Source organism: Flavobacterium sp. DW-iso2 (genome assembly GCF_058725285.1).
In genome coordinates this window covers 1-57671 of record NZ_JBZXDY010000016.1, presented here as the reverse complement: position 1 = coordinate 57671, position 57671 = coordinate 1, and the positions used below count along the sequence as shown (strand labels likewise).

Below are 57671 nucleotides of genomic sequence, written 5' to 3'. Positions count from 1 at the left end.
TCACTAATGCTATAATGAAACTAAACGATACCGTTTATAAAAAATACATTGTACCAAGTCAAGGAATACATCTTGTATTTGATAAATCATTTCTACCAAGCGATCACGCATTGATGATACCAAAAACAAGTGACGGAAGGGTTTTATTTGCAGTGCCTTGGCATAATAAAATAGTAGTAGGAACAACCGACACCTTGATAAAAAGCCATAGTCTTGAACCAATTGCATTAGAAACTGAAATCGAATTTGTTCTAGAAACAGCACAGAGATTCTTAGCAAAAAAACCTACCCGTGCAGACGTTCTTTCTGTTTATGCAGGGTTACGACCATTAGCTGCACCAAAGGAGCCAGGTAAAAGCACTAAAGAAGTTTCCAGAAGTCATAAAATAATTGTTTCAGAAACAGGACTAATAACGATTACTGGAGGAAAATGGACTACGTATAGAAAAATTGCCGAAGACATTATTGATAAGGCAATACAGGTACGTCATTTACCAAAAAAGAAATGCAAAACAGAACACATTGCAATTCACGGAAACAAAATAACGAATGCAAAAGACCGCGAAAATCATTTATACATCTACGGAACGGACATTCCTAAAATCATAGAGCTACAAAATCAAGAACCCGAATTAAAAGAAAAACTACATCCTGATTACGAATACACTATGGCAGAGGTAGTATGGGCAATTCGTTATGAAATGGCTAGAACAATTGATGATGTTTTAGCAAGAAGAGTGCGCTTATTATTCTTAGATGCTCGTGCAGCTATTGCTTCTTGTGAAAAAGTTGCACAATTATTAGCAAAAGAACTTGGACATGACGAAATATGGACGCAAAATCAAATAGCTGAGTTTACAACTATTGCTAATGGTTTCCTCCTATCCGGTTTTAAAAAATAATTCTATTAACCAAATCTATAATAGCCATGAAAAAAAAATTAATCTTAACACTAGATCAAGGAACAACTTCGTCTAGAGCAATCGTCTTTAACCATGACGGAGAAATAGTGAGTGTTTCACAAAAACCTTTTGAACAGCTATTCCCAAAACCGGGATGGGTCGAACATGATCCTAAAGAAATTTGGTCTTCTCAAATCAGTTGCGCTGCAGAGGTGATTGCGAAAGTTGGTATTACAGGCAAAGAAATAGCTGCAATAGGAATCACTAATCAACGCGAAACAACAATAGTTTGGGACCGGGAAACTAGCGAGCCATTGTACAACGCCATAGTTTGGCAAGATCGTCGAACAGCAAAATATTGTAATGAATTAAAAGCAGCAGGCCACGCAGACATGATTCAAAAAAAGACTGGACTCGTTTTAGACGCTTATTTTTCTGGAACAAAAGTAAAATGGATTTTAGACAATGTAGAAGGAGCGCGGGAAAAAGCAGAACAAGGAAAGCTATGTTTTGGTACTGTTGACACCTGGCTAATATGGAAACTAACTCGAGGTAAAATGTTCATGACCGATGTTTCTAATGCAAGCCGAACTTTGTTATTAAACATCCATACCTTAGAATGGGATACGGAACTACTTGAATTATTCGATATACCAAGAGCAATGTTACCAGAGGTAAAACAAAGCAGCGAAGTATACGGAGAAACTAGCACTACCCTATTCTCTACAAAAATTCCAATTGCAGGTGTAGCAGGAGATCAACAAGCAGCACTTTTTGGACAATTATGTACCGAACCTGGAATGGTAAAAAACACTTATGGAACTGGTTGCTTTATGCTAATGAATACGGGAAACAAACCTGTTTATTCTAAAAATAATTTACTGACTACCGTAGCTTGGAAAATCAACGGCAAAACAACATATGCTTTAGAAGGAAGTGTTTTTGTAGGCGGAGCAGCAGTACAATGGTTGCGAGACGGTGCAAAAATGATCGATTCAGCAGAAGACATCGAAGCATTAGCCGCAAGTGTACCAGACAATGGAGGTGTTTATTTTGTACCTGCATTAACCGGTTTAGGAGCGCCGCATTGGGATCAATATGCCAGAGGAGCCATTCTAGGTATTACCAGAGGAACAACAAACGCACACATAGCAAGAGCAACCATAGAAGGAATTACTTATCAAGTATATGACTTAGTAAAGTCAATGGAAGCCGATTTTGGCGAAAAAGGAAAAGAGTTACGAGTCGATGGTGGAGCAGCTGTTAATAATTTAATGATGCAATTTCAATCTGATTTGTTTGGCTTTAATGTAATCCGACCGAAGATGCTTGAAACAACAGCACTAGGAGCGGCCTACTTAGCAGGACTGGCTGTCGGTTACTGGAAAAGTATTGACGAATTACAAGAACAATGGTCTATTGACCGTGTGTTTTCTCCTGAAATGCCAAAAGTCGAAGTAGACAAACTAGTAAGAAACTGGGATAAAGCCGTAGGACGTGCAGAAAACTGGATCGAAGACTAACTATAAATCATAAAAACATAAGATATGACACCATTTATAGCCGAAATAATTGGCACGATGTTAATGATTCTATTAGGAAACGGAGTTGTTGCAAACGTAGTTCTTAAAGGAACAAAAGGAAATAATTCAGGATGGATTGTAATTACTACCGCATGGGCATTTGCCGTTTTTGTAGGCGTAGTTGTCGCAGGACCAGTAAGTGGCGCGCATTTAAACCCCATCGTTACACTTGGACTAGCACTTATAGGCAAATTTGCTTGGAGCCAAGTAGCAACTTATGTTACTGCCCAAATAATTGGAGCTATGCTAGGCGCTTTTCTAGTTTGGCTCTCTCACAAAGATCATTTTGCCGCTACAGAAGATGAAACTGGAAAATTAGCTTGCTTTAGCACAGTACCAGCGATACGAAATTATTCTTCTAATTTAATCAGTGAAATCATAGGGACATTTGTCTTAATATTTGTAATTTTTTATCTTGGAGGACCAGAAATTAGTATGGCAGTTGCTGTAGATGCTAAAATTGGATTAGGTTCGATAGGCGCTCTACCGGTTGCAATTCTAGTATGGGCGATTGGATTAAGCCTAGGTGGGACAACGGGATATGCTATAAATCCAGCAAGAGACTTAAGTCCAAGAATTGTGCACTCCTTACTTCTTAAAGGGAGTAGCGACTGGAGTTATGCTTGGGTACCAATTGTCGGTCCGATAATAGGATCAAGTTTAGCTTCATTATGCTATTTAATGCTCAGTTAAAACCTCACTTACATAGATCAAATAAAATGAAAAAAGCACTAATTGTCGCTGTAATTTTACTTACAGGATTAACTGGATACGCTCAAAAAACAGCTATTTCAGACACAATAGAAACAACTAAGCAAGAGATCAAAAAATCTCGATTAGACTTTAATGTCAATCTTAGAACGAGCCACCTTTGGAGAGGCTTGGTGATCAACGACGGGATGACTGCCACCGGTTACCTCCATTATGCCCTAGACAAAAAACAACACTTTACCGTTGGTTTTTGGGGAGGAGCAGGATTTGCTGGTAACTATACTGAAATAAATTATTTTGTTCAATACCAAAAAAATGACTTATCCATTGGTTTATGGAATCTATTTAACACTAAGGGAATAGAAAATCCAGAGGTGTTCAATTATGATAAAAACACTACCACACATCTCATCGATTTAAGAACATCCTACCGCTTTCCATCGACATTTCCACTGCGAGTTGAGGCAGACGTATTACTGTATAGCGGTTTAAACGATCGCGAACTAAACAACGAAAATCAGTACCGAAGCAGATACTCCACTTACGTGGAAGTAAGCTACCCAATTATTAGAGACCAAAAAGTAAATTTAAATCTATTTCTGGGAGCAGCCTTTCCAATAATTGGAAGCAAACATTTATATACTAGCAACGTCGAAAGTAATTTTGATATTGTAAACGCAGGAATAGCACTCACCAAAAATATTGAAATATTTGATTATAAATTACCTGTTTCTGCAACCGCTATGTGGAATCCTGCTAACAAAATTGCAAGAATCCAGTTGGACGTAAGCTTGTTCTAACTTATAATTTTAATTTGTTAGTAAAAACTCTCTTTTAGAAATAGTAGGGAGTTTTTCATTTCTAAATATAATCTATTCCCTAGCCCAGATTAAAGTGAAAATCCTTTTCTCTCGTTTCTTTAACGAGAGAAAAGATTGTAACGGAAAGCTGGAAATAGCTCCATACTACGATTATGCAAGCTAATACAAATAAAAACCAAAAACATTGTTAAATCTTCATATGACATCTTGTCATATCTATTGCGATTGCCTTATCTTTGTGGCTTGAAAAAATATGATGGAAAAGATAATTGAAGAAAGCAAACAAGGCGAAAGTCTTGTACTGGAAAACAAACCCGAGAATACTAAAAAACTCTTTATAGAAAGCTATGGCTGTGCGATGAATTTTTCGGACAGTGAAATTGTAGCTTCCATATTGTCCACGAACGGATACAATACTACTCAAATTCTAGAAGAAGCCGATTTAGTTCTAGTAAATACCTGTTCCATTCGTGATAAAGCAGAGCAAACAGTAAGGAAACGGTTAGAGAAATACAATGCTGTGAAGCGTATTAACCCAAAAATGAAGGTTGGGGTTTTAGGTTGTATGGCAGAACGTTTGAAAGACAAATTCCTGGAAGAAGAAAAAATTGTGGATCTAGTCGTGGGTCCTGACGCCTATAAAGACTTACCTAATTTATTGGCAGAAGTTGAAGAAGGACGTGACGCCATCAACGTGATTTTATCTAAGGATGAAACTTACGGAGATATTTCACCAGTGCGATTGATGAGTAACGGTATTACAGCTTTGGTTTCTATCACTCGTGGTTGCGATAATATGTGTACTTTTTGTGTGGTGCCTTTTACCCGCGGACGCGAACGTAGCCGTGAACCACAAAGTATAATAAAGGAAATTCAGGATTTATGGGACAAAGGTTTTAAAGAAATTACGCTTCTTGGACAAAACGTAGACAGTTACCTTTGGTATGGTGGCGGATTGAAAAAAGATTTCGTGACCGCTTCTGAAATGCAAAAAGCAACTGCCGTTGATTTTGACCAATTATTAGAAATGGTGGCTGTTGGTTTTCCAAAGATGCGTATTCGCTTTTCGACTTCAAATCCGCAGGATATGCACGAAAGTGTTTTGCACGTAATTGCAAAACATCCTAATATTTGCAAACACATTCATTTACCAGTTCAGTCAGGAAGTAATAGAATCTTGAAGGAAATGAACCGTTTGCATAGTCGTGAAGAATACATGATATTGATTGACAAAATAAGAACTATAATTCCGAACGGATCTATATCACAAGATATGATTGCAGGATTTCCAACGGAAACAGAACAAGATCATCAAGATACGTTGAGTTTAATGGAATATGTGCGATATAATTTTGGATACATGTACTCCTACTCTGAAAGACCTGGAACTTTGGCAGGAAGAAAAATGGAAGATGATGTTACCGATGAAACCAAAGCTAGAAGATTACAAGAAATTGTGGACTTGCAACAAAAACATGCTTGGTCACGCTCTGAAGAATTTATTGGGCAAACTGTAGAGGTTTTAGTCGAAAAAGTTTCTAAAAAATCTACTGAAGAATTTTCTGGAAGAAACTCACAAAGTATCACAGTAGTTTTCCCGAAAGAAGCGTACGCTATTGGTGACTTTGTAAATGTAAAAATAACATCTTGTACTAGCGGAACTCTCAAAGGGGAAGCATTGGGATTTAGTGAAATGAATTAAAAAAAGTGTAAAGTTTAAGGTTTAAAGTTTTCCTCCATTGGCAAACTTTAAACTTTAAACAAAAACAACTTTAAACAATATAGAACATGGATACAGTTCAAGCTATAAAACAACGATTTGAGATTATCGGGAATGACCCGAAGCTCAATCGTGCGATAGAAAAAGCCATTCAGGTTGCGCCTACTGACATTTCAGTATTGGTTGTGGGTGAAAGTGGTGTTGGAAAAGAAAGCATTCCAAAAATCATACATTCCCTTTCGCATAGAAAACATGGGAAATACATTGCCGTAAACTGTGGTGCCATTCCCGAAGGAACAATCGATAGTGAACTTTTTGGCCATGAGAAAGGCGCTTTTACAGGAGCAACAAGCACTCGTGAAGGTTATTTTGAAGTAGCAGATGGCGGAACTATTTTTCTTGATGAAGTTGGCGAGCTCCCGTTAACAACTCAAGTTCGATTACTTCGTATTCTAGAAAATGGCGAATTTATGAAAGTTGGTTCTTCTCAAGTTCAAAAAACAGATGTGAGAATTGTAGCCGCTACCAATGTCAATTTATTTGATGCTATCGAAAAAGGAAAATTTAGAGAAGACTTATATTACCGTTTAAGTACCGTTGACATTCTACTGCCTCCATTGCGAGACAGAAAAGATGACATTCATTTATTATTCAGAAAATTTGCTGCTGACTTTGCCTTCAAATACAAAATGCCTCCACTAAAACTGGATGAAGGCGCAGTGCAAGTATTACAAAAATTTCGCTGGAGTGGAAACATTCGTCAGCTGCGTAATGTTGCTGAACAGGTTTCTGTTCTAGAGACTAATCGCGACATTACTGCTGCTGTTTTACAATCTTATTTACCTTCTGAAGGAAGTAATCTACCTTCAGTAATAAAAGATAAGAAAAGCGATAGCGATTTTAGTAACGAAAGAGAAATTTTGTACAAAGTCCTTTTTGACATGAAAAGCGATTTACATGATCTAAAAAAACTTACTTTAGAATTGATGGAAAATGGCAGTTCTAAAGTTCAGGAAACCAATAAAAACCTGATTACAAAAATATATGGATCTAAAGAAAATGATAATGAAATTGACTTTGAAGAAGAACCGAGAACAGCCTTAATTTCGAGCCAAAGCAATGAAGGAAACTATCAGGAGAATGACGATAATTACCTTTTTGCAGAAACTGTGGAAGAGGAAGAAGAAGTATTGAGATTAGAGCAAAAGGAAATCGAAATGATTAAAAAATCATTAGAGAAAAATAAAGGAAAAAGAAAAGCAGCAGCAGATGAATTAGGTATTTCTGAAAGGACTTTATATCGAAAAATCAAACAATTCGATTTGTAACACAAATAAAACTTCAAAAATCAATTCTATAATCCAAATTAGTATATTTGGCAAAATTGAAAATTATAAATTCGATCGAGTTGGAATTTGAATTTTCAAAAATTGGAACTTTCAAAACTAAATATGAAAAAAATATATTCTTTACTAGCCCTATTTTCGTTATTTATTTTAACTGGTTGCTCGGTATATAACTTTACGGGGACCGGAAAGATTGATGCGAAAACATTTCAAGTGAACTTTTTCCAAAATAATGCAGAGCTGGTTGAACCTGGAATTGATAGAACCTTTACACTTGCCTTACAAGATATAATCCAGAATCAAACTAATCTAAATTTAACAAAAAATGGCGGCGATTTAACTTACGAAGGAGAGATTGTCGATTATAGAATAAGCCCAATGACAGCTACTGCAGATCAGCAAGCTGCTCAGAATCGATTAAAAATTAGAATAAACGTTCGATTTACTAATAGAAATAAGGAAATCGATAATTTCGAAAAAACGTTTGAGTTCTTTTATGATTATCCAGCTGCTCAACAACTTTCTGGTGCCACTTTAAATAGTGCCATTAAAATAATTTTTGAAAGAATCACACAAGACATATTTAATGAATCCCTAGCAAAATGGTAATCACTCCTAGCAATTCGATTTAAAAAATCTGAAATCTGAAATCTGAAAATGAACGTAACTACTTATACAACCTTAATCAATAAACCAAACACTATTTCTGAGCTACAAACTTTAGCTTTAGAAAAAGTACTGGATGAATTTCCTTTTTTTCAAAGCGCAAGAGCTTTGCGATTAAAAGGACTATACAGCCAAAATAGTTTTAAGTATAATTTTGCTTTAAAAGTTACGGCAGCACATACAGCTGACAGAACGGTATTGTTTGACTTCATAACTTCGGAGAGCTTTACCGCCATTCAAAAAGAATTGTATGATAAAAAAGCACTTGAGCTTCTAGATATAGATGTTGTTGACGGCGAAATAATTACTCCTCAAGAGAAATCAGAGCCTAAAAAGAACACATTAGAACAATCTATTCTAACCTCTATAAAAGAATCCACTGTTGCTGACCTGACTGTTAATTTAAATCTTGTTGAGGAGAAACTAGCCATCGGTACTCCCTTAGATTTTTCAAAGAACGAGCAACATTCTTTCCAGGAATGGCTACAATTATCCAGAACACAACCGATCGACAGGGAGAATGAAAAAATTAACATACCACAAAACGAGGGTAAAAAGAAAAAAGCAGCATTAATCGATAAGTTTATTGAAACTAGCCCAAAGATTTTGCCAGTTAAACATGGAGTAGGCTCTACCGTTCGAATTGAAATAAATACGAACGACCATTCGTCGCTAATGACCGAAACTTTAGCCAAGGTATATTTAGAACAAAAAAAATATCAAAAAGCAATTCAAGCTTATGAAATATTAATTTTGAAATATCCAGAAAAAAGTAGTTTCTTTGCAAACCGTATAGCGGATATTAAGATTTTACAACAAAATAATAATTAAACAATGAGCACATTTTCAATTTTTTTAGTTTTAATAACAATAGTTTGTTTTCTATTGATTGTAGTAATAATGGTTCAAAACCCTAAAGGCGGTGGACTATCATCTACAATAGGTGGTTCTCAAATGTTAGGTGGAGTACAAAAAACAACTGACTTTTTAGATAAAAGCACTTGGACACTAGCTACAATACTAATAGCGTTAATATTATTATCAAGTTTAAGTTTCACAGGAACATTAAGCGATACAGATTCTAAAATTATTGATAACACAGAAAATGCAGCTCCAGTTGTACCTACTACACCAATACAAGACGTACCAGCTACAAAATAATCTATCACCTATATTATAAAAAATGCCAGCCTGTCAAAGCTGGCATTTTTTATAAGAAATTATGTCAGTTCAGCAAGGGTGGCATAATTTCTGACTTTCAATACACACTAATATAATTTAAAAAAAAAATCATGGCTTTAAACATTAAACCACTTTCTGACCGCGTTCTTATAGAACCAGTAGCTGCTGAAACTAAAACTGCGTCAGGGATTTTTATTCCAGATACTGCTAAAGAGAAACCACAAAAAGGAACTGTTGTTGCAGTTGGAAATGGTACAAAAGAACATACAATGACTGTAAAGGTTGGAGATAGCGTTCTTTACGGAAAATATGCTGGTACTGAATTGAAATTAGAAGGTAAAGATTATTTGATAATGAGAGAAGATGATATTCTTGCAATAATATAATCGCAAAAATAAATCTAAAATAGTACCGACAAGTTGTAACTTGTCTCTTCAAAAAATTTAACAAAATAAAAGAAATGGCAAAAGATATAAAATTTGATATAGAAGCACGTGACGGATTAAAACGTGGCGTTGATGCATTAGCTAATGCAGTTAAAGTTACCCTAGGACCAAAAGGTCGTAATGTAATTATTGGAAAATCATTTGGTGGACCAACAGTAACAAAAGATGGAGTTACTGTAGCTAAAGAAATTGAATTGAAAGACCCATTAGAAAACATGGGCGCTCAAATGGTAAAAGAAGTAGCATCAAAAACCAATGATTTAGCAGGAGATGGAACTACAACTGCAACTGTTTTAGCACAAGCAATTGTAAAAGAAGGGTTGAAAAACGTTGCTGCAGGAGCAAATCCAATGGATTTGAAACGCGGTATCGATAAAGCAGTAGAAGCTATTGTTGCTGACTTAGCAAAACAATCAAAAGTTGTAGGTACTGACTCAGACAAAATCAAACAAATCGCCTCTATTTCTGCAAATAATGACGAAGTAATAGGCGAACTAATTGCTGCTGCTTTCGCAAAAGTAGGAAAAGAAGGTGTAATCACGGTTGAAGAAGCTAAAGGAACAGATACATATGTAGATGTTGTAGAAGGAATGCAATTTGACAGAGGATACCTTTCTCCATATTTTGTTACCAATTCTGAAAAAATGGAAGTAGAATTAGAGAATCCTTATATTTTGTTATACGACAAAAAGGTTTCTTCTCTAAAAGAATTGTTACCGGTTCTTGAGCCAGTTGCTCAATCTGGAAAACCATTGTTAATTATTGCTGAAGATGTAGATGGTGAAGCACTATCAACATTGGTTGTAAACAAATTACGTGGAGCTTTAAAAATCGCTGCTGTAAAAGCACCTGGTTTTGGAGACAGAAGAAAAGCAATGCTTGAAGATATTGCTATCTTAACTGGCGGAACTGTAATCTCTGAAGAAAGAGGATATACTCTTGAGAATACTACTTTAGAAATGTTAGGTACTGCTAAAAAAGTAACTATCGACAAAGACAACTCAACAATTGTAAGTGGAGCTGGTGAAGCGGACATGATCAAAAATCGTGTAAACCAAATTAAAGGTCAAATGGAAGCGACAACTTCTGATTATGACAAAGAAAAATTACAGGAACGTTTAGCTAAATTAGCTGGTGGAGTTGCTGTTCTTTATGTTGGTGCTGCTTCTGAAGTAGAAATGAAAGAGAAAAAAGACAGAGTTGATGATGCATTGCATGCAACGCGCGCAGCTGTAGAAGAAGGAATTGTTGCTGGTGGTGGTGTTGCATTATTAAGAGCTAAAAATGTATTAAGCGCTATAAAAGCAGACAATGCAGATGAGGCAACAGGAATACAAATTATATCTCGTGCTGTTGAAGCTCCATTAAGAACCATTGTTGAAAATGCAGGTCTTGAAGGTTCTGTTGTTGTTGCAAAAGTAGCTGAAGGAAAAGGTGATTTTGGTTACAATGCTAAAACAGACGAATATGTAGATATGTTGAAAGCTGGAATTATCGATCCTAAAAAAGTAACACGTGTAGCGTTAGAAAATGCTGCGTCAGTTGCTGGAATGATTTTGACTACTGAATGTGCTTTGATTGACATTAAAGAAGAAAACGGCGGAGGAATGCCTATGGGTGGCGGTATGCCTGGAATGATGTAATATCAAACCATTTTATATATAAAAATCCGTTCTGTTTAATTACAGGACGGATTTTTCATTTATACTGTGATATGCCGAAGTATCAATCCTAAAAAATAATACGTGTAGTATTAGAATATGCTGCGTCAGTTGTAAAAATGATATTAAAGAAGAAAACGCACTTGCAACACCAATGGATGACCTTATGCTGAGAGTATCGCAATACCGAAATCCTTTTATAAAAAATCCGTCCCGTTATTACACGGGACGGATTTTTTATTTTTACTTATATTTGAAAAATACTATTGATTGTTCGTTTTCTATATATCTTTTTTGTCCTCCGTCACCTTGGTTTTTTTAGCAAGTTTAAGAAGCACTGGAGAAAGTGTTAATACCACTAACCCAATAATTATTAATTCAATATGGTTCTTTAAGTCTATTTGATAGTTATCAAGTAAAAACCCATATAAATAATGACCTGCAAAAATCAATGTAAAGGACCACAGAAATGAACTTACAACATTGTAAAACATGAACTTCTTTTTGTCCATAGTTACAATTCCAGCTACGATAGGAGCAAAAGTTCTAAATATAGGCAAGAATCTGGCAAAAATAATAGCCCTACCTCCGTGTCTTTCAAAGAAATCTTTAGATTGCACAAGATATTTTTTCTTAAACCAAAAAGTATCCTTTTTATTATAGAGATAATACCCGCTTTTAGACCCAAACCAATACCCCATTACATTACCTAGAACACCTGCCACTGCCACTGAGGTAGACAAGATCATAACATTAATAAAAGCACTGTCTATAAAGAATACATTCTCTATTAACTCTCTATTATAGATTCCCGCCAAAAAAAGCAAACTATCACCCGGTAAAAAGAAACCAGCAAAGAGTCCTGTTTCAGCAAAAACGATAAATAACACAATATAGATACCTAGTTTTATTCCATTTATATCAAAATGAATATAAAAAAGAGGGTCTATTAAATTCTTCCAATCAAAACTATTCATTCTTTGGGGTTTAATGCTTAAATTATATGTGCGTGAAAGTAGTTATAAATTATATTAACCACAATTTATTGGATAATTTTAAAGTTTAATTAACGCTAAAATCATCATTTGAAATGACTGAGTCCTTTAAATAGTTATCGCTTTTATCAATTACATATTTTTGACATTGGAAGTTTAGAATCAAAACCAGTCAATTCTATTTTTTTTAGGCAAAACACAAGCGGAATTATTTCAAAAACAAATCCCAAAGATGTCTCTTTGGGATTTGTTTTTGACCACAGCTATAAAAAACTTAGAGCTCAAATTCCTGTCCCATTAAAGGGATAGAACAATCAAATCCATAAGTCTCGTTTATTTTTATGCGAAGTTCATCTGCTGGTTGATTTTCACCATGAACTAAAAATACTTTTTCGGGTTTGTTCTCTAATGCAGAAAGCCAATTAAGCAACCCCTTTTGATCCGCATGTGCTGAGAGCCCTTCTATTTCAAGAATCTTTGCTTCTACGGGATAATATTTTCCATAAATCTTAACTTCTTTGGCTCCTTCAAGTAATTTTCGTCCCCGTGTACCTTCTGCTTGATATCCCACAATAATTACGGTGGTCTCAGGTAAAATGATGTAGCGTTCTAAATAACTCAGAACTCTTCCTCCTGTCACCATTCCACTTGCAGCAATCACTACTTTTGGATGTTTATTATAAATTGCATCAATCGTTTCTTGATAATCAGTAATCATAGTAAACATTTTATTTATTGCTATACAATCTTCTAATGATACCTTATGCCACTTTCTATTTTCAAAAAATATCTCAAAAGCACTCACTCCCATAGGCGAATCTATAATATAAGGGATATCAGGGATTTTACCTTCTTCTTTGAGTTGCCATAGCAAATACATGATCATTTGTGCTCGTTCCACCGCAAAGCTAGGTATAATGACTGTCCCTCCCCTCTGAAACGTATTATTAATATACATTTCTAATTCTGACTTGGGATCACTGTCAGGATGAAGACGATCTCCATATGTACTCTCCAGAAACACATAATCTGCTTTTTTGGGTTTTGTTGGCGCGTACATTAAAACATCGTTATCCCGGCCAATATCACCAGAAAAAACTAATATTTTATTTTCGAGCTTTAGCTCAATACTGCACGCTCCAATGATATGTCCAGCATTAACAAAAACTGCTGAAATTTCAGCATCCAAAGGCACAGCTTCATTTGTATTAACGACCCTAAAATGTGGAAAAACTTTTCTAGCTTGCTCTACATTATATAGTGACTCTGCAACTTCGTGTTTAGAATACTTTTCTTTATTCGCTTTTTCAGCTTCCTCTTCCTGAATTTTACCACTATCTAAAAGAATAAGTTCAGCAATTTCTTTTGTAGGGCCTGAACAATATATCTTACCTTTAAAACCTTGATCAACTAACCTTGGCAACCAACCGCAATGATCTAAATGCCCATGCGTCAGAAGAACAAAATCAATAGTAGAAGCTAAAACTGGCAATGGCTGCCAGTTCAGTTCCCGCAAAGGCTTAATACCTTGAAACAGTCCGCAATCTATCAAAATCCGAATCCCATTACTTTCAATCAATGTTTTTGAACCTGTTACTGTTCCTGCCGCTCCAATAAATTTTACTTTCATGATCCCGTTTTTAAGATTAAAAAATCAAACCAATACTTACTTTAAATACATCTGACTAACTCTCTTACTTCTTTTAAAACATTTTTAATCCTGTTAGAACTCAACCCAATTTTCTCTAATTTATCAGAATTATTTATTAATTCTTTCGCCAAGATTACGTCTAATATTAATAATTTATCCTTTTCCACCAGAGACAATGTAGTCAGACAAGTCACAGGATAAAGGCAATCAATATCATTTTTAGTTTTCAAATTATTGCCTTTCGGATAATCCCAGCTCAATAAATTCATACCTGAACATTTCGCAAAAACTATTGCATCAGATGTAAATCGATTATTAGTTACTATCCAGCATTTTGAAATGATTTCATTTTTCGAGAAAACAATTTGTTTTCTTTCTCTCAAATCATTAAATCTTGAAAAAACATATAAAGGAACTTTTACGTCCGACTTATTTTCTCGTGCCGAATGAAATTTACATTCAATCATTTCCAACTCATTGTCTTTCTTAATCAAAACGTCAATTTCATGCGATACACATTTACCAGGCAAAATTAAATTAGTAACCGTTTGATAACCTTCCGCATCAAAAAGGCGTGCGATATATTTTTCGAAGAAAAACCCGGCAGGCCCTAATGACTGTAGAGCCGATCTTAAATTATATCGCGCCGCATGTGAATTAGCCTCTTTTTTTAACAAAGCAAAAGCGCGTTTATAAATTTTTTTTGTAGAAATTCCCTCGTAGATTTCACTACTGATTTTATGCAAGATATCCTCAACCACCAAATCGTCTGCTCCAGATTTCATTAATGACTTTCGAAGTTTTTCAGGATCAAAATCAACAATATCTCCAGAATGTTTAATTATCTTCATACCTATAAATTATTTAACTGTCGAGTTAAAAAGTTACAATTAAAGATACTTAAAAAAAACTATTTACTTAGCTTTTGATAATAAAATGCGGGAATAAACAATATCACAAAAATAGGCTGAATAAGAAATCGCCTTACATAAAAAAGCGTCAAATTATCGTGAGCTCCATTGAAGTGAATTGTAACGTAGAATAAAGAAATTAAAACTAGAAAGAAAAAGACATATAGAAAAAAAACAAACTTAATCATTGTAACATCCTGAAAAAGCGCATAAATCAACCCTAATGACAAGATTGTGTTTAACCCATAACGAAACAGCAACCCCATCAACAACTGAAAAGAATTGTAGGACGGCAATGGCAAGGAGTTATAGTCACTTTTAAAATAATTCAAAAAAGGATCATAAAATAATTGATCTTCATAAGCACGGACCACAGCAAGTAATACTACGAATACCAATCCGAGAACAATTCTTAGCTTATGTGACAGCAGTTGTTTTAGCATATAATGAAAATTTACGTACCCAAATTACCCATAGAAGGAAAACTACCCCATAAATGAATAGTGGAAATAATACACTGTGAAGCAAAGACACCTGCCTAGGAAAATGATAGATTAATACACTCAACATAGCGATACGAATCACATTTAATATATAAATGACTATACTTCCGCCAAAAACAAAAAATAACGTTGGTTTTAACTTCCCTGAAAATGAAACAACAAATGAAATAAATAGAATAATAACACTAATAGCATTACATCCCTCAATTATCCGTGCAACATATTTATGATTATAGAGTAATTTTATAGAAGATCCCATTTTGTTTTCCTCGATAGCTGCATCCGTTGGAAATAAATCCAACAACTGTTCCGTATTTCTGGCAACTACTTTAGTAATAGAATCAATCTTATTATCTTCAAACCTTCTCAAAAAACCTTGATATAATAACGTAAGAATGATATAAGTCAAAAAAAACTTTGTCAAAAAAAGCAAAAAGGGTTTATATAAGATAAAATATTTTTTCAAAATCTAATTTTTAACAAATTTATATAATTTTTAAAAGAGACTTTAAATACTTTTGCTTAAAAATTAGAAAATATGACATTTCAAGAATTACAACCAAAGGTAACTGCAATTACAATAAATAACAGTCTTTCCAGAGACGAAAAACTTTTATCAGTTTGCCAGCTTTTAAAAGACAACGTAGACTATTACAATTGGGTTGGATTCTACTTTGCTAATCATGACACAAAAACTTTACATTTAGGCCCCTATGTAGGAGCGGAGACTGATCATACTGTTATTCCTTTCGGTAAAGGAATTTGTGGACAGGTGGCAGTTTCTAATGATAATTTTGTTGTTCCCGATGTAGCGGCACAAGACAATTACATCGCTTGTAGCTTTACAGTAAAGTCAGAAATTGTGGTTCCATTATTTGTACAAGGAAAAAACATTGGTCAAATTGATATTGACAGCCATGTAATAGATCCTTTTACAGAAGAAGACGAACGGTTTTTGGAATTTGTAAATAAAGAGATTGCAAAAACGTTTCTCGTTTAATTCTTTGAGCACTATAGCCGTAAATCTTAGCTAAAAATTATATTGCCATATTGAAAATAAATATTATCTTTGCACCCGTCTTACAATAGCTGTAGGACATACATAAAAATCATTAAACAAATATTGGAATGTATTTAACTAAAGAGATTAAAGAAGAAATCTTCGCTAAACACGGAGAAAAAACAAACACAGGTAAATCAGAAGCTCAAATTGCTTTGTTCACTTTCAGAATTAGCCACCTAACAGAACACTTGAAAAAAAATCGTCACGATTATAACACAGAGCGTTCATTAGTATTGCTAGTAGGAAAAAGAAGATCTTTGTTGGATTACTTGAAAAAGAAAGAAATCAACAGATATCGTGAGATTATCAAAGTATTGGGTATCAGAAAATAATCAATATACTAAAGAGGCGCGAGAGTGCCTCTTTTTGTTTTTACCCCCAAACCCCTAAAGGGGCAAAATTAAGAATAAAAAAAGTTTGGTTTTTCATTGGGTTTTAGGCATTAACTACGCAAACAACAACTACAACACAACTAGAACCCATGTTTAACTAAAAAAAATAAATTTATGATTCCACAATTATTTGTAGAAACTATCGATTTAGGTGATGGGAGAAACATCACAATCGAGACAGGTCGTTTAGCCAAACAAGCAGACGGATCTGTAGTAATTAGAATAGGAAAGACTGTTATTTTAGGAACAGTAGTTTCTTCAAGAAAAGCAAGTCCAGGTATCGACTTTTTACCTCTTACGGTAGATTATCGTGAGAAATTTGCTGCAGCTGGTCGTTTTCCAGGTGGTTTTTTCAAAAGAGAAGCAAGACCAAGTGATAGCGAAGTATTAACAATGCGTCTTGTTGACCGTGTTTTACGTCCGCTTTTCCCTAGTGACTACCATGCCGAAGTTCAGGTAATGATTCAATTAATGTCTTTTGACGAAGATGTAATGCCAGATGCATTAGCAGGTTTAGCAGCATCAGCAGCTTTAGCTCTATCTGACATTCCATTCGAAACATTAATCTCTGAAGCTAGAGTAGGTCGTATCGACGGAAAATTCATCATCAACCCAAGTCGTGCACAATTAGAATTATCAGATATTGATATGATGATTGGAGCTTCTATGGATTCTATCGCAATGGTAGAAGGTGAAATGAAAGAGATTTCAGAAGCAGAAATGCTTAGCGCCATTAAATTTGCTCACGAACATATCAAAAATCAAATTGCTGCACAAGAAAGATTGGTAGCTGCTTTTGGAAAAAAAGAAGTTCGTACTTACGAAGGAGAAAGAGAAGACGAAGCTATTTACGCTAAAGTAAAAGCAGCATCTTACGATAAAATCTACGCTATTGCTAGCAAAGGTTCTTCTAAACAAGAGCGCACTGCTGCATTTGATGAAGTTAAAGAAGAAGTTAAAGCCTTATTTACTGAAGAAGAATTAGCAGTAGATGGCGAATTAGTTTCTAAATATTTCAAAAAAACCAACAAAGAAGCGGTTCGTAACGTAACCCTAGATTTAGGAACACGTTTAGACGGTAGAAAAACTACAGAAATTAGAGATATCTGGTGTGAAGTAGATTACTTACCATCTGTACACGGATCTGCATTGTTTACACGTGGAGAAACTCAAGCATTGGCAACAACAACTTTAGGAACGTCTAGAGAAGCAAACCAAATTGACTCTCCATCTCAACAAGGTGAAGAAAAATTCTACTTACACTATAACTTCCCTCCTTTCTCAACTGGTGAGGCACGTCCTTTAAGAGGAACTTCTAGAAGAGAAGTTGGTCACGGAAACTTAGCGCAAAGAGCGTTGAAAAACATGATTCCTGCTGATTGTCCTTATACAATCCGCGTCGTATCTGAAGTATTAGAATCTAACGGTTCTTCTTCTATGGCAACAGTTTGTGCTGGAACATTATCATTAATGGATGCTGGTATCCAAATGATTCGTCCAGTTTCTGGAATTGCAATGGGATTAATTACTGACGGAGACCGTTATGCGGTATTGTCTGATATTCTTGGTGATGAAGATCACTTAGGAGATATGGACTTTAAAGTAACTGGAACTTCTGAAGGAATTACAGCTTGTCAAATGGACATCAAGATTGACGGATTGAAATATGAGATTATGGAAGCAGCATTAGCGCAAGCTCGTGACGGTCGTTTACATATCCTTGGAATATTAATCGAAACTTTAGCAGCTCCAAAAGAAGATGTTAAAGCTTACGCTCCAAAAATCATTACAAGAAGAATTCCTAATGCATTTATCGGTGCTTTGATTGGACCTGGTGGAAAAGTGATTCAAGAATTACAAAAAACTACAGGAACAACAATTGTTATCAATGAAGACCCTGCTACGGAAGAAGGAGTTATCGAAATTTTAGGAACTGATCCTGCTGGAATCGAAGCAGTATTGGCTAAAATCAAGTCGATCACTTTCAAGCCTAAAATGAATGAGTCTTACGAAGTGAAAGTAATCAAAATGCTGGATTTTGGTGCAGTAGTAGAATACCTTGAAGCTCCAGGAAATGAAGTGTTACTTCACGTATCTGAGCTAGCATGGGAACGCACAGAAAATGTTTCTGACGTTGTCAACATGGGCGATGTTTTCCAAGTGAAATACTTAGGTATGGATCCGAAAACAAGAAAAGAAAAAGTGTCAAGAAAAGCACTTATGCCAAGACCTCCACGTGAGGAAAGAAAAGAGTAATCAGATCTTAGTTTACTAAAGGTTCATTTATAAAAAACCCCAATTCTCTTGAATTGGGGTTTTTGCTTTGTCCGAAATACAAAATTAAACCGAATTATATTACAAAGATATTATAATTATATTTACATTTGAACGCAGATAACGCAGATAAAACCACTAAATCTATATTTCTTTTGAAAAAAAATCAAAAAAAAGTCTTCTACCTTTTTTCCTTTGCATTCCTTCTAAATGCAGTTCATTCACACAGTCAAACTAAAAACGATATCCTTATTTACAATTGGTTTGACAAAGTAACTGGTAAAGAAAATTTAGACATTAACAATGGAACGCTTAATAGCAACCCCTATAAAACAATTGGCAACGAAGGCATGTACTATAATAATGACGGGTATGAATTGGGGGTGTTGAATTATGAGGATCAAACCTATTATGATGTATACTTGAAATATGATCTATATAATGATAACTTAATAATAAATCCTTCTGGGTTAAATAAAACAATTGGGATTAATCTTAATTCCAACAAAGTAGCATCATTTACTATTAAAGGGAAACATTTTGTTAAATTTGATAAAAAAGACAATCTGCAAACTGAAGCGCTAACTGGTTATTATGAGGAAACTCAAATCACGCCTGACTTTGTCTTTTACATAAAGCACCATAAAGAAATGCGAAAAAAAATATCTGAGAATGGAGTTTACTATAATTTTAATGACAATAATTTATTTTTTATAAAATACCAAAACAATATATCTAAAATAGAAAGCAAAAAGGATATTGTCAAATTATTTCCAGAACAAAAAAAACAGATTAATGAGTTTTACTTAATGAACAGAGAAATTAAAAAATCCAATTTAAATCAATTTATGGAAAATTTGATCAAATCGATTAGTAACTCCCCTTCCCTTCAAACTAAATGAGCCTAATGAAAAAAATTATACTTTCCTTATTTGTTTTATTAATTTCAACTCATTTATCATTTGCTCAAAATTCTGATGATAAATTATCAATTGAGTTTAAAGATAATAATCTGATAACTGCAATAAACACTATAGAAAAAACAACGTCTTATAAATTTTATTTTGATCCAGCTTGGATTGACTCAAATAAAAATTTGATTACAGGAAATTTTAGCAACGTAGAAATTAAAGAACTGTTAAGTAATATTCTTAACAATACAAATTTGAATTTCATCATAATTAACCACAAAATTATTCTTACACTCAATAGTATCGTTTACAATGATTTACCTACGGGCTATTTTGACTATTCAAGTTTAATTAGCGCAGATCAGGAACTAAATCAAAATAAAGAAAAGCCCATCTTCTATCAGCAATATGATTCGTTAAACAATTCTGGATTGGCAAAAAAAAATACATTGGTATTCATAGGTAAAGAAAACAAGAATACTACAAAAAAGATTTTCTCTGTTTCTGGTTATTTAACTAATGAGGAAACCGGAAAGCCGGAGGTTAGTATTTATTTAAAAATACGAAATAAAAACATAAGTACCTCAAGTGACACAGATGGATACTATAGTTTGCAACTCCCTGGAGGTATTAATGTTGTTGAAATAAAATCTTTGAATCATAAAGAAATTATTAAAACGTTAATGATATATGATGACGGAAAATTGGATATTAAAATAAATGATAACTTAAATCAGTTAGATGAAGTTGTAATTAAAAAGAAGGGAGAAAGAGTAACTGAGACTGTTGTTTCAGGATTAGTATCAATAGACATTGAAGCTATTAAGAATATACCTTTAATTCTTGGAGAAAGAGACATTTTAAAGGTGGCTACTACTTTTCCAGGAATTAAAACAACAGGTGAAGGATCTGCTGGCTTTAATGTTAGGGGAGGCAAGGAGGATCAAAATTTAATTCTTTTAGACAATGCAGTTCTTTACAACCCACAGCATTTTCTAGGTTTTTTCTCTGCTATAAATCCTTATACTGCTAAGAAAGCAGATATTTACAAAGGAAGCATCCCTGCTGATTTTGGAGGAAGACTTTCCTCTGTTTTTGACATCACTACAAAAAATGGTAATCCTGATAACTTTTCCGGAGAAGGAGCTGTAGGTCCTATAACATCGAACCTAAGTTTCGGACTACCAATTCAAAAAAATAAATCTAGTATTCTTGTTGGAGCAAGAGCGACGTATTCAGATTGGATTTTAAAAACTTTAGATGATGAAGACTTAAAAAATAGTCAAGCAGGTTTCTATGATGGTATTATTAAATATAACAATACCATTAATGAAAACAATAATTTGGAAGCAACTTTATACTATAGCAAAGATCGTTTTAGCCTGAGCTCTGATTCGATATACAAATATAGTAACAGACTTGGATCAGTAAAATGGAATCACACATTCAATGCAAAAAACAAAGCGACGATAATTTTAACAAACAGTGAATACAAATTCAATATTGATTACAACGCAAATGACATTAATGACTTTGATTTTGGCTACAAACTGACCGAATCACAATTACAGCTAAAATTCAATTATTTATTAAGTAAGAAACATAATTTTTCATACGGAATTTCGAGCAAATTATATAATATTTATCCAGGTTACCAACACCCTAAAAATCCGAATGCAACTTTAATTGCTACAGATATAGAGAAAGAAAAAGCGCTAGAATCTGCTATTTATTTTACAGATAATTACAAATTAAGCGAAAAATTATTAATTGATTTAGGATTAAGATATTCCTTTTATACTTCTTTAGGTGAAGCTAATATTAATATCTATCAAGAAGGTTTACCACGCAACACTGAAACGGTAATCAGAAATCAACATTATAGTAATAATGAAATAATGAAGACGTATGGAGGATTTGAACCCCGTTTAGCTGCAAGGTATATTTTTACCGAAGGGTTTTCAATTAAAGCAGGATACGACTTTACTAGACAATATTTTCATCTTTTATCTAGAAATGGAACTCAGTCACCAACGGATACTTGGAAACTATCAGATACTAATGTTACTCCACAAAATGCTCAGCAATTTTCCGTAGGACTTTATAAAACCCTTTACGATAATGAATACGAAATTAGTTTAGAAGGATATTATAAGAAATCAGAAAATATCCTTGATTATAAAGTTGGAGCCCAGCTATCACTAAACCAAAATGTAGAGACAGAATTACTACAAGGGAAAGGGAAAGCATATGGAGTTGAAATATTACTAAAAAAACTAGAAGGACGCTTAAATGGATGGTTTGGTTATTCATACTCAAGAACTTTTATTAAACTAGATAGTAAATTTGATTCTGAAAAAGTTAACAACGGAAAATTTTTCCCTACAAATTTTGACAAACCACACGACTTAAGTGCTGTATTGAACTATAAGTTTACAAAACGTTATAGCTTATCAACCAACTTCTTATATCAAACAGGAAGACCTATAACCTACCCTATTGGTACTTTCCAATATGGAAACTCAGAATACACATTGTATAGTGACAGAAATCAATACCGAATTCCAGATTATATCCGCTTAGATATAGGAATTAACATTGAAGGAAATCATAAAAAAAACAAATTAGCACATAGCTTCTGGAATATATCCATCTATAATGTTTTAGGGCGTAACAATCCCTATTCTATTTATTTCGTTACTAATAAAAATGGAGAAGTCAATGGATATAAAACATCAATTTTTTCAATACCTATCCCAAGTATTACTTATAATTTTAAATTTTAACAATTATACTGATTTTATAAAAAATGAAAACACATAAAAATAAAAAACTATTAGTGCTGTTCTTTTTAGCTTCACTTATCACTGGTTGCGCAGAATCATACCCTCTATCGACCAACACATACGAAGAAGCAATTGTTATAGAAGCAACTTTAACGAATGAATTAAAAAAACAGGAAATAAAAATTTCAAAAACAGCTCGCTTTGAGGATGAATCTATTAAAACTGAAACAGGAGCAACGGTCTTAATTAAAGACAACATGGGAAATGAATTTCCATTTGAAGAAAAATCAGAGTTATACATATCTCAATCTGAATTTAAAGCTATTCCTAACCGAATCTATACTTTAGAAATAAAAACAATAGATGGTAATATATATCGATCTTCAAACGAATCGTTGACAAATGAAATTGAAATTGAAAGTATTATCCCGTCAGTAGTAGTAGATAATAATGAAGGTAGAGGGGTTCAAATAATGGTAAATAGTTATGATCCTTCTAACACCTCAAAATATTATAGATATGAATATGAAGAAACCTACAAAATTATTGCTCCAAAATGGAGCCCCCTTAAACTTATAGTTACTGGACCCGAATCTGTAGCATTAGAACCTAATTCAAATAATACAAGAACTTGCTATACCACAAAAAAATCTAATGATATTATTTTAACAACAACATCAAACTTATTGGAGGACAGAATCAACTATCAAGTTCGTTTCATAAGTGACCAAAATCATATTATTAGTAATCGATATAGTATATTAGTAAAGCAATATATTCAAAATATACAATCATATACTTTTCGAAAAACATTAAAAGAAATATCAAGCTCATCAAGTATTCTAACGCCAAAACAACCTGGCTTGATAAACGGTAATATAAATTGCATTACTAATTCCAGTCAGAAAGCTATTGGTTTTTTTGAGGTATCATCAGTGTCTTCAAAAAGAATATTTTTTAATTATTCAGATCTATTTCCCAATGAAGCTCTCCCTCCTTACATTTCAGATTGTAAAGAAGAAGAGTATAAATTTTGTTTTTATACTAGTATTCCAGATCCCTGTCAGGGAAAAAACTTAATTAATAAAATCAATGCAAATACAGTATCATATCTATCCAATATTAACAACTCCTTCTATTCTACCGTTCCTGTAGAATGTGGCGATTGCACATCAATTTCATCAAATAAAATACCTTCATTTTGGACAAATTAAGACATATAACAGTGCTGCTTGTATTTATTACTACAACATTAATTAGTACAGCTCAACAAATTGTATCATTAGATGAAACAGTCTTTATTCATGCTAATTCAACAACATTTGTTTCGGGAGAAACTTTATTGTATAAAATATATTGTTTAAAATCTTCAGACAACACAGGAAGTAGTATAAGCAAAGTAGCTTATGTGGAACTTATAGACAATACTAAAAAGACAATTTTCAAGAACAAGATTACGTTAAACGCAGCTACAGGTCAGGGTGATTATTTCATTCCAACTACTCTAAAAACTGGAAATTACAAGCTTATTGGTTATACTCATTGGATGTTGAATAAACCTTCTTCAACATATTTTCAAATAGACATAACAATCATTAACCCATACAAAAAGCAGGAAAAATCAGAAATTGATACCATCGACAATAATAAAAGTTATACGTCCAAATATAAAAATGCAATTAGAGAAAATAATCTTTCAGATAAAAATATAAAACTGCGTCTTAACAAAAGAGCATTTAAAAATAGAGAATTTGTGGATTTAAAAATTGAATCATTGGATAAAGACTTTCAAGAAGGCAGCTATTCGCTATCAGTTAGAAAAGTCGAGAATTTACCAAGCATAAAACAAATTTCAGCAATGGAGTTTAGTACACTACATAACGAGAGTTTGCTTAATTTGCAAAATACAAAAAATAAAATACAAATTCCAGAACTGCGAGGAGAGATTATATCTGGGAAAATAACAGCAAAAAATAATACTGATAAGATCGTAAATAAATTGATTGCTTTTTCATTACCTGGTAGTAATTTTATTTTTAAAATTGTGAGAACTGATGCCAATGGGAATTTTCAATTCAATTTTAATAAAGAAAATTACAGCTCCGAAATTACAATCCAACTAATTGAGGACGATTCAAACAACTATAACATTTATTTAGATGAGGATAGTAAACCAGACTACTCAAAATTATCGATTGCTACGAACTATAATTTATCCTCATCAATTAAAGAGAATTTAATTAATAGGTCCATTAATAGTCAAATTGAAAATGCTTATTATTCAAAAAAAACAGATGAAATAACAAAAACAGAAACTGCTTTCCCTTTTTATTACCCAATTGCTAAAGCATATATTTTAGATCAATACACAAGATTCAATACTTTAAAAGAAACAATTACAGAAGTAACTACAGAATTATATTCTAAGCAAGAAGACAATAAACTTTATCTTCACGTAAACGATCCACATGTTTTTCCACAGCTACCTGACCGAGCATTAGTATTGATAGATGGTTTATATCTAGAAAATCAAAAAGAATTATTTGATTATAAAATGAATAATGTTTCTACAATTGAAATAATTGCTGGAAGATATTATTTAGGTTCTGAATTTTTTAATGGACTAGTTAGCTTCACCACATTCAACAATAATTTTAAAAGCTCACAAAGCGGCAGCTCAATCGTAAAAACAACCATATTAAGACCGCAGCCTAAAAAAAAATATAATAGAGTTGATTACTCTACTTTAACTAAAAACGAAAGAATTCCTGATTTTAGAAATCAATTGCTTTGGAATCCAGAAGTAGAATTAAGTAATATTCAAAACATGAATTCCTTCTATACTTCAGATGATTCGGGTCTATTCGAAATAAAATTCGAAGGTTTTTCTAAAAAAGGAATTCCTGTCTCATTACAAGAAGTGATTGAGGTGAAAGAGTAATATGAAAGTTTTTTTTGTGTCGCAAGCATAGCAAATCAATCAAGAGCAGAAAAAAATATAAAGACATATTAAGATCACTTTCCTACTTAAAACATACTCAATCAAATTACTGCAACCTGTTTTCTTAAAATTTAATTTATTTTCATCCTTTTGTAACTTTCTAGCAACTTCATACGTATAACTACTTGTACACTTAAAAACTGAGGACACAAAAACATGAGACAACTTAAAATCACCAAGCAGGTTACCAATCGTGAAACTGCTTCATTAGACAAATATTTACAAGAAATTGGAAAAGTTGACCTTATTACCGCTGACGAAGAAGTAGAATTAGCACAAAAGATTAAAGCCGGGGATCAAAAAGCCCTTGAAAAATTAACAAAAGCAAATTTACGTTTCGTTGTTTCGGTAGCAAAACAATACCAAAATCAAGGATTAACACTTCCTGATTTAATTAACGAAGGAAATCTAGGTCTTATTAAAGCGGCTCAACGTTTTGATGAAACACGTGGTTTCAAATTCATCTCTTACGCTGTATGGTGGATTCGTCAATCGATACTACAAGCTTTGGCAGAACAATCTCGTATCGTTCGTTTGCCTTTAAATAAAATTGGTTCTATCAATAAAATCAACAAAATGTATGCCTTATTAGAGCAATCTAACGAGCGTCCACCATCTGCTGAGGAAATTGCAAAAGAACTAGATATGACCGTAAATGACGTAAAAGAGTCTATGAAAAACTCTGGTCGTCACTTATCAATGGATGCCCCTCTTGTTGAAGGGGAAGATTCTAACCTATACGATGTATTGCGTTCAGGTGAATCTCCAAACCCAGACAGAGAATTAATCCACGAATCATTACGTACCGAAATCGAGCGTTCATTAGAAACATTAACTCCAAGAGAGGCCGATGTAGTTCGTTTGTACTTTGGACTTGGAGACCAACACCCAATGACTTTGGAAGAAATTGGAGAGACTTTCGACCTAACTCGTGAGCGTGTACGTCAAATCAAGGAAAAAGCGATCCGTAGATTGAAACATACTTCTAGAAGTAAAATACTTAAAACATACCTAGGTTAAAAATATTCCCCAATTAAAATGGTTAAACTATTAAACATTTTAATTCAAAATGAACAACAGTTTGATTGACTGTTCGTTTTTTGATTGATGATTGAAACTCCGGCTGATTACCGGAGTTTTATTTTTTATCAAAAAAACTCTCGGTCTGTTCGAGCTAAGCTCTCGGGTTTCCGGAGTTTTTTATTATTAGCTCCTACCCCAAAAAGGGGAATTGAAAACTGCCTCTTTTTTTTTATTGCAATTGAATTTTGTAATTGCAATTGATTTGGGCGTAACCCTTCGTAAAAACTTCGGGTCGGGCTTTCCATTACAATCTTTTTTATTGCTTACGCTATCGCTCCATAAATAAAAAAGGATTTCCATTGCAATCCCTTACGCACTAAACGTGCTTCACCCCGAAGTTGTCCACGCAAAAAAACTTTCGCATTTGTTTTAAATAACCTAATTTTGCAGAAACTACAGCTAAAGAATCTGAAACAAACTCAGATTAAACAACAACACAATGAAAAACACACTTATTGCACCATCAGTATTGGCAGCCGATTTTGGAAATCTGCAACGCGACATCGAAATGATTAACAATAGCGAAGCAGACTGGTTTCATATTGACATCATGGACGGTGTTTTTGTTCCAAACATTTCTTACGGAATGCCAGTTTTGGAAGCAATTAACAAACACGCTAAGAAAACGATTGATGTACATTTGATGATCGTAGATCCAGACCGTTACATCAAAACTTTTGCCGATTTAGGCGCTAACATTCTTAGTGTACACTATGAAGCTTGTACACATCTTCATAGAACGTTACAGGCCATCAAAGCGGAAGGAATGAAAGCCGGAGTAGCAATCAACCCTCACACTAATATTGACTTATTAGAAGACGTTATCAACGATATCGACTTAGTTTGCATCATGAGTGTGAATCCTGGATTTGGAGGACAATCCTTTATTGAAAACACCTATGCAAAAGTTCAAAAACTAAAAGCTTTAATCACTAGAAAAGGAGCTACAACATTAATTGAAGTTGATGGTGGTGTTACTAACAAAAATGCAAAGCAACTCGTAGAAGCCGGAGCAGATGTTCTGGTAGCAGGAAGCTATGTATTTAAGGCTACAAATCCTACAGAAACTATTGCCGATTTGAAAAAATTGACAGCCATCTAAAAAATGTTTCTTTTATAAAAGAAGAGAAGTCCCGTGCTACAACTTTAGCACGGGACTTCTTTTTATATTTCTTCTTTATACTGATCTAATAAATATTTCATTAAATCTGTTGTAGTAACAATACCCATTAGTATCTCATTCTCACATACAGGTAAAGCATGAAATTCATTTTTAGATAAGATTTCAGCAGCCTGATGTATTGTCGTTTCTGGAGAAATCGCAATTATATCTTTGGCCATTACCTGTTTCACCGCAAACATATTGAACACAACAGATTCGACATTGTTAGCCTCGTCGTCGGCAGCATCTGCATACGAGACTCGCAGCAAATCACTATAACTGAGCATTCCCACTATTATGTCTTTATTCACTACTGGAATATGTCTAATTTTATGCTTTTTAAATAAGGCTTCGGCTTTCGTTAAATCATCAGAAAGATTCAACTTAATAATGTTTTTAGTCATAATAGTCGACACTGGTACATTTTGTTTCATGACATCATAGTTTATAATTACACTTAAATTTACAACTAAAAAAGCAGAGCACAACGAACTTAACTCTTAAATCAAGACATTTGCTTTAATAAAAATGCCCCATACTATTTTAAAAATGTTTTTGTTTAGTCAAGAATTCACTCTAATAAATTAATAGCCCGACAAAATTAGTGGAATTAGTTTTCTTTTAAGTTTTATAATTTGCGCCAATTTGTGAAATTCGTGGCAAATTTTTTTTGTTTTTTTATAAAAATTAAAAGAGAGTGTCATACTTGTAAATAATACTATTAAACATGTCTTAAAAGCTAAATTTATAACTTTGAATCGTTTTCATTAAAATTAATCATATCCCGTACATTAGAATAAAGCTCCGGAAACTCTTCCTTAAAAACTTGTGGCGTCTCAAAGAAATGCTCTAAAATTACTGCCAAAAACTCCACCTTATTTGTATAAGCATATATCCTGAAATAATTGGACAAAACCAGTTTATCTAGTACATTGGGCTGAACTAAATACTCTTGTATTTTGACATAAGCACTCGAAAAAACAACCGCACTTTGATCCCTACTCTTCAAACCATGAAAATACAGCGCATGGCTAAACTCATGTATACCAAGATTAAGATTGTCACTATCATAATAATATCCTTCCTGAAAATCTTTCCAAGAGAAAACTAATGCTTTAAGTCGCGGATTAAACTCTCCCTTATGATACTCATCACGTATTGTAGATAAATAATGTTGTGGATAAATGATTATCTTATCAAAAACAGCAATCAGGTAATGTCGCATCCCAAAAGTCATCATTACATAAGTGGCTGCAATCAGCACTTTACTCTGATCCGTAACAACAAAACCATCCTTGCCAAAAAATGGATACTTTGTAATAAAAGCAGCCATACGATGCTCAAAAAAAAGTTTCCTCTTTTCAGATAACCTTTGATAAAAAGCGCACTCCTTTCTTAGAACATCTCGTTGTATAGAACTAAGTTTTCGTCTAAATGGATACCAATGTATATAAAACGGTTTATTAAAAATTAGCACATATAGAGGTTCAAAAACCAATACAGCCATAATAATACTGAGGAATATAATTAGAAAAAATTGAAATATACTAATCATCTTTATTGTCTTTGCTATGTTGTTCCTTCAAAACTATTGTATTTATAAACAAAAAAAGCAACAAAATAACAAAACTTATATTGTCATTTGTTGCTTCTATAGATGTAGTGGCCGAGACAGGGTTCGAACCTGCAACCCTCAGAGTCGAAATCTGATATTCTATCCAGTTGAACTACTCAGCCATCTAATTTTAGATTATTGATTAACGATTTTAGATTTGTGATTTAAAATCGTTAATCAACAACTTTATTATTAAACCAATAATTTCTTAACTATTGCAGAGATCGTTTTCCCTTCGGCTGTTCCTCCAAGTTGTGCTGAGGCTAATCCCATCACTTTACCCATTGATGCAATTCCTGAAGCTCCCGTTTCTGCGATGATTTTTGCAATCACAACTTCTACTTCAGATTCTGTTAATTGTGCAGGTAAGAATTTTTCGATTACTGCGATTTGTGCCAATTCTGGCTCCGCTAAATCCATACGATTTTGCTCCGTGAAAATTTTAGCGCTGTCCTTACGGGTTTTCACTAACCTTTGAAGCAATTTAATTTCGTCTGCTTCAGTGATTTCCTCTTTTGAACCTGAAGCGGTCTGAGCTAAAAGAATTTCAGATTTAATCGCTCTTAAGGCTTCTAAAGCTACTGTATCCTTAGCTCTCATGGCAGTTTTAATATCGTCCATGATTTGTATTGATAAACTCATATTAATTTATGATTTTAGATTTATGATTTTAGATTTCCCTTCATACTAAAAAAAACGAACACTGTAAACTGAACACTTTCTATATGCCCCTGATGGTAGTGAAAAGCCTTTTTTGAGAAACTGCATTTTTTCTTGAACTTAAAAAGCGACCAAAGGAAGCTCTTTTAAGGACTTTGAAAAAAGCATTTTCGAGAAAAAGCTTGAAACGACAGCAGGATTAGGGCCCCGCAAATTTAAATAAATTTACTGGAATTAACAAAAAGATTGCTTTGTTCCTGACAATGAAAAAAAATAACCCGAAAATTAAATTCAATTTTCGGGTTAAATCATATTGGTTTGCGTGTTTATTAATCTACATTGTCATGTAAAAAAGAGTTATTAGAGCGCAACTGTAAATCATTGTTGCTATCAGTCCCAACTGAAATCCTCGAATTTGTATTGTTTGACTGTGTATTTGAGATGTCTATTCCTAATCTTTTATAGGCAGGCTCTCTTTCATACTCATCAATTTTAGATACGTTATTATGAAACTTATAATTGAATTCTTTTAGTTTTTTTCTTCTCTCATCAGCTCTAAGCTTCAAAGTTTCTTCAATTGTCATTTCCATAGGAGAGATTTCCTCTAATCTTGAAGGAGCCTCCGTTGCTGAATCCACTTTTTTCATCGTGATATTTAACTCCGCAGGAATAACTTCTTCCACTACTTTTGCAGCTGGTTTAGAACTCGCGAAATTATCCTCGACCTCCATATACTCTTCAAGAGAATATTTGACAATTCCTTTATCTGTTACTTCAGTCACGGGCACAAATTGAACAGGCTGATTCACCTTAATATCACGTGTTTCGTTAGTCAATTCAAACAATAGCTTATCCTCTTCCACTTTTTGTACTGGTTCCGGTCTATGTATTGGTAAATCAAAAGAAAAAGTAGTTTGTTCTTGTCTTTCTATCGCTTTAGGTTGTTGTACCTCTTTTACCTCTGCTACTTTTGGAGAAGTAAAAGTGAAATCAATATCTTTAATAGGAGAAACGATTTCGAAAGTAACATCTAAGTTTTTAATAAACTCAGACATCGCCATCAATTCTTCGTTTCCTGCAACAGGAACTACCGATTGTGGAGTAACAGTGTCTTCTACTAAATCAAAAACAATTCTTTCATCAGAACCTGAAACCGTTTTCTCAGCATTTAAATCAAATGCCGCTACTGTATTTTGCGATAGGTTATGAACACTTCTTTGCTCATCCTCTAGTGTATGAATTATTTTTTTTGGCTCTGTATTTACAATTCCGTTTTGTTGTTCAATGTCAAAACCCGTTGCAATAATAGTAACTGCAATGGCATCACCCAATGTTTCGTCTTCACCAACACCCATAATAATATTGGCATTGTGACCCGCTTCATTTTGAATATGGTCGTTAATTTCCCCTATTTCATCTAAAGTGATTTCATTAGAACCAGAAACGATGAGCAACAATACGTTTTTGGCACCAGTGATTTTATTATCATTTAGTAAAGGAGAGTCTAAAGCAGATATTATTGCCTCTTTAGCTCTGTTTTCACCCTCGGCAGTAGCCGATCCCATTATTGCAGTTCCGCTATTAGACAAAACGGTCTTAGCATCTCTTAAATCGATATTTTGAGTGTAGTGGTGTGTTATTACTTCTGCGATTCCTCTGGACGCAGTAGCCAAAACTTCATCCGCTTTTGAAAACCCAGCTTTGAAACCTAGATTTCCATAAACTTCTCTTAATTTATTGTTGTTGATAACAATTAAAGAGTCTACCTGCTTGCGTAGTTTCTCGATTCCTATTTTAGCTTGTTCTTGACGAACTTTACCTTCAAATAAGAACGGAAGTGTTACAATACCTACAGTAAGAATTTCTCTTTCTTTAGCCAACTGCGCGATTACTGGAGCAGCACCTGTACCGGTACCCCCACCCATTCCGGCAGTTATGAACACCATCTTAGTATTGCGATCCAATAATTTTTCGATATCGACAATACTTTCAATAGCCGATTGTTGTCCTACATCTGGATTTGCACCAGCTCCTAATCCTTCTGTTAAGCCTACTCCTAACTGGATTTTATTTGGCACAGAACTGTTTTGTAATGCCTGAGAATCAGTATTACAAACAATAAAATCCACCCCTTTAATTCCTTGTTTAAACATGTGGTTTACAGCATTACTTCCGCCTCCACCTACACCAATTACTTTGATTACATTTGATTGGTTTTTTGGTAAATCAAATGAAATACTTCCAAATTCTGAGTTGCTCATCATTTTATTTGGTTTTTGATATTAATTATTAATTGTTGTATTTTTAATTTGGGTCGATGCCCTACTCTGCGTTATCTAAAAAATCTTTAATCTTATCGACATAACGATCAAAAAATGATCTTTTTATCTTGTCTCCAGTAGATTCTTCATTCTTCGCTTTACTCGTTGTTTCAACTTCTTCCTCTTCGACCATTCTATCATAATGATCCACAACTGGGGCACGATAAGCAGCTGCTTTTGGCGGAGCTATTTCATCCATTTTGACAGCACTATGTGTTTTATTCTCGATGCTATTCATTACTAATCCTACCGCTGTAGCATATAATGGACTAGAAAATTCTTCGTCTGAATCACCAGCTAAATGCTCGTTTGGATATCCTATTCTGGTATCCATCCCTGTGATGTATTCCACTAACTGCTTAATATGCTTCAATTGAGCACCTCCACCCGTAAGAACGATTCCTGCAATTAATTTCTTGCGAGGATCTTCATGTCCATAGGCTTTGATTTCCGTAAAAACCTGCTCCACAATTTCCACAACACGTGCGTGAATTATTTTTGACAAGTTTTTTAAAGAAATTTCTTTTGGCTCTCTTCCTCTTAATCCAGGAATAGAAACAATTTCATTATCTCTGTTTTCACCGGGCCAAGCGGAACCAAATTTTACTTTTAATAATTCTGCTTGTTTTTCAATAATTGAACATCCTTCTTTTATATCATCAGAAATTACATTTCCTCCAAAAGGAATAACTGCTGTGTGACGTATAATTCCATCTTTAAAAATAGCTAAATCTGTAGTTCCTCCACCTATGTCAATCAAGGCAACTCCAGCTTCTTTTTCTTCCTGACTCAATACAGCGTCAGAGGAAGCTAATGGTTCCAATGTCAATCCTGATAATTCAATTCCTGAACTCTGAATACAACGACCCACATTTCTAATAGAAGAGGCTTGACCAACTACAACGTGAAAACTAGATTCTAGTCTTCCGCCATACATTCCTATAGGCTCTTTGATTTCAGATTGACCGTCAATTTTAAATTCTTGAGGTAGGACATGTATAATTTCTTCCCCTGGCAACATAGCCAATTTATTCACCTGATCAATCAGAAGTTGAATATCAGCTCCTCCTATTACTTCTTCAGGATTATTTCTACTGATATAATCCGTATGCTGAATACTGCGTATGTGTTGACCTGCAATTCCTACTACAACATCCTTAATTTTATAACCTGAGTTATTCTCAGCTTCTTGAATTGCTTGTTGGATTGACTGAATGGTTTGCGTAATATTATTCACTACTCCCCTGGCAACACCTAAACTTTTAGATTTACCAACTCCTAGAATCTCCAACTTACCATATTCGTTTTTCTTGCCTATCATGGCAACAATTTTGGTTGTCCCAATATCTAGACCCACTGCAACATTCTCTTTTTCCATTATCTATTTATTTAGTGCAAACTACTTGTTTTGTAAATCTCAGGTCTATTTTTTTATATTTATACAACGAACTGTCTAAAACTGCTTTTTGAAAAAAAGCCTTATAATCTTTGAATTTTTGTTCCATATCTGCGGAATTTCCAAAATCAATCTCATATTTATAATTCCTATTCAGCATTTTCAACCTTCCATTGTGCATAATTTCAACAGCAATGATGTTTTTTTTCAAAAAATCATCATCATAAATAACCCGAAATAATTGGGCGTATTTTTCGGTATTATTTCTATTAATCATCCCTGAAACAAGTGGAACTCTGGCCGTAAAATTATTTGACAATGGCATTACACTCCCTTCATAATCAATATAAAAAGAGTCATTCCCGTCAAAAACCCTTGCTACCGGAGTCTTTTGTTTTACTACTGCTTTTAGAACACCATCAATACTCACAAATACATCTGATTTCTCAATCATCTTATTTGAATTCAGTCTTCTCTCTAGCTCATTCAAAGCTACTTCATCTTTTCCAATGCTTGAAGCGTTCTTATTATTTTCTATTAACAATTTATTAACCGTTTCTCTTTTTACAAAAAGAGCATTATCTCCAACAAAAACAACTACAGATTTAGTGAGTTTTCTTTTTTCATTTCGATTTGAAGTAAATGAAAAAAGGAAAATCACAACCCCAATCATGAGCACTAATCTCATATTTGTCCAGTTAAATATTTTCATTGAGTACTTTTTTAATTGACCCTACTAATTCTCCAATATCTCCTGCTCCTATCGTCACGATTATTTGAGCATCACTCTCCAGAATAGTTCCTATCACGTTCTCTTTTGAAACTAATTTCTTATTTTTATTATCTACCTTACCCAATAACCATTCCGATGTTATTCCTTCCATCGGTAATTCACGAGCAGGATAAATATCCATCAACAAAAGCTCGTCAAATTGAGATAGACTCTTGGCAAAATCATCCGCAAAATCTTTTGTTCTGCTGAACAAATGGGGCTGAAATACCGCAAGAATCTTCTTATCGGGATATAATTCTCTAACCGCATGATAGACAGCATTAATCTCAGTAGGATGATGTGCATAATCATCGATATACACTAAATCATCCGTTTTTATTTGATAAGAAAATCGTCTTCTTATCCCTTTAAATGAAGCTAAAGCTATTGCAATAGCATCGGTTGGGGTGCCGAAATTTATTGCCATTGCTATAGCCATTAGAGCGTTCATTAAATTATGTTTTCCCGGCAATCCAAAACGAAAATCTTTTAAAATTCCATTTGGCGTTTTTACATCAAAGATGTAACTCCCATTATCAATTCTAACATTTATAGCACTATAAACAGCATCTTCATTGACCGCCACAGTAACTCCTTCTAGAGGCAACTCTTTAGTTATAAATAATCTGCTTTTATCTTCTACTTTGTTTGCAAACTCCACAAATGACTCTTCTATCGCATCACTAGTCCCATAAATATCTAAATGATCTGCATCCATTGATGTAATACAAGCAATATTGGGGTGCAAATGCAAAAATGAACGGTCAAATTCATCAGCCTCAACTACGGTAACTGTTTTTCCGTCTCCTACCAAATTCGAATTATAATTTTCAACTATTCCTCCTATAAAAGCAGTAACATCTGCGCCGCTGTCATATAAAATATGACCTAAAATACTGGATGTAGTTGTTTTCCCGTGCGTTCCCGCAACCGCAAAACAAAACGTATCCTTAGTTATTATCCCTAGAACTTCTGCTCTTTTCTTAATATGATATTCACGCTCTTTAAAATAGTTCCATTCTGAATGTGTTCCAGGAACAGCAGGCGTAATAATAACTAAAGTATTTTCGACAAAATAATCTTTGGGAACCAAATCAATACTGTCTTCAAAATGAATTACAATACCACTCTCTATCAATTCTTTTGTCAAAGTCGTAGGGGTTTTATCATAACCCGCAACTTGTTTCCCAATATTTTTAAAATACCGAGCCAAAGCACTCATTCCGATGCCACCGATGCCGATGAAGTAGACGTTATGTATTTGGTTTAAGTTCATATTGATTTAAGTATGTTTTTATTTGTTTTTAATTAGTTTCACAATTTCGTCAACAATTTGTTTTGTCGCTTTCGGCATTGCTAACTGTTTAATATTTTCACTTAATTGATTTTGCTTTCCTTTATCTTTTAATAATGCTTCAAAAACCAAGCTAAACTCTGCATCAAGCTCAGATTCTTTCAATAAAAGTGCCCCTTTTTTATCAACAATAGCTTTTGCATTTTTAGTTTGATGATCTTCAGCTACATTAGGCGAAGGGATAAATAATACTGGCTTCCCTACAATACACAACTCTGACACTGACGATGCTCCCGCTCTGGAAATAATAACATCTGCAGCTGCGTATACAAAATCCATTCTTTCGATAAAAGCGACAACCTGAACAGTATTTGAATTGTATTTTTTATAATCCTCAAAATACAATTTCCCACATTGCCAGATTATCTGCACCTCTTGGTTTTGAATATTTTCTAATTCTTTTTCGATCAACTGATTTACTCTTCTTGCGCCAAGGCTTCCGCCAAGAACCAATAGTGTTTTTTTAGTAGCATCTAAATTAAAGTACTCAATAGCAGCTACTCTTTTACTTTCAATGTCAATTAAATCCTCACGAACAGGATTCCCAGTCAAGACCATTTTATCTTTGGGAAAAAATCGTTCTAAATTTTCATATGCAACACAGATTGCATCCGCTTTTTTGCTTAATAACTTATTCGTAATTCCCGGAAATGAATTTTGTTCTTGAATCACCGTAGGAATTTCCATCATACTAGCCATTTTCAATAATGGTCCGCTAGCAAAACCACCGGTTCCAATCACTACATCCGGTTTAAACTCTTTTATGATTTGTTTTGCTTTCCATAAACTATCTACTAATTTCAATGGAAACATCATGTTTTGTAAAGTTATTCTTCTTTGTAAACCCGCAATCCACAATCCTTTAATTTGGAAACCGGCTTGAGGTACTTTTTGCATTTCCATTTTATCTTTGGCACCCACAAAAAGAAATTCAGCATCAGGAAAGCGTAATTTTAATTCATTGGCAATAGCAATCGCAGGATAGATATGCCCACCTGTTCCTCCACCACTTAATATGAATTTATATTGCCTCATTATATTGAAATTATTTAATTTTAAATTATTTTATCCCTTAAAAATATTATCTATTCAAAACTGCGCTCATTGGGTTTGCCGCTTTGTCTGTAATCGAATAATCCTCTATGACTTCCTTTTCTGAATCTAATTCGGCATCGATTAGTTTTTGAAGCGCTTCTTCACGCTTAGCGGCAGTCTTCAGTTCTTCCTCAATTTCTTCGTCTTTCTTCGTCACACTTATAATGATTCCCAGCGCAAAACAAGTCATCCAAATCGAACTACCTCCACTACTTATCAATGGCAACGTCTGACCCGTTACCGGCAACAACTCTACCGCGACGGCCATATTAACCATAGCTTGAAAAATCATCGGAAAACCGAGACCCACAACAACTAACTTTCCAAAAAGTGTATTGGCCTTATGCGAAGCAATCACGAATCGAAACAACAATAATAAATATAAAATAAGAACTAGAAAACCACCTACAAGACCATATTCTTCTACTATAATGGCATAGATAAAATCAGACGAGGATTGCGGTAAAAAATTCTTCTGAACACTTTTACCAGGACCCAGTCCATATATTTTACCCGATGCTATAGCAATTTTTGCTTTCTCAATTTGGTAATCATCTTCATCAGGTTTGTCTGAACTGAAATTTTCGATTCTGCTTTCCCAAGTTGTTACTCTACTAAAAAATCGCGAGTCAGGAAAAGCTTTAGCTACAAGAACAAAAAAAGCAAGAAATAGAATTCCAGAACCTATAATAGCTCCAATATATTTTAATGGGTATTTTCCAATAAACACCAACATGAGTATCATTGCAAAAATTAATGCGGTAGTCGAGAAATTGGCCGGTAAAATTAGAATCAAAGTAATAAACACAGGCAACCAAAGCTCCCATAACGAGACCTTAAAAGTAATTGGCTCTTCTCTAGTTTTAGACAAATATCTAGCGACAAATATGAATAAGACAACAGATGCCAAAGTGGAAGTCTGGAATGATATTCCTATAAAAGGAACTTGAATCCATCTACTGGCATTTGCTCCAGCGATCACGGTTCCTTTGACTAATGTATAAAGCAACAAAATCCAAACAACTGGCAATGCCACTTTAGATATTGCTCTAAAATAATGATATGGCACTCGGTGTACAAGAAAAATAATTAGAAAACCAATACATATATGTGCTAAATGCTTTACCAAATAACCCAAGGTATTTCCTGTTCCATGTCCTAAATAAGCCAAATTACTACTCGCACTAAAAACAGGCATAAACGAAAACAAAGCTAATAAAGCCACGAATGACCATATTACTTTATCTCCTTTTAGATTGCTTATTAGTTGTTTCATTTTTATTATTTTATTTCCAAAAAAGACATTGTCATTCGACTATAGATTATGAACCGCTTGTTTAAATTGATTTCCTCTATCTTCATAATTCTCAAACAAATCAAAACTAGCACAGGCAGGTGATAATAAAACGGCATCCCCTTTTTCTGTTAATCGTTGCGCCATTCTAACAGCATCATTCATATTCGTAACTTCAACCATCATATCAACAACGTTACCAAAAGCATCAATTATTTTTTTATTATCAACTCCAAGACAAATGATAGCTTTCACTTTTTCACGTACTAATGACATTAATTCATTGTAATCATTTCCTTTATCAACACCTCCAACAATCCAAACTGTTGGCATGTTCATACTGTCCAATGCAAAAAAAGTAGCGTTTACATTAGTCGCTTTGGAATCATTGATATATTGTACATTCTGGATCTTCAATACTTTCTCAAGACGGTGCTCCACTCCTTGAAAATTAGATAAACTTTCACGGATTGTTGCTTTTCTTATTTGCATCAATTTTGCCACAGAGGTTGCTGCCATTGCATTTTTCATATTATGTTTTCCTTCTAAGGCAATAGATTCTGTTTCCATTAAAAATTCATCTTGATTGATTTTTACTTCCATTTTATTGTTTTGTATAAAGGCTCCTTCGTTGAATGTTTTTGTCAATGAAAAAGGGATTAGTTTTGCTTTCGTTTTATTGTTTTCTAACCATGTTGTTATGGCTTCATCATCTGCGTCATAAATGAGGTAATCATCCTCGGTTTGATTCATTGTGATTCTGAACTTTGAATTAATATAATTTTGATAATTATATTCGTATCGATCTAAATGATCCGGACTAATATTCGTAATAATAGCAATGTGCGGTTTGTAATCCACGATTCCGTCCAACTGGAAACTACTCAATTCAAGTACGTACGAATCGTAGGTGTCATCTACAACTTGCTCAGCAAAACTTTTACCTATATTTCCGCCTAATCCTACATTTAATCCTGCCGATTTAAGCAAGTGATAGATTAACATAGTTGTTGTCGTCTTTCCGTTGCTTCCCGTAATTCCAATTGTAACTGCTTTTGTGAAAGGAGCCGCAAACTCTATTTCAGAAATTACCGGAATTCTTTTTTCAATCAATTTTTTAACAATCGGAACTTTCTCTGGAATCCCTGGACTTTTCATGACTACATCAGCATTTAGAATTAAATCCTCTGTATGTCTTTCCTCTTCCCAATCAATACCGTTACTTATAAGAACTTCCTTGTAATTGTTTTTTATTTTTCCAAAATCAGATACAAAAACATCATATCCTTTTTTCTTACCTAAAATGGCAGTACCTACTCCACTTTCTCCTCCTCCTAAAACTACTAGTCTCATACTATCTTAATTTTAGAGTAATAATCGAAAGTATCGCTAACAATATCGCTACAATCCAAAATCGGGTTACAATCTTACTTTCATGATATCCCTTCTTTTGATAGTGATGATGCAACGGCGCCATCAGGAAAATCCTTCGGCCTTCGCCAAAGCGTTTTTTGGTATATTTAAAATAACTAACCTGCAATACCACAGATAAATTTTCGACTAAAAAAACACCACATAATAGCGGAATTAATAATTCTTTACGAACTGCAATTGCCAGCACCGCGATAATCCCACCGATAGTCAGACTTCCAGTATCACCCATAAACACCGATGCCGGATAGGAATTGTACCAAAGAAACCCAATAAGCGATCCCACAAATGCCGCAATAAACACCGTCATTTCTCCTGAATTAGGGATATACATGATATTTAAATAATTAGAGAAAATAATATTTCCGGAAACGAAGGTGAAAATCCCCAATGCTAAAACCGATATCGCCGAGGTGCCCGCAGCGAGTCCATCGATTCCGTCTGTTAAGTTTGCTCCGTTTGAAACCGCTGTGATGATAAAAATAACAACTGGGATAAAAATTGCCCAGGCCCATTTTTCATATCCTTCACCCGTCCAAGCCAATAATTCCGCATAGTCGAATTCATTATTTTTAAAAAACGGAATTGTAGTGGCTGTAGATTTTTCTTCAACTGGACTTTCGGTGATAACCGTTTCTGTTGTGGTTCTAAAAACATCTCCTTTTCCTGTATCCGTTCTCACGGTTACTGCAGGACTAAAATAAAGAACAGTCCCAACAATAAGACCTAACCCCACTTGTCCAAAAACTTTAAAAATCCCTTTTAATCCTTGCTTGTCTTTTTTAAATATTTTGATATAGTCATCTACAAACCCAATTGTTCCCATCCACAAAGTTGTTACAATCAGCAACAAAATGTAAATGTTTTGTAGTTTTGCAAACAGCATAACAGGCACCAGAATAGCAAATATGATGATTAAACCTCCCATAGTTGGCGTCCCCGCTTTTTCATTTTGACCCGCTAATCCCAATTCACGAACCGTCTCCCCCACTTGCTGATTTTGCAAAAAACGGATGATTCTTTTTCCATAAACTGTAGACAATAGCAAAGAAAGTATAAAGGCTAATGCCGATCTAAATGTTATGTATTGAAACACTCCAGTCCCTGGAATATTTAATGTTTTGTCTAAGTATTCAAATAAATAATACAGCATATTTTTACTATTTATGAAGTTGTTCTAATATCTCTTTCACTATTTTCATGTCGTCAAAATCATGACGCACACCATTGATTTCCTGATAGGTTTCATGTCCTTTTCCTGCAATCAAAATAATATCGTTTGGCTGCGCCAATTGACAAGCTGTTTTTATAGCTTGCTTTCTGTCCGTTATAGCCAATACTTTTTTATAATTCTCTGCCGCAACACCTACTTCCATCTCCTGGATAATCGTATCTGGATTTTCATTTCTTGGATTATCAGACGTAAGAATTACTTTATCACTCAATTCAGAGGCGATAGTCGCCATAATTGGTCGTTTGGTTTTATCTCTGTTTCCACCGCAACCTACAACAGTAATCAACTGCTCATTTTTAGTTCGAATATCATTAGTTGTTTTCAAAACATTCTCCAGCGCATCAGGAGTATGAGCATAATCGACAATTACTGTGATATTTGTAGTAGAAACAATGTATTGAAATCTTCCTGAAACACTTTCTAGCTCAGACAATAAACGAAGTGTTTCTAAACTGTCCATTCCTAATTCAACTGCAGTTCCATAAATTGCCAAAACATTATAGGCATTAAAAGTTCCTATTAGTTTAACCCAAATTTCATTCCCATCAATCTTCAAAAGCAAACCTGACAATTGATTTTCGAGAATCTGAGCTTTATAATCTGCGTATGATTTTAAAGCATAAGTTCGTTTATTCGCTACTGTATTTTGCAACATTACAGCACCATTTTTATCATCAACATTAGTTAAGACAAAAGCATTTTTTGGAAGGTTGTCAAAAAATGATTTTTTCACATCTCTATATTCAGCAAAAGTGGGATGGTAATCCAAATGATCATGTGATAAATTAGTAAAAACTCCACCTACGAAATGCAATGCTTCTGTTCGCTTTTGATGAATCCCGTGAGAACTCACTTCCATAAAACAATACTCAACACCTGCATTTCTCATTTCTGCTAAATAATGATTAATAGTGATTGAATCTGGCGTAGTATGTGTGGCTTTGTATTCGATTTCATCAACCAATATCTTAACAGTAGAAATCAATCCTACTTTAAAACCTGCTTTTTTGAATAATTGATATAATAAAGAAGCGATAGTAGTCTTCCCGTTTGTTCCGGTAATACCAACCAACTTTAAATTTTCAGATGGATTTCCAAAATAATTAGCCGCCATGAAGGCCAATGCTTTATTGGTGTCTTTCACCTGTATGTATGTGATTCCTTTTTCGAAATTTTCTGGAAAAGTATCACAGACGATTGCTATAGCCCCTAATTCGATTGCTTTTTGAATGAACTCATGTCCATCTGAAACAGAACCACGTATAGCTACAAAAATGTCGTTCTTTTCAATTTTTCTTGAATCAAATTCGATTTTACCTACAGCAACTTCAGCCGAACCATGTACGGCTTCGATTGCAACTTTGTATAATATGTCTTTTAGTATAATCACAGTAATTCTAATGTTATAGTTGTGTTATTTATTATATTGTGACCCGCTTGAAGCGATTGTGTCGTAACCTTCCCTTTACCAACTACTTTTACTTTTAAATGCAAATTTTCTAATAAAGCAATTGCATCCATTGCAGGCATACCTTTTACATTTGGAATTAGCTGCTGTGGCTTTTGTAATTTAGCAAAATAGTTGTTGTAATTATTTTCTTGTTTTGGGACTTTTCTGTTTATGTTTTTTATTTCATTTGTCGATGGCACATCTGTAAAAATCTTTTGTGCAATTCTTTTAAAAACAGGCCCCGCAACATCGGCTCCATAATAATTATTTTTTGCTGTATTAGGTTTATGTACTACTACAATACATGAATATTTAGGATGATCTGCTGGAAAATATCCAACAAAAGAAGACGCATAATACAAGGCAGACTTTCCTTCTTTCCCACCATAATTCATCTGAACCGTTCCTGTTTTTCCTGCCATAGAAAAATCTTTCGAATATAATTTAGAACCTGTTCCTTTTTTAACAACATTCTGCAAGACAGCCTTTAATTTTCTAATTGTCTCTGGCGAACAAACCTTTGGATTAATCACTTCTGTATCGAATTTCTTAATTGTTTTGTTCCATTCTTTAATTTCGGAAACAAACTGCGGCTTTACCATTACTCCATTATTTGCTACAGAGTTATAAAATGCCAATGTCTGCATTGGAGTAACTGAAACTTCGTATCCAAATGCCATCCACGGAAGTGAAATTCCTGACCAGCTTTTATCTCCAGGATGTGGAATAATCGGTTTTCCTTCTCCTTTAAGATCCAATCCTAAAGTTTTATCCAAACCAAAATTTCTAATATGATTTACAAATTTTGATGGATTGCTTTTGTAATTCTCATAAACCGCCTGAACCATAACTGTATTTGATGAAAGTTCAAATCCACGAGCTAACGAAATTTTCCCATAACCACCCGTATGTGAATCGCGTACAGATCTTCCATAATACTTAACTATACCTCCATGGCTATCATAAACGGTACTCGTATCAGCTACCTTGTCTTCTAGAATTGCCATTAAATCAACTAATTTAAACGTCGACCCTGGTTCGTGGGATTCAGCAACGGCATAATTAGTAGTTTCATAATAAGTTCCATCATCGGCTCTGCCTAAATTAGAAATAGCTCGTACTTTTCCAGTTTCGGTTTCCATTACCACGACACAACCATGATCTGCCTCATACTCTTGTAATTGTTTTAATAAAGCATGATGTGCAATATCTTGTATGTAAACATCTATCGTTGAGATTACATCGTAGCCGTCTTGAGGATCCACTTCGTTAACATCACGAATGGGTTTCCATTGTCCTTTTGCTATTTTTTGTTTCAGAATTTTACCGTCCTTCCCATTCAAATATTTCCTGTAAGCCCATTCGATTCCTTTACCGTCATAAGTACCTTCAGGTCTCATTCTTTCATAGCCAATTGTACGTTCGGCAATTTTACCTATTGGATGTTCCCTAACCGTTTTTTGTTCGATTATAATTCCACCTTTATATGCACCTAATTTAAACAAGGGAAATCCTTTAATTTTTATATAATCTGTATAACTCAAATCCCGGGCAATTAAGTAATAACGATTATTATTTGCTCTCGCTCTTCTCAGTTCATTTTGATAAAAACTACTTGATTTACCCAAAACAAATGCCAGCGAATCAGATAGTGACTGAACATTCTTCTCAAATATTTCCATTTTTGGCGCTAAAGCATCAAAACGTATTTCATAATTAGGAATTGAAGTCGCTAATAAGCTTCCATCCGAGGAATAAATATTTCCTTTATTTGAAGGAATAACAAAATTTTTAACCGTTCTCTCTTTGGCTAATTTTCTATAATAATCCCCTTCAACCCACTGAATATTAGTTAACTTAATAGCAATAGCGATCGCTACCAAAAAGATAGCAAATGCAACGAGATAGATTCTATATGATATGTGTTTATCTTCTACTGCCATATTTTTTTTAGAAAAGTTTTCTCTTCTTCTTTTTTTACTTTTATTTTAATTGGAGGAACAGTCGATGGGAAAATTTGTTTTTCCATCATTTTTTCAGAAACAGTAGATTCCATTTTCAACTTCATCAACTGAGAACGTCTATCAACAAATTCGGATCTTAATTCTTTCACTTCGGTTGTTAATTTGGCAATTTTAAAAACTTTTTGTTCAAAACGCTGCGTATTAGCAATCATGATTATCGCTAAAAGAATAAGAAAAACGATAAAACGCCAATTTTTCATCGCGTCATCATCGATTAGAAATCTCGCTTTTAATATGTTATAAACACCGTTTTTCATTCTGAATTATATCTTTTCTGCTATTCTTAATTTAGCACTACGAGCTCTATTATTTAACTTTATCTCTTCTTTGTCTGGTACTATTAGCTTCCCGATCGTCTTAAACGGCACAGAAAAATTACCATAAAAGTCGCGCTCAGGCTCGCCTTCAAACATCCCGTTTTTTACATATCGCTTCACCAATCTATCTTCTAATGAGTGATATGAAATAACGCTTAATCGACCTCCTGGTTTTAACACTTCTAATGACTGCTCCAAGAATTCTTTTAGAACATCCATTTCTTGATTTACCTCAATTCGAATAGCTTGATAGATTTGAGCTAGTATTTTATTTCTTACTCTCTCTGGTAAATATTTTGCCAAAACCTCCTTTAACTCATCGGTAGTCTTAATAAGCTGTACTTCTCTAGCCTCAACAATGGTCCTTGCCAAAACAGGAGCATTTTTCAATTCTCCATAATCCAAAAACACTCTCTTTAAGTCTGCCTCGTCATATTCATTAACTACTTTGTAAGCATTTAAGTCGTTTTTTTGACTCATTCTCATATCCAATCCAGCATCAAAACGAGTAGAAAAACCCCTTTCTGCAACATCAAATTGGTGAGAGGAAACTCCCAAATCAGCTAAAATTCCATCCACACTTTTCAAACCGTAAAAACGCAAGAAACGTTTGATGAATCTAAAATTCTCGTTAATAAGTGTAAATCGCTCATCTGGTAAAGCATTTGCCAAAGCGTCCTCATCCTGATCAAAAGCAAACAATTTTCCGTTTGGCCCTAACCTACTTAATATTTCTTTCGAATGCCCTCCTCCACCGAAGGTTACATCTACATACACGCCATCAGGCTTGATATTTAAACCATCTACTGATGCTTGAAGCAAAACCGGATTATGATATTCCATTGTCGTCGTCATTTATATTTCCCATTACCTCTTCTGCTAAATCTGCAAAATCTACGTCTTCACCATTTATCGATGTCTCGTATAAATCTTTGTCCCAAATCTCCACTATGTTAACAGCGGAAGAAAACACAACCTCTTTAGTAATACTACCAAAAGCCACTAAATCTTTAGGGATCAGCAGTCTCCCTAAAGAATCTATTTCTACCACTTTTACACCCGCGGTGAATCTTCGAATAAAATCATTATTCTTTTTTACGAACCGATTTAACTTATTAATTCTTGCCATCATCACATTCCATTCTTCCATAGGATACAACTCCAAACAAGGCTGAAAAACTGAACGCTTCAAAACGAAACCGCTTTGAAGGGAAAGTGTCAATTGCTTTTTCAAAGGCGCCGGCAACAGCACCCTTCCTTTAGCATCGACCTTACATTCATATGTTCCAACAATTGTATTCAATAGAATAGTTTTAAAATGATATAGAGCAAAAATATGAAAAATATCACCACTATTTACCACTATCTACCACTTTGTTAATAAGTTTAACCACATCCAAGCAAAATCCCTTAGAGGCAAGACTCACAGACTGTCAGACTATTAGCTATTTTATAAGTTATTCACAACAAAGTTTAAACTATGTAAATTCCGACCTGATTATTTTCAAAATTTTAACTAAAACACCTTTTTACTTACAATAGAAAAACACCTTAAAAAGAACTTTTTTTATATAATATTCACGCTCTTAATGACAAATAAGTTCAAAAGGCATTAATAGGAGCAAAAAATGTTTTCAAAAATTCTTTTTAATTTTTTAAATACTATATTTGTGAAAATTGAAAATCCGTATTCAAAAACATGGAAAAAAACTATAAGAAGGAAGGTAAATACAGCTATTATGAAGCTGGAGAAGGAACGCCAATTGTAATCTTACACGGGCTAATGGGGGGATTGAGTAATTTTGATGCCGTAGCCAGTCATTTTTCTGAAAAAGGATACAAAATTGTTATTCCGGATCTACCTATCTATACCCAAAATATTTTAAAAACAAACGTAAAAAGTTTCGCTAAATACGTTAAGGATTTTATCACTTTTAAAGGATTTGACAGAGTAATTCTTCTTGGGAATTCACTTGGAGGACATATTGCTTTATACCATACAAAAATGTACCCTGAAAAAGTGGCAGGACTTGTAATAACAGGAAGTTCCGGATTGTATGAAAGCGCCATGGGCGATAGTTATCCAAAAAGAGGTGACTATGAGTATATCAAGAAAAAAGCTGAAGACGTATTCTACGACCCTGCAATTGCTACACCAGAATTAATTGACGAAGTTTACGCAACAGTTAATGACAGAATAAAATTAATCAAAACATTAACAATTGCTAAAAGTGCCATTCGTCATAACATGGCTAAAGACCTTCCAAAGATGCATGTACGAACGTGTATTATTTGGGGTAAAAATGATAAAGTTACACCTCCGGATGTTGCTGAAGAATTTAACAAATTATTACCCAACTCAAGCTTATACTGGATTGACAAATGTGGTCACGCAGCAATGATGGAACATCCAGAAGAGTTCAATCGTTTGCTTGAAGAATGGCTAACTAAATCCAATTTATAAGTACCTCTCTTCCATAAAAGAAGTTTTATACAAAAAAATATGAAAATCAATACCGCCGAATTTGTAATTAGCAACTCCGATGTGAGCAAATGTCCAAAAGACCGTTTGCCAGAATACGCTTTTATAGGCAGGTCTAATGTTGGAAAGTCCTCATTAATCAATATGCTGACAAACCAAAAAAAATTAGCTAAAACATCTGGAAGACCCGGAAAAACACAGCTAATTAATCATTTCCTAATCAACAACAATTGGTTCTTAGTTGATTTACCTGGATATGGTTATGCTAAAGTATCCAAAAAAACAAAATCAGTTTTCCAACAGTTTATAACCGATTATTTTGAAACAAGAGAACAGTTGGTTTGTGCTTTTGTTTTAATCGATATCCGTCATGAAGCTCAAACAATAGATATTGAATTCATGTCTTATATGGGAGAGAGCGAAATTCCTTTTTGTATAATTTTTACTAAAGCAGACAAGATCAGTAAAGTAAAAATTGATTCGCATATTGCGGCATATAAGAAAAGTATGTTTGCTAATAATTGGGCCGAAATGCCACAATATTTCGTAACCTCTGCAACAGAATCGTTAGGAAAAGAAGATGTTTTAAACTATATCGACGAAGTAAATCAAGAAATTTTCAAGAGCGGTGGTCAGTTTTAAAAAATAGAGCACGTTCACTTCCAAATAAAAAAAACATCCCAAAACTTAAATTTAAGCTTTGGGATGTTTTGCTTTACAGAAGAATTTGATCTTACTTCTTCAATTCTAGTTTTTCTGCAAAATACTCGCAAAAATCCCTCATAGTATCCGCCATTTTTTCATCATTTGTGGCACGTTGAAAAGTATCTGACATTGCCACCAAGGTTTGATGGAAGAAAATTTTCATTTCATCTACAGGCATCTCTTTTGTCCATAAATCAATACGCATACTTTCTTTGGCTTTACCATCCCACACAGACAACATAATTGCCTTTGCCTCTTCCAACTCTACTCCTCCGTCTTTTGCCGACCACAATAGTTTTTCCGGAACACGGTTTTCATCTAATTCTACAAGAAATTTAATTTCTGATCTGTTTTTATCTGACATTACTTTTTAGGTTTGTATTTTGATTTTTCAAATATTTCTTTAGCATTTGTATCTAATAATTGCTGCAAAGATACTTCATTGTTTTTCATATAGGAGCGAACTATTTGCCATCCTATCCAACCACCAACTTGGCCCGGTGTTTCATTATCGATTTCTAAATAAAATTTAGAAAAAGGTGCTGGACTTATAAAACGCGGAATCAGTTTTTGATCATCACTATAGAGCATTTCTTTTTCGATAAAATAGCGCCACATATAACTCTCATTTTGATTACACCACTCTATCTGCTCGTTTGTATATCCCATCTTATCGGCATCGCTATAATCAGGCAGCAACACATCTTTCATGTACAATTCCTTTCCTGAATTTATCATTTTAGACAATAAATTTTTAGAAGTATCTGGCGCTACTTTTCGTTTGTAAAAACTCGCAACTACGTCAGGCATAATTTGGCTTTCCTCGAAGTTCTGCTTTATATACTTAGGAAACTGATAGAACTTATGCTCTTTTCCCAAGTACATTTCGAGCGAAATAATTACAAGACTATCCGCATAAATGACTTTATTATTATAATCCATTTCAGAAATTACAGTAATCACTTTTGGCGTCTTCGTTTCAGGAAAATAATATTTCATATGCTTAAAAAGCTCTTCCAGGTCCTTTTTGACAGGTTCGAAATTCGCATATTTTTTCTGAACTTCTGAATATAATTCTCTCCAAAGAGGATCCTGCATTTTATTTAACCACACGGCGTCATCATTTCCTGGAGGAAAGAAAAAAGGAAACTGTTTTCTTACTTTATATAGGTCTTTTGGTTCCGTTTCAAAAAACACTTTATCGAATCGCTCTACCTTTATTTCTACAGCAACATCATTGATTGCATTCTCTGTTTTGCTTTTTTTACCACATGATAGTAAAAAAAGACATATAAGCATCAAAATGTGAGATTTTTTCATTATTTTTTTTTTAAATTTGCACTCTATAGAATGAGAAAAAGAAGCGCGCACTTGAATGATTTTGCAAATATACATTCCTGCTTGTTAAAACGTAAACTATTATGATTAAAAAAAACACGCTTCAAGTTGAAAGTGCGAACACCCATATTGTCAATTGGCTAAAAACATATGCTGAAAACGCAAAAGTAAATGGCTTTGTTGTTGGGATATCCGGCGGAGTAGATTCAGCGGTAACCTCAACTTTGTGTGCACAAACGGGACTAAAGGTTTTATGTATTGAAATGCCTATTCATCAACATGAAAGCCATGTTAGCCGCGGACGTGAGCATATTCAACAATTGAAAGATAGATTTTCAAATGTTTCAGATACACTCGCAGATCTAACATCTGTTTTTGAAACTTTCAAAAATGAGGTTCCTACTGACTTTGAAGAACACAAGCTAAATCTAACACTTGCAAATACACGTGCTCGTTTGCGAATGACCACTTTATATTATTTTGCAGGAGTGCATGGATTATTAGTAGCGGGGACAGGAAATAAAGTAGAAGATTTTGGCGTTGGCTTTTTTACAAAATATGGAGATGGTGGCGTAGACCTTAGTCCAATTGCCGATTTAATGAAATCGGAAGTATTTATGTTAGCCGAATACTTAAAAGTTCCTGCTTCCATTTTAAACGCGGCTCCATCTGACGGACTGTTTGGTGACGAAAAAACGGATGAAGCACAGTTAGGTGCTACTTATGATGAATTAGAATGGGCTATGATTCAAGACGAAGAAGGAAAAGCTAATACTGACTTCTCTGGAAGAGAAAAAATAGTGTTTGAAATATACAAACGCTTGAATAAAATTAACCAACACAAAATGAAAGAAATACCTGTTTGTTTAGTTAATCGATATTAATAGTCTTTTTATCCATATAATTAGGAATAATACCTAAATTTTTTTATATTTAATAACAATTTGTGACAAAAAACTCTAAAACTAAAAATCATGATAAAAGTATGCGTAGCAGATAACTACCCGGTAGTTCATTTCGGAGTGAAATCGTATTTTAAAGATCACGCCGAAATATCATTAGTTGCCAATGTTGGTAATTTTTTAATGATTCGTGATATTCTTCTAACCAAAGAAATTGATGTTTTAATTTTAGACTTAGAATTAGAAGGTCTTTCCAGTATTTTTGAAGTCAAATCTATTTTGAAAAACTTTCCGAAGACGAAAATTATTATATTCAGCGGTCTTTCAGAACAGATTTATGCACCAAATGCAATTAAAGCAGGTGTTTCAGGATTTGTTCACAAAACAGAAAAATTGGAGACCTTAGGTCAATCAATTATTAAAGTGAATCAAGGAAAGATCATCATGAATGAAACCGTGAAGAAAAACCTAGCCTTAATTGCGAAACAAAGCAAAAGCGAACGTTTGTATCGAAAACTTTCCAATCGTGAGGTTGAAGTGTTGCGTTATTTAAGTGGAGGTAAAAAGAATCATGAAATTGCTGAAATTCTAGGCCTTAACGAGAAAACGATAAGTACCTACAAATTGCGTTTATTAACGAAACTCAATGTTACTAATCTAGTTGATTTAGTAAACAAAGCAAAAACATTAGAAATAGTATAATTAAAATCGAGACATAACCCGTCCTAATTTTTTCGAAAAAGCAGAAGTTAGACCGAGGTAATCTCTAATCATAGTCATAGGCTCCGTATTATCTGATTCAGATGTTATGGAGCTTTTTATTTCTTCAATAATTTTACCTACTAAATACCAGCGCAGCGTTAAAATAGTCTCTGAGACATTTTGACCTATCGTGTCCTTTTTATATTTTGGAAAAATATTTTGTCCCTCCCAATTGTGCAAAACAACTCTTTCATCTTCCATTAAAATATCAGTAACCTCTTGGGCAAACGCTGGCTGCAAATGCATCAAATATTGTTCTAAACTGAAACCATCATTTTGAAGAAAATAGTTAATCAGATCATTGAATATATCCCGAAACAACGGATTTGCTAATTCAACCTCATCTTCTTGTAGGCTCAAATAGATTCTATGAAATACTTTGTATTCCTTTTTTTCAATCACATGTTCAATCTCACCTTCTCCATTTGATTTTAAAAGCACATCTTCAAATTCTTCCGTTTTATCACCATAGAGAAGCAATATCTCTATTATTTTTCGTTCTAAACGATAAAGAATATCCACCTTTTCAGCATCGGTCGGATTTTCATTTTTCACAACTTCTAACGCCTTGTATTCTTGCTTTTGTTTTTTACCAACCTCAGCATTGTCTTTCTGAACTAACTGTGCCAAAGTACTGATTAGCACCTGCTCTGAAATATCCATTATTCGGGAACATTCCTGGATGTATATTTCACGTTGGATTCTATCTGGTATTTTAGAAATACTAACTACCATATCCCGAATCAAATCGGCTTTCTTTATTGGATCATTCTTTGCTTCATTCATCAAAAGCGATGCTTTAAACTGAATGAAATCTTTTGCATTGTTTTCGAGATAAGCGACTAAATCATCATGAGATGTTTTCTTGGCAAAACTGTCTGGATCTTCTCCATCTGGAAAAGTACAAAGCTTTACATTCATCCCCTCTTCCAGAATCAAATCGATTCCTCGAACGGAAGCACGCAATCCAGCAGCATCACCATCAAAAAGGACAGTAATATTTTTTGTTAGCCTATTAATTAAACGAATTTGATCTGGTGTCAATGCTGTCCCAGAAGATGCAACTACGTTCTCAATTCCAGATTGATTAAACTGAATAACGTCAGTATAACCTTCGACCAAAAAACAATTATTAAGTTTGGCAATAGACTGTTTGGCTTGAAAGATCCCGTACAATACCTTACTCTTATGGTAAATATCGCTTTCTGGTGAGTTTAAATATTTGGCCGCCTTTTTATCATTGGTCAATATTCTTCCTCCAAAACCAAGTACCCTTCCTGACATACTTTGTATCGGAAACATAACGCGGCTTTTGAAACGGTCAAAGGGTCTGTCTTCTCTAGCAATTGTTAAACCTGTACTTTCCAGAAACTCTAATTTATAACCTTTTCCAAGTGCTTCTTTGGTAAAGGCATCCCAAGTATCCGGAGAATATCCAAGACTAAACTTTTCAATGGTTTCATTAGTAAACCCTCTTTCTTTAAAATAAGAAAGACCAATAGCTTTTCCTTCTTCAGATTTTAAAAGTGTTTTATGAAAATAATCTTTTGCAAATTCAGAAACTAAGTACATACTCTCTCGAATATCTGTATTTGCTTTTTCTTCATTTGTCTGCTCTGTTTCCTCTATTTCTATATTGTATTTCCTAGCTAAGTATCGAATTGCTTCCGGATAGGTAAAATGTTCGTGTTCCATTACAAAAGCCACAGAATTGCCTCCTTTTCCAGAGCTAAAATCTTTCCAAATCCCTTTGGCTGGGGAAACCATAAAGGATGGAGAACGCTCGTCAGAGAACGGACTTAGTCCTTTAAAATTACTTCCTGCCCTTTTTAATTGGACAAAATCACCAATAACCTCCTCTACTCGAGCAGTTTCAAAAACAGTATCTATAGTCGCTTTAGAAATCATTATTATTTTGCATTAAGCAAGCAAATATACAAAGTTTGATTTTTGAAAATCAATTTTAAAGAATCTAAATTATCGTAAAATAACACCTTATTCTAAAGAAATACCAATAAACTGTATCGAAAAAATAAATTGAATTATCATTTAAAAAAAAACCACCAAATCAAATATTATTTTAAAAACTTATTGGTTTCAAAAACACATCTGTATCTCAATCATATTTTTACGGATAAAAGAGTTAAATAAATTAAAGTTTAGTACGTTAATTCGCTTCTCCTATAAATGACTAAATTACTGTAGTTTTACACAATCAATTTAAGTCCCGAAACCATAACCCATAATTGAAAAAAAAATGAATATTTCAGAAGCAAGCTCTAGTTCGCATTCCTTAAATTTAGACTTAACAGAAAGCACACTTAAAAAAGAATTTGATACTATTTTAGACTACATAACAGATATTTGTGACGTTTCGCATGTATTTATTTCACTAAAATTAGAACAAAATAACATTATATTATCTCAAAAAGGATTAGAGAATTTCAATACCCCAAATGAAATTTCACACTTTAATGAACTTGCAAATAAACATGAAATTTTGATTCTTTCTGGTATAAATCAAAACTGCAACTATCAATTAAATGATAATGAAGAAACATTCACATTTTTTGCAGGTTTTCCAATAAACCCATCAAATAAATTAATTTCTGGAAGTCTTTGTATTCTAAATAAAAAAACTGAAGGAATTAGCAAACATGAATTAAAAATCATAAACCAATGTGTTTCCCAAATAGAATCTACATTAGCATTAAGTGCAAAAAATTCTGATTTAAAAAAACGACTAAGTGAAACAAAAGCCCAATTTCAATCCTTTATTGAAATTATAAACGAAATTATTTACGAACATACCTTAGATGGAAAAATTACATATATTTCTACAAATATCACCTCAGCACTTGGATATGAAGTCCATGAGGTCATTGGTAAAAGCAACTCGGCAATAATTCATCCAGAAGATACTGAAAAGTATTTTTATTTTTTAAGTAACATTAAATTAAATGAGATAAAAGATAAAGAACTAGTCTATAGAGTATTACACAAAGAAGGACACTATGTTTGGCATTCTTCAAAGATTAATCTGATAGAAAAAAATAACGAACAGTTTTATATTGGAAACTGTAGGGACATCACAGAATTTATAGAAAGTCAGCAAGAACTAAAACTACAAAAAGAATTTTACGAAACTATCTTAGACTGTTTACCAACAGATGTTGCCGTATTTGCTCCTAATCACAAGTATCTATATTTGAACCCTGTTGCCATTAAAAACAAAGAACTCAGGGAATATATTATTGGAAAAGATGATTTTGAATATGCTAAACACACCAATAGAACAGATGATTTTGCAATTGAAAGACGCACTAAATTTAATAAAGCGATTCAAAATAAAGAAACGTTGTCATGGGATGAACGATTATGTAATGCCTTTGGAGAAGAAACTTTTCATAGTAGAAAATTCACTCCTGTATTTAATGACAACGAGACTCTGGCAATGATGATCGGCTTTAGCGTAGACATCACTGAAAACACAAAAATACAAAATGAAATTATAAAAAACCGTCAACTTGTAAAAAGCGTTATTGAAAACGTTGCTGTTGGTATATTAGTTCAAGGGCCCCAATCAGAAATTATAGAAAACAATAAGGCTGCTTGTGAAATGCTAGGACTCACGCAAGACCAACTTTTAGGTAAAACATCTTTTGACGAAGATTGGAAGGTAATTCACGAAGATGGTTCCGCCTTTAAACCTGAAGAGCACCCCGTTCCTCAAGCTATAAATAAATCAAAACCAATAAATAATATAGTAATGGGAGTCCGTCGTCCTGTAACCAATGATTTAATTTGGTTATTAGTTGATGCAATTCCAGTTTTTGGACATACTAATCAACTACTTTACGTAATTTGTTCATTCAACGACATAACAGCGCAGAAAAAAACAGAACGAGAGCTAAAAATCAGCAATGAACGTTTTACATATGTCAACATGGCTACTTCTGATGTAATTTGGGATTGGCAAATAGGCTCTGAAAATATTATAATATCAGAAAATTACACGAAGTTATTTGGCCATAAATTAAATAATAGCAATAACCATTTAAACACTCACGATTTTAATACTCTTATTCATCCTGATGACTTAGAAAGAGTTCATAAAAACCTCAAAACAACAATTAAAAGCAAAGCAAGTACTTGGTATGATGAATTCCGTTATTTAAAATCTGATGGCACTTATGCCCATCTAAAAGACAAAGCCTATATTATTCGCGACCAATTAGACAAAGGGATACGAATGATTGGTGCGCAAACTGATATAACAGAAATCAAAAAAATTGAGCAACAAAACAAATTATTACTAGAAGAAAACAACGAAAACAAAAACATCCAACTTAATAAAGCTGAAAGCTTATATCGCCTTTTAGCAGATAATACAATGCACTTAGTATGTTTACATGATTTAAATATGACTTTTCAATATGTATCTCCTTCTATAGAAGCATTAGTTGGATTTACCTCAGAAAACCTAATTGGAAAAAACCCTAGAGATTTTGCGCATCCAGAAGACATTAAAAGAATGACAATTGATTTTGATAATCTCAATTCAAACCATGAACCGACCCGAAATGAATACCGTTATATAAATTCCACAGGAGCATACATCTGGTTAGAAACTGATGCTAAAATCGTTTTTGAAAACGCAGTTCCTATAAGAATTCAAACTAGTACAAGGGATATTTCAAAAAGAAAAGAAGCCGAATTTGTTATTGAAAAAACACTTAAACAACAACGTGAATTAAATGAACTACGCACTAATTTAGTTTCTACCATTTCTCATGAGTTTAGAACTCCAATGACAACCATTAGAACAAGTGCTGAATTAATGGAAATGTATATTCAAGATCAACATTCTCAACGTGACCAAAATCTAAGAAAACAAACAACCAGAATCACAGGCGAAATTGACCGAATTATTGACTTAATGAATTCAGTCCTGATAATATCGAAAGATGACTCTGGGAAGACTAATTTCAAGCCAATAAAATTCGATTTAAAAGAACTCTGTATTTCTATAATCGACACCAGTTTCAGCAACAATATCAAAGGCCAAAAAGTAGATCTATATTTTGAAGGAAATCAATTTTTAATTATTGCAGACAAAAACTTAATAGAGTATGCGATATTTAACCTACTAAATAATGCCTTTAAGTACTCTGAAAATTGTAAAAATGTAAGAATGAAACTAATTTCTAATAAATCTGAAATTCAAGTTGAAATAGTAGATTTTGGTATTGGAATACCAGAAAAAGATCAACCAAAACTATTTAATACTTTTTACAGAGCCAGCAATACTGATGGCATTCAAGGAACAGGTTTAGGACTTTATATTGTAAAAACATTTTTAGAAAGAAATTATGGAAAAATAAAATTAGAAAGTCAGCTTGGAAAAGGGACTAAAGTAACGCTACAATTACCAAAAGCATAAATTAGATCCTCTTTTTAAAATAACAACTAATTGTTGATGAAACAACACCACGAGAAACTATACCCTGAATCTTTATCACTGTCAGTCTAGAAGTAACTGAAACAAAAAAATGAAGGCAGAGCAACTCTAAATAAAACTAGCATTATTCCACTCGAAACAAACATGGTAATTTTTGACGATAATTATTATCTTAAAAAGTATAGAAATAAATAATTTTTAGAATAATATCGTTTCAGAGTTATTTACTAAAACTGAATTCTGAGTTATAAAAAAATGGATGTATCGGGGAGACCAACACTAAAAAATAAGCTTTTATATTTTAAGAAGACAAAAAAAATATAGAAATAAATAATTTTATACAATTATTTGAACCTATGTTTTAATAAAATTAAAAACTTATCATAACAGCTTACATTAAATATTATAATTAATTCGTTTTATCCCCCCGAATAAAATTTTCAGTAAGCTGTATGATAAGAGTTAAACCTACTGAGTAAAGTTACCAAGTAAAAAAATAAAATCATTTACTTTTATTGATAGCTACTAAAAAACTACTGTTAATTTAAAAAGGAGTTTTGTGAAAATCAGAAAAATATATTTTTGTTCTAAATGCAAAGGCTTTACAGAACTTTAAAAAAAAAGTACAATGGCCATCATTAAAACAAATATAGTAAGTGTAAGGCAAAAATATAAAACCCAAGTTATCCTTTTAATTTTATATGAATTTAAAGAAGTTTCAAAATTATTCCAAACTTCTTTTGAAGGTCTACTTTTTATCAAAATATTAGCTTTAATTTATTAAGACTAAAACTTCTATATTACTAAATATGAAGGATTTTAACATTATTAGTAATACATGATTTAAAAATAAATGCTGTTAATTAAAATAATATTTTATATTTGAGTAGACTTAACATAATCTCTTAAAGTCATGCCTACATACTTCTTAAAACTAGTCGAAAAATAAGACAAAGAATTAAAACCTGTTTCTTCCCCTAAAAACTGCATATTTCTTTCTCCCAAGAAAATTAATTTAAGGGCATAATCCAATTTAAATTCTCTTATATACTGACTTATATTTTTTTTAGTGCGTTTTCTTATTTTTTTATCTAATGTGGATCTACTTACATGAAGTTGAAATGCTAGTTCTTCAATATCTATAGTTTTCTTAATGTTTTTGAATAAAATAGCATTAACTGATAATAGAAAATCTTTTTCAGATAATTTTATTCATTGTTGTCCGATAAAAAAAGAAGCCAAAAAGATGGCTTCTTTAAATGAATCGTAAATTTGTGTTTCGACATAC

The 57671-nt window shown here is 33.5% G+C and carries 51 protein-coding genes and 1 tRNA gene (1 of these 52 running past the window's edge); 26 read left to right on the top strand and 26 right to left on the bottom strand.

Annotation, left to right across the window (positions count from 1 at the left end; all coding sequences use genetic code 11):
- The 11 genes from AC4PRO_RS11860 to groL all read left to right on the top strand — a co-directional run.
- Positions 1-902: the 3' portion of a glycerol-3-phosphate dehydrogenase/oxidase gene (locus tag AC4PRO_RS11860; protein ID WP_492117484.1), read on the top strand. The gene continues 679 nt to the left of window position 1, outside the view; the window shows 902 of its 1581 coding nt (coding positions 680-1581); its start codon lies beyond the left edge, outside the window; its stop codon occupies positions 900-902.
- Between the two features lie 26 nt (positions 903-928).
- Positions 929-2425 carry a glycerol kinase GlpK gene (gene glpK, locus AC4PRO_RS11855; protein WP_074721488.1) on the top strand — a complete coding sequence of 499 codons (1497 nt, stop codon included), beginning with the start codon at positions 929-931 and terminating at the stop codon, positions 2423-2425.
- 24 nt (positions 2426-2449) lie between these two features.
- Positions 2450-3178 carry an MIP/aquaporin family protein gene (locus AC4PRO_RS11850; protein WP_074721490.1) on the top strand — a complete coding sequence of 243 codons (729 nt, stop codon included), beginning with the start codon at positions 2450-2452 and terminating at the stop codon, positions 3176-3178.
- Between the two features lie 26 nt (positions 3179-3204).
- Complete coding sequence (locus tag AC4PRO_RS11845) at positions 3205-3996, top strand: hypothetical protein (RefSeq protein WP_492117483.1); 792 nt, start codon at positions 3205-3207, stop codon at positions 3994-3996.
- A gap of 277 nt (positions 3997-4273) precedes the next feature.
- The gene (miaB, locus tag AC4PRO_RS11840; RefSeq protein ID WP_492117498.1) at positions 4274-5719 is read left to right on the top strand and encodes a tRNA (N6-isopentenyl adenosine(37)-C2)-methylthiotransferase MiaB; all 1446 of its coding nucleotides are present in this window, start codon (positions 4274-4276) and stop codon (positions 5717-5719) included.
- 86 nt (positions 5720-5805) lie between these two features.
- Positions 5806-7065, top strand: coding sequence for a sigma-54 interaction domain-containing protein (locus AC4PRO_RS11835; RefSeq protein WP_492117482.1), 1260 nt, complete (start codon positions 5806-5808; stop codon positions 7063-7065).
- A gap of 123 nt (positions 7066-7188) precedes the next feature.
- A complete protein-coding gene (locus AC4PRO_RS11830; protein WP_074721496.1) occupies positions 7189-7692 on the top strand; it encodes an LptE family protein in 504 nt (167 codons plus the stop codon).
- Positions 7693-7740: 48 nt separating this feature from the next.
- Positions 7741-8580 carry a tetratricopeptide repeat protein gene (locus tag AC4PRO_RS11825; protein ID WP_492117481.1) on the top strand — a complete coding sequence of 280 codons (840 nt, stop codon included), beginning with the start codon at positions 7741-7743 and terminating at the stop codon, positions 8578-8580.
- 3 nt (positions 8581-8583) lie between these two features.
- Positions 8584-8910, top strand: a complete 327-nt coding sequence (gene secG / locus AC4PRO_RS11820) for a preprotein translocase subunit SecG (RefSeq protein WP_074721500.1) — start codon at positions 8584-8586, stop codon at positions 8908-8910.
- 131 nt (positions 8911-9041) lie between these two features.
- Positions 9042-9317, top strand: a complete 276-nt coding sequence (locus tag AC4PRO_RS11815; RefSeq protein WP_074721502.1) for a co-chaperone GroES — start codon at positions 9042-9044, stop codon at positions 9315-9317.
- A 74-nt stretch (positions 9318-9391) separates the two neighbouring features.
- Positions 9392-11020, top strand: coding sequence for a chaperonin GroEL (gene groL, locus AC4PRO_RS11810; RefSeq protein ID WP_074721504.1), 1629 nt, complete (start codon positions 9392-9394; stop codon positions 11018-11020).
- A 299-nt stretch (positions 11021-11319) separates the two neighbouring features.
- Here the strand turns inward: groL and AC4PRO_RS11805 are convergent, their stop codons facing one another.
- From AC4PRO_RS11805 to xrtF, 5 genes are all read right to left on the bottom strand, one after another.
- Positions 11320-12015, bottom strand: coding sequence for a DedA family protein (locus AC4PRO_RS11805; RefSeq protein ID WP_492117480.1), 696 nt, complete (start codon positions 12013-12015; stop codon positions 11320-11322).
- Positions 12016-12307: 292 nt separating this feature from the next.
- Complete coding sequence (locus AC4PRO_RS11800; RefSeq protein ID WP_492117479.1) at positions 12308-13663, bottom strand: MBL fold metallo-hydrolase RNA specificity domain-containing protein; 1356 nt, start codon at positions 13661-13663, stop codon at positions 12308-12310.
- Between the two features lie 41 nt (positions 13664-13704).
- Complete coding sequence (locus AC4PRO_RS11795) at positions 13705-14535, bottom strand: restriction endonuclease (protein WP_074721510.1); 831 nt, start codon at positions 14533-14535, stop codon at positions 13705-13707.
- Between the two features lie 59 nt (positions 14536-14594).
- The gene (locus tag AC4PRO_RS11790; RefSeq protein ID WP_492117478.1) at positions 14595-15038 is read right to left on the bottom strand and encodes an exosortase F system-associated membrane protein; all 444 of its coding nucleotides are present in this window, start codon (positions 15036-15038) and stop codon (positions 14595-14597) included.
- Complete coding sequence (gene xrtF / locus AC4PRO_RS11785; protein WP_492117477.1) at positions 15013-15564, bottom strand: exosortase family protein XrtF; 552 nt, start codon at positions 15562-15564, stop codon at positions 15013-15015. The genes AC4PRO_RS11790 and xrtF overlap by 26 nt, the downstream gene beginning before the upstream one ends.
- A gap of 72 nt (positions 15565-15636) precedes the next feature.
- Here xrtF and AC4PRO_RS11780 point away from each other — a divergent pair, with 72 nt between their 5' ends.
- The 9 genes from AC4PRO_RS11780 (at position 15637) to rpe (ending at position 27710) form a co-directional block, all read left to right on the top strand.
- Positions 15637-16098, top strand: a complete 462-nt coding sequence (locus AC4PRO_RS11780; RefSeq protein ID WP_492117476.1) for a GAF domain-containing protein — start codon at positions 15637-15639, stop codon at positions 16096-16098.
- Positions 16099-16226: 128 nt separating this feature from the next.
- Positions 16227-16493, top strand: a complete 267-nt coding sequence (gene rpsO / locus AC4PRO_RS11775) for a 30S ribosomal protein S15 (protein ID WP_007137711.1) — start codon at positions 16227-16229, stop codon at positions 16491-16493.
- 174 nt (positions 16494-16667) lie between these two features.
- Complete coding sequence (locus tag AC4PRO_RS11770; protein WP_492117475.1) at positions 16668-18809, top strand: polyribonucleotide nucleotidyltransferase; 2142 nt, start codon at positions 16668-16670, stop codon at positions 18807-18809.
- Positions 18810-18982: 173 nt separating this feature from the next.
- Positions 18983-19729, top strand: a complete 747-nt coding sequence (locus AC4PRO_RS11765; RefSeq protein WP_492117474.1) for a hypothetical protein — start codon at positions 18983-18985, stop codon at positions 19727-19729.
- A gap of 5 nt (positions 19730-19734) precedes the next feature.
- Complete coding sequence (locus tag AC4PRO_RS11760) at positions 19735-22524, top strand: TonB-dependent receptor (RefSeq protein ID WP_492117473.1); 2790 nt, start codon at positions 19735-19737, stop codon at positions 22522-22524.
- A gap of 23 nt (positions 22525-22547) precedes the next feature.
- Entirely contained in the window at positions 22548-23738 is a 1191-nt protein-coding gene (locus AC4PRO_RS11755; RefSeq protein WP_492117472.1) for a DUF4249 domain-containing protein, read from the top strand.
- Positions 23726-25465, top strand: a complete 1740-nt coding sequence (locus AC4PRO_RS11750) for a hypothetical protein (RefSeq protein ID WP_492117471.1) — start codon at positions 23726-23728, stop codon at positions 25463-25465. The genes AC4PRO_RS11755 and AC4PRO_RS11750 overlap by 13 nt, the downstream gene beginning before the upstream one ends.
- Positions 25466-25681: 216 nt before the next feature.
- A complete protein-coding gene (locus AC4PRO_RS11745) occupies positions 25682-26545 on the top strand; it encodes a sigma-70 family RNA polymerase sigma factor (RefSeq protein ID WP_007137700.1) in 864 nt (287 codons plus the stop codon).
- A 502-nt stretch (positions 26546-27047) separates the two neighbouring features.
- Positions 27048-27710, top strand: coding sequence for a ribulose-phosphate 3-epimerase (gene rpe / locus AC4PRO_RS11740; protein ID WP_074721522.1), 663 nt, complete (start codon positions 27048-27050; stop codon positions 27708-27710).
- Positions 27711-27772: 62 nt separating this feature from the next.
- Here rpe and AC4PRO_RS11735 read toward each other — a convergent pair whose 3' ends face one another.
- From AC4PRO_RS11735 to AC4PRO_RS11655, 17 genes are all read right to left on the bottom strand, one after another.
- Positions 27773-28204, bottom strand: a complete 432-nt coding sequence (locus tag AC4PRO_RS11735; RefSeq protein ID WP_074721524.1) for a CBS domain-containing protein — start codon at positions 28202-28204, stop codon at positions 27773-27775.
- Positions 28205-28515: 311 nt separating this feature from the next.
- Complete coding sequence (locus AC4PRO_RS11730; protein ID WP_492117497.1) at positions 28516-29277, bottom strand: zinc-dependent peptidase; 762 nt, start codon at positions 29275-29277, stop codon at positions 28516-28518.
- A gap of 156 nt (positions 29278-29433) precedes the next feature.
- Positions 29434-29507, bottom strand: a tRNA-Arg gene (locus tag AC4PRO_RS11725).
- 70 nt (positions 29508-29577) lie between these two features.
- Complete coding sequence (locus tag AC4PRO_RS11720) at positions 29578-30027, bottom strand: GatB/YqeY domain-containing protein (protein ID WP_074721528.1); 450 nt, start codon at positions 30025-30027, stop codon at positions 29578-29580.
- Between the two features lie 347 nt (positions 30028-30374).
- Positions 30375-32309, bottom strand: coding sequence for a cell division protein FtsZ (ftsZ, locus tag AC4PRO_RS11715; RefSeq protein ID WP_492117470.1), 1935 nt, complete (start codon positions 32307-32309; stop codon positions 30375-30377).
- Positions 32310-32367: 58 nt separating this feature from the next.
- Entirely contained in the window at positions 32368-33744 is a 1377-nt protein-coding gene (ftsA, locus tag AC4PRO_RS11710) for a cell division protein FtsA (RefSeq protein WP_074721532.1), read from the bottom strand.
- Positions 33745-33751: 7 nt separating this feature from the next.
- Positions 33752-34474 (bottom strand): cell division protein FtsQ/DivIB, encoded by a 723-nt coding sequence (locus AC4PRO_RS11705; protein ID WP_492117469.1) that lies wholly within the window; start codon positions 34472-34474, stop codon positions 33752-33754.
- On the bottom strand, positions 34461-35810 hold the full coding sequence (gene murC / locus AC4PRO_RS11700) for a UDP-N-acetylmuramate--L-alanine ligase (RefSeq protein ID WP_492117468.1): 1350 nt from the start codon (positions 35808-35810) through the stop codon (positions 34461-34463). Before murC ends, AC4PRO_RS11705 begins: the two co-directional genes overlap by 14 nt.
- An 18-nt stretch (positions 35811-35828) precedes the next feature.
- Positions 35829-36923, bottom strand: a complete 1095-nt coding sequence (murG, locus tag AC4PRO_RS11695; RefSeq protein WP_492117467.1) for an undecaprenyldiphospho-muramoylpentapeptide beta-N-acetylglucosaminyltransferase — start codon at positions 36921-36923, stop codon at positions 35829-35831.
- Positions 36924-36969: 46 nt separating this feature from the next.
- Positions 36970-38259, bottom strand: coding sequence for an FtsW/RodA/SpoVE family cell cycle protein (locus AC4PRO_RS11690; protein WP_074721540.1), 1290 nt, complete (start codon positions 38257-38259; stop codon positions 36970-36972).
- 39 nt (positions 38260-38298) lie between these two features.
- Complete coding sequence (gene murD, locus AC4PRO_RS11685; protein WP_492117466.1) at positions 38299-39630, bottom strand: UDP-N-acetylmuramoyl-L-alanine--D-glutamate ligase; 1332 nt, start codon at positions 39628-39630, stop codon at positions 38299-38301.
- A gap of 1 nt (position 39631) precedes the next feature.
- Positions 39632-40861, bottom strand: coding sequence for a phospho-N-acetylmuramoyl-pentapeptide-transferase (gene mraY, locus AC4PRO_RS11680; protein WP_074721544.1), 1230 nt, complete (start codon positions 40859-40861; stop codon positions 39632-39634).
- Between the two features lie 7 nt (positions 40862-40868).
- Complete coding sequence (locus tag AC4PRO_RS11675) at positions 40869-42332, bottom strand: UDP-N-acetylmuramoyl-L-alanyl-D-glutamate--2,6-diaminopimelate ligase (RefSeq protein WP_492117465.1); 1464 nt, start codon at positions 42330-42332, stop codon at positions 40869-40871.
- A complete protein-coding gene (locus AC4PRO_RS11670; protein WP_492117464.1) occupies positions 42329-44335 on the bottom strand; it encodes a penicillin-binding transpeptidase domain-containing protein in 2007 nt (668 codons plus the stop codon). The genes AC4PRO_RS11675 and AC4PRO_RS11670 overlap by 4 nt, the downstream gene beginning before the upstream one ends.
- Positions 44326-44673 (bottom strand): FtsL-like putative cell division protein, encoded by a 348-nt coding sequence (locus AC4PRO_RS11665; RefSeq protein ID WP_074721550.1) that lies wholly within the window; start codon positions 44671-44673, stop codon positions 44326-44328. Before AC4PRO_RS11665 ends, AC4PRO_RS11670 begins: the two co-directional genes overlap by 10 nt.
- Positions 44674-44679: 6 nt before the next feature.
- Positions 44680-45588, bottom strand: a complete 909-nt coding sequence (gene rsmH, locus AC4PRO_RS11660) for a 16S rRNA (cytosine(1402)-N(4))-methyltransferase RsmH (RefSeq protein ID WP_175460255.1) — start codon at positions 45586-45588, stop codon at positions 44680-44682.
- Entirely contained in the window at positions 45563-46036 is a 474-nt protein-coding gene (locus AC4PRO_RS11655; protein ID WP_492117463.1) for a division/cell wall cluster transcriptional repressor MraZ, read from the bottom strand. The genes rsmH and AC4PRO_RS11655 overlap by 26 nt, the downstream gene beginning before the upstream one ends.
- Positions 46037-46432: 396 nt before the next feature.
- Here AC4PRO_RS11655 and AC4PRO_RS11650 point away from each other — a divergent pair, with 396 nt between their 5' ends.
- Together AC4PRO_RS11650 and yihA are read left to right on the top strand one after the other, a co-directional pair.
- Positions 46433-47197: an alpha/beta fold hydrolase gene (locus AC4PRO_RS11650; protein ID WP_074721554.1), complete on the top strand. Its 765-nt coding sequence runs from the start codon at positions 46433-46435 to the stop codon at positions 47195-47197.
- Between the two features lie 39 nt (positions 47198-47236).
- A complete protein-coding gene (gene yihA / locus AC4PRO_RS11645; protein WP_074721556.1) occupies positions 47237-47857 on the top strand; it encodes a ribosome biogenesis GTP-binding protein YihA/YsxC in 621 nt (206 codons plus the stop codon).
- A gap of 91 nt (positions 47858-47948) precedes the next feature.
- On the opposite strand, the gene gldC is transcribed toward yihA, so the two are convergent.
- Together gldC and gldB are read right to left on the bottom strand one after the other, a co-directional pair.
- Complete coding sequence (gene gldC, locus AC4PRO_RS11640; RefSeq protein ID WP_074721558.1) at positions 47949-48284, bottom strand: gliding motility protein GldC; 336 nt, start codon at positions 48282-48284, stop codon at positions 47949-47951.
- Positions 48284-49240, bottom strand: coding sequence for a gliding motility lipoprotein GldB (gene gldB / locus AC4PRO_RS11635; protein ID WP_074722048.1), 957 nt, complete (start codon positions 49238-49240; stop codon positions 48284-48286). The genes gldC and gldB overlap by 1 nt, the downstream gene beginning before the upstream one ends.
- A 101-nt stretch (positions 49241-49341) precedes the next feature.
- Here gldB and nadE point away from each other — a divergent pair, with 101 nt between their 5' ends.
- Both nadE and AC4PRO_RS11625 read left to right on the top strand, forming a co-directional pair.
- Complete coding sequence (gene nadE, locus AC4PRO_RS11630; RefSeq protein WP_492117462.1) at positions 49342-50142, top strand: NAD(+) synthase; 801 nt, start codon at positions 49342-49344, stop codon at positions 50140-50142.
- 90 nt (positions 50143-50232) lie between these two features.
- Positions 50233-50862 carry a response regulator transcription factor gene (locus tag AC4PRO_RS11625; RefSeq protein ID WP_074721562.1) on the top strand — a complete coding sequence of 210 codons (630 nt, stop codon included), beginning with the start codon at positions 50233-50235 and terminating at the stop codon, positions 50860-50862.
- On the opposite strand, the gene dnaG is transcribed toward AC4PRO_RS11625, so the two are convergent.
- Positions 50863-52830, bottom strand: coding sequence for a DNA primase (gene dnaG, locus AC4PRO_RS11620; RefSeq protein WP_492117461.1), 1968 nt, complete (start codon positions 52828-52830; stop codon positions 50863-50865). It abuts the gene before it with no gap.
- Positions 52831-53179: 349 nt separating this feature from the next.
- Between dnaG and AC4PRO_RS11615 the strand changes: the two genes are divergently transcribed.
- The gene (locus AC4PRO_RS11615; RefSeq protein WP_492117460.1) at positions 53180-56365 is read left to right on the top strand and encodes a sensor histidine kinase; all 3186 of its coding nucleotides are present in this window, start codon (positions 53180-53182) and stop codon (positions 56363-56365) included.
- A 646-nt stretch (positions 56366-57011) separates the two neighbouring features.
- Positions 57012-57167 (top strand): hypothetical protein, encoded by a 156-nt coding sequence (locus AC4PRO_RS11610; protein WP_492117459.1) that lies wholly within the window; start codon positions 57012-57014, stop codon positions 57165-57167.
- Positions 57168-57259: 92 nt separating this feature from the next.
- Here the strand turns inward: AC4PRO_RS11610 and AC4PRO_RS11605 are convergent, their stop codons facing one another.
- The gene (locus AC4PRO_RS11605) at positions 57260-57520 is read right to left on the bottom strand and encodes a helix-turn-helix domain-containing protein (protein WP_492117496.1); all 261 of its coding nucleotides are present in this window, start codon (positions 57518-57520) and stop codon (positions 57260-57262) included.
- Positions 57521-57671 lie beyond the last annotated feature (151 nt).

Excerpts from the sequence above, each read along its gene's own strand:
- glpK (WP_074721488.1), top strand. The coding sequence starts at position 929 with ATGAAAAAAAAATTAATCTTAACACTAGATCAAGGAACAACTTCGTCT.
- AC4PRO_RS11850 (WP_074721490.1), top strand. The coding sequence starts at position 2,450 with ATGACACCATTTATAGCCGAAATAATTGGCACGATGTTAATGATTCTA.
- AC4PRO_RS11845 (WP_492117483.1), top strand. The coding sequence starts at position 3,205 with ATGAAAAAAGCACTAATTGTCGCTGTAATTTTACTTACAGGATTAACT.
- miaB (WP_492117498.1), top strand. The coding sequence starts at position 4,274 with ATGGAAAAGATAATTGAAGAAAGCAAACAAGGCGAAAGTCTTGTACTG.
- AC4PRO_RS11835 (WP_492117482.1), top strand. The coding sequence starts at position 5,806 with ATGGATACAGTTCAAGCTATAAAACAACGATTTGAGATTATCGGGAAT.
- AC4PRO_RS11830 (WP_074721496.1), top strand. The coding sequence starts at position 7,189 with ATGAAAAAAATATATTCTTTACTAGCCCTATTTTCGTTATTTATTTTA.
- AC4PRO_RS11825 (WP_492117481.1), top strand. The coding sequence starts at position 7,741 with ATGAACGTAACTACTTATACAACCTTAATCAATAAACCAAACACTATT.
- secG (WP_074721500.1), top strand. The coding sequence starts at position 8,584 with ATGAGCACATTTTCAATTTTTTTAGTTTTAATAACAATAGTTTGTTTT.
- AC4PRO_RS11815 (WP_074721502.1), top strand. The coding sequence starts at position 9,042 with ATGGCTTTAAACATTAAACCACTTTCTGACCGCGTTCTTATAGAACCA.
- groL (WP_074721504.1), top strand. The coding sequence starts at position 9,392 with ATGGCAAAAGATATAAAATTTGATATAGAAGCACGTGACGGATTAAAA.
- AC4PRO_RS11805 (WP_492117480.1), bottom strand. The coding sequence starts at position 12,015 with ATGAATAGTTTTGATTGGAAGAATTTAATAGACCCTCTTTTTTATATT.
- AC4PRO_RS11800 (WP_492117479.1), bottom strand. The coding sequence starts at position 13,663 with ATGAAAGTAAAATTTATTGGAGCGGCAGGAACAGTAACAGGTTCAAAA.
- AC4PRO_RS11795 (WP_074721510.1), bottom strand. The coding sequence starts at position 14,535 with ATGAAGATAATTAAACATTCTGGAGATATTGTTGATTTTGATCCTGAA.
- AC4PRO_RS11790 (WP_492117478.1), bottom strand. The coding sequence starts at position 15,038 with ATGCTAAAACAACTGCTGTCACATAAGCTAAGAATTGTTCTCGGATTG.
- AC4PRO_RS11780 (WP_492117476.1), top strand. The coding sequence starts at position 15,637 with ATGACATTTCAAGAATTACAACCAAAGGTAACTGCAATTACAATAAAT.
- rpsO (WP_007137711.1), top strand. The coding sequence starts at position 16,227 with ATGTATTTAACTAAAGAGATTAAAGAAGAAATCTTCGCTAAACACGGA.
- AC4PRO_RS11770 (WP_492117475.1), top strand. The coding sequence starts at position 16,668 with ATGATTCCACAATTATTTGTAGAAACTATCGATTTAGGTGATGGGAGA.
- AC4PRO_RS11760 (WP_492117473.1), top strand. The coding sequence starts at position 19,735 with ATGAAAAAAATTATACTTTCCTTATTTGTTTTATTAATTTCAACTCAT.
- AC4PRO_RS11755 (WP_492117472.1), top strand. The coding sequence starts at position 22,548 with ATGAAAACACATAAAAATAAAAAACTATTAGTGCTGTTCTTTTTAGCT.
- AC4PRO_RS11745 (WP_007137700.1), top strand. The coding sequence starts at position 25,682 with ATGAGACAACTTAAAATCACCAAGCAGGTTACCAATCGTGAAACTGCT.
- rpe (WP_074721522.1), top strand. The coding sequence starts at position 27,048 with ATGAAAAACACACTTATTGCACCATCAGTATTGGCAGCCGATTTTGGA.
- AC4PRO_RS11735 (WP_074721524.1), bottom strand. The coding sequence starts at position 28,204 with ATGAAACAAAATGTACCAGTGTCGACTATTATGACTAAAAACATTATT.
- AC4PRO_RS11730 (WP_492117497.1), bottom strand. The coding sequence starts at position 29,277 with ATGGCTGTATTGGTTTTTGAACCTCTATATGTGCTAATTTTTAATAAA.
- AC4PRO_RS11720 (WP_074721528.1), bottom strand. The coding sequence starts at position 30,027 with ATGAGTTTATCAATACAAATCATGGACGATATTAAAACTGCCATGAGA.
- ftsZ (WP_492117470.1), bottom strand. The coding sequence starts at position 32,309 with ATGATGAGCAACTCAGAATTTGGAAGTATTTCATTTGATTTACCAAAA.
- ftsA (WP_074721532.1), bottom strand. The coding sequence starts at position 33,744 with ATGGAAAAAGAGAATGTTGCAGTGGGTCTAGATATTGGGACAACCAAA.
- AC4PRO_RS11705 (WP_492117469.1), bottom strand. The coding sequence starts at position 34,474 with ATGAAAATATTTAACTGGACAAATATGAGATTAGTGCTCATGATTGGG.
- murC (WP_492117468.1), bottom strand. The coding sequence starts at position 35,810 with ATGAACTTAAACCAAATACATAACGTCTACTTCATCGGCATCGGTGGC.
- murG (WP_492117467.1), bottom strand. The coding sequence starts at position 36,923 with ATGAGGCAATATAAATTCATATTAAGTGGTGGAGGAACAGGTGGGCAT.
- AC4PRO_RS11690 (WP_074721540.1), bottom strand. The coding sequence starts at position 38,259 with ATGAAACAACTAATAAGCAATCTAAAAGGAGATAAAGTAATATGGTCA.
- murD (WP_492117466.1), bottom strand. The coding sequence starts at position 39,630 with ATGAGACTAGTAGTTTTAGGAGGAGGAGAAAGTGGAGTAGGTACTGCC.
- mraY (WP_074721544.1), bottom strand. The coding sequence starts at position 40,861 with ATGCTGTATTATTTATTTGAATACTTAGACAAAACATTAAATATTCCA.
- AC4PRO_RS11670 (WP_492117464.1), bottom strand. The coding sequence starts at position 44,335 with ATGGCAGTAGAAGATAAACACATATCATATAGAATCTATCTCGTTGCA.
- AC4PRO_RS11665 (WP_074721550.1), bottom strand. The coding sequence starts at position 44,673 with ATGAAAAACGGTGTTTATAACATATTAAAAGCGAGATTTCTAATCGAT.
- rsmH (WP_175460255.1), bottom strand. The coding sequence starts at position 45,588 with ATGACGACGACAATGGAATATCATAATCCGGTTTTGCTTCAAGCATCA.
- AC4PRO_RS11650 (WP_074721554.1), top strand. The coding sequence starts at position 46,433 with ATGGAAAAAAACTATAAGAAGGAAGGTAAATACAGCTATTATGAAGCT.
- yihA (WP_074721556.1), top strand. The coding sequence starts at position 47,237 with ATGAAAATCAATACCGCCGAATTTGTAATTAGCAACTCCGATGTGAGC.
- gldC (WP_074721558.1), bottom strand. The coding sequence starts at position 48,284 with ATGTCAGATAAAAACAGATCAGAAATTAAATTTCTTGTAGAATTAGAT.
- gldB (WP_074722048.1), bottom strand. The coding sequence starts at position 49,240 with ATGAAAAAATCTCACATTTTGATGCTTATATGTCTTTTTTTACTATCA.
- nadE (WP_492117462.1), top strand. The coding sequence starts at position 49,342 with ATGATTAAAAAAAACACGCTTCAAGTTGAAAGTGCGAACACCCATATT.
- AC4PRO_RS11625 (WP_074721562.1), top strand. The coding sequence starts at position 50,233 with ATGATAAAAGTATGCGTAGCAGATAACTACCCGGTAGTTCATTTCGGA.
- dnaG (WP_492117461.1), bottom strand. The coding sequence starts at position 52,830 with ATGATTTCTAAAGCGACTATAGATACTGTTTTTGAAACTGCTCGAGTA.
- AC4PRO_RS11615 (WP_492117460.1), top strand. The coding sequence starts at position 53,180 with ATGAATATTTCAGAAGCAAGCTCTAGTTCGCATTCCTTAAATTTAGAC.
- AC4PRO_RS11610 (WP_492117459.1), top strand. The coding sequence starts at position 57,012 with ATGGCCATCATTAAAACAAATATAGTAAGTGTAAGGCAAAAATATAAA.